We start from the raw sequence: 53,446 nt of genomic DNA on the forward strand, positions 1-53,446 counted from the left end.
GCCAACTACCTGATTTGCGCCAACTTTCTTACACTCGACCAAAATATCTGCTGCCGGGACGTTTTCAGCCACCACAACGGCGATATCTCGGCGGTTTGCCGGGAAGCGAGAAATCTCCTGAGCCTCAGGCACCACGCGGTCTGCGAGCTTGTTCCACAGTACCTCGAACACCAGCGTGCGGCCGTTAAGATCCAGTTTACGCTCCAGCTCCGGGTGAACAACACCAATGAAACCAATGCATTCACCTGCTAAATAAATGGCAGCACTTTGCCCAGGATGCAAGGCCGGATTTGCCTGCGCCCGGAATTCGATGTCCGAAAGTTTGCCGGTCAGGGCCAGAACGGACTCCAGATCGCCTTTTAGATCATAGAAGTCAACGCTATTACGCGCCAGATCCCAGTGCTCTTCGTAGCGGTTACCGCTGATAGCGCCAGCCAGCATAAGATCCTGGCGAATGCCAAGGTCTGCCTGAGTATCAGGTACAAAGCGCAGGCCCGACTCGAAAATACGCACGCGGTTTTGCTGGCGATTCTGGTTATAAACCACGGTCGTCAGCAGACCGCTCCATAACGACAGTCGCATCGCGGACATGTCGCTGGAGATAGGATTAGGAAGAATCAGATTTTCTTCGCCCGGGTGCAAAAGCTGCTGAATTTTCGGGTCGACGAAGCTGTAAGTGATCACTTCCTGGTAGCCTTTGTCCACCAGCATGGTTTTCACACGCTTCAGGGACAGGTCAGCTTCGCGATGGGTACCCATTACCAGGCCAGCCTGTACCGGGCTGTTTGGAATGCTGTTGTAGCCGTAGACGCGCGCAACCTCTTCCACCAGGTCTTCTTCAATTTCCATATCGAAACGCCAGCTTGGCGCGACGGCAGTCCACTGCTCCTGGCCTTCAGTCACTTCGCAGCCCAGGCGGCGCAGAATGTCGCTAACCTGTGCATCTTCGATATGGTGACCAATCAGACGATCCAGTTTACTGCGGCGAAGCGTGATGGAGGCGCGCTTTGGCAGGTGCGCTTCGCTGGTTACATCGATAACCGGGCCAACTTCGCCGCCGCAGATATCCACCAGCAGGCGGGTGGCGCGTTCCATGGCTTTATACTGCAGCGCAGGATCGACACCACGCTCGTAGCGGTGAGACGCATCGGTGTGCAGACCATGACGGCGTGCGCGACCGGTGATGGAAAGTGGGCTGAAGAAAGCACACTCCAGCAGGACGTTCTGGGTTTCGCCGTTGACGCCTGAATGCTCACCGCCGAAGATGCCGCCCATGGCCAGCGCTTTGCCGTGGTCGGCAATCACCAGGGTATCGGCGTTCAGCTTCGCTTCGCTGCCGTCCAACAGAACCAGAGTTTCGCCCTCTTCCGCCATACGCACCACGATCCCACCTTCAATGCGGTTCAGGTCAAAAGCGTGCATCGGCTGGCCAAGTTCCAGCAGCACGTAGTTAGTGACGTCAACGACCGCATCGATGGAGCGAATGCCGCAGCGACGCAGCTTCTCTTTCATCCACAGCGGCGTGGGTGCCTTAACGTTGATACCTTTAACAACACGGCCCAGGTAGCGCGGACAGGCTTCTGCTGCGTCTACGCGAATCGGCAACGTGTCATTGATGGTCGCGGCAACAGTAGCGACTTCAGGCTCAACCAGAGGCAGTTTGTTCACAACGGCAACGTCACGGGCGACACCAATGATGCCAAGGCAGTCGGCACGGTTTGGCGTAACGCTGATTTCGATGGTCTTGTCGTCAAGCTTCAGGTATTCGCGGATATCAGTACCCACTGGCGCGTCCGCAGGCAGCTCGATAATGCCATTATGGTCATCGGAAATACCCAGTTCGGAGAAGGAGCACAGCATCCCTTCGGACGGCTCACCGCGCAGCTTAGCGGCCTTGATTTTGAAATCGCCCGGCAGAACGGCGCCGACGGTCGCCACGGCGACTTTCAGGCCCTGACGGCAGTTTGGTGCGCCGCACACGATGTCCAGCAGGCGATCGCCGCCAACGTTAACTTTTGTCACACGCAGCTTGTCGGCGTTCGGGTGCTGGCCGCACTCGACGACTTCACCGACCACAACGCCGTGGAAAGCCCCTGCCACGGCATCGACGCCGTCAACTTCAAGCCCGGCCATGGTTATCTGGCTGGACAGTTCGTCACTGCTGTTGGCTGGGTTTACCCATTCGCGTAACCAGAGTTCACTGAATTTCATTGGATATCCCGCCTTTATTTGAACTGTTTGAGGAAACGTAAATCATTTTCGAAGAATGCGCGCAGATCGGTCACGCCGTAGCGCAGCATGGTCAGACGCTCCATGCCCATGCCGAAGGCAAAGCCGGAGTAAACTTCCGGGTCAATGCCGACGTTACGCAATACGTTAGGATGCACCATGCCGCAGCCCAGCACTTCCAGCCACTTGCCGTTTTTGCCCATCACGTCCACTTCAGCGGACGGTTCGGTGAACGGGAAGTAGGACGGACGGAAGCGAATCTGCAGATCTTCTTCGAAGAAGTTGTTCAGGAAGTCGTGCAGCGTCCCTTTCAGGTTGGTGAAGTTGATATTGGTATCAACGATCAGGCCTTCCATCTGGTGGAACATCGGGGTGTGAGTCTGGTCGTAGTCATTACGATAGACGCGGCCCGGCGCGATAATGCGAATTGGCGGCTGCTTGTCTTTCATGGTGCGGATCTGCACGCCAGAAGTCTGGGTACGCAGCAGACGGGTCGCATCAAACCAGAAGGTGTCATGGTCAGCACGTGCCGGGTGGTGCCCCGGAATATTCAGCGCATCAAAGTTATGGTAGTCATCTTCGATTTCAGGGCCGGTCGCCACGGTAAAGCCCAGCTCGCCGAAGAAGCTTTCAATACGGTCTATGGTGCGTGTGACCGGGTGCAGACCACCGTTTTCGATACGGCGACCGGGCAAAGAAACATCGATAGTTTCCGCAGCCAGACGTTCGTTCAGCGCGGCGCTTTCCAGTGCGGCTTTACGGGCGTTCAGGGCTTCCTGAACCTGCTCTTTGGCAACGTTTATCACGGCGCCCGCTGCCGGACGTTCTTCCGGCGGCAGTTCACGCAGGGTGGTCATCTGGAGGGTCAGGTGCCCCTTCTTCCCTAAATATTCGACGCGTACGTTATCTAACGCGGCAACATCCTGGGCATCGTTTATGGCTGCTTTGGCACTGGCAACCAGCTCTGCGAGATGTGGCATGGTATTCCTCTTATGCCGGCATAACTGCCGGGGTAGTTGGTCTGATTCGAAAACAAAACGCAAAAAAAAAGCCTCCGGACAGGAGGCTTTCGGCGCTGTTTTTCGTTTCTTTTCTTACGCGCAAAGCCCCCTGATTCAGGCGCTAAAGTAAAAAAAGAAGCGGAAAATAGCAGCATTCATGCTTGCAGTTACCTTATTTTGACGAATTTCGCTTTGACTATTGAACGAGCTACGGCGTTAAAAGTCAATAATTTAAAAGAGGGAGCAAGCTCCCTCTTAAAACTGGCTTACGCCAGAGCTGCTTTCGCTTTTTCAACCAAGGCAGTGAATGCCACTTTGTCGAATACGGCGATGTCAGCCAGGATCTTACGGTCGATTTCAACAGAGGCTTTTTTCAGGCCGTTGATGAATTTGCTGTAAGAGATACCGTTCTGACGAGCTGCAGCGTTGATACGTGCAATCCACAGCTGGCGGAACTGACGTTTACGTTGACGACGGTCGCGGTAAGCGTACTGACCAGCTTTGATAACAGCCTGGAAGGCAACGCGGTATACGCGAGAACGCGCACCATAGTAGCCTTTAGCTTGTTTGAGGATTTTTTTGTGACGAGCACGTGCGATTACACCACGTTTTACGCGAGCCATTTAGCTCTCCTGTTTCTATATTCTGAATTAATTAAAAAAAGTTTACTTATGCGTACGGCAGGCACGCGACTACCAGGCCCAGATCCCCTTTGGAGACCATGCCTTTCGGACGCAGATGACGTTTACGTTTAGTAGACTTTTTAGTCAGAATGTGACGCAGGTTAGCGTGCTTGCGCTTAAAACCGCCACCGGCGGTCTTTTTGAAGCGCTTAGCGGCGCCGCGTACTGTTTTGATCTTTGGCATTTCAATTTCCACTTCGCATTGTTAATAAAACGAACCAGTAGGCGAACAAAATCTGCGAGGCCGAAGCCCCGCAGCATGTTACTTGATGGCCTTACTGTTTCTTCTTCGGAGCAAGCACCATGATCATCTGGCGGCCTTCGATCTTCGTTGGGAAGGATTCGACCACTGCCAGTTCACTCAGATCGTCACGGACGCGGTTAAGCACTTCCATACCAATCTGTTGGTGAGCCATCTCACGACCGCGGAAACGCAGCGTGATCTTAGCTTTATCTCCCTCTTCCAGAAAGCGAACCAGGCTGCGGAGTTTTACCTGGTAGTCGCCATCATCGGTGCCAGGTCGGAATTTAATTTCCTTAACCTGAATAACTTTTTGCTTTTTCTTCTGTTCCTTAGAAGATTTGCTTTTCTCGTAGAGGAACTTGCCGTAGTCCATGATGCGGCAAACAGGCGGTTCGGCGTTTGGACTGATTTCTACTAAATCAACCCCGGCCTCTTCGGCTTTTTCCAAAGCTTCATTCAGACTGACAATACCAATCTGCTCGCCATCAATACCGGTCAGACGAACCTCAGTGGCACGAATCTCTCTGTTAATGCGATTAGGACGCGCCGGTTGAACTCTTTTTCCGCCTTTAATACTTTATTCCTCCAGTTGATGAAGATTGCGGCTGCGAATCTCTTGTTGCAGCTTTTCAATCAATTCGTTGACGTCCATGCTCCCCAGGTCTTTGCCGCGGCGGGTACGAACGGCAACTTTGCCTGCTTCGACCTCTTTATCGCCACAAACCAGCATATAAGGGACACGACGTAACGTGTGTTCACGGATTTTAAAGCCTATCTTCTCATTTCTCAAGTCTGCTTTTACGCGAATGCCCGCATTTTGAAGTTTACGAGTCAATTCGTTAACGTATTCTGCCTGGCCGTCAGTGATATTCATCACTACAGCCTGAACCGGAGCAAGCCAGGTTGGGAAGAACCCGGCAAACTCTTCGGTCAGAATACCGATAAAGCGTTCCATTGAGCCTAAAATGGCGCGGTGAATCATTACCGGCACCAAACGTTCGTTATTTTCACCAATATAGGAGGCGTTCAAACGGCTCGGCAGAGAGAAGTCAAGCTGTACAGTACCGCACTGCCACGCACGATCCAGGCAGTCGTACAGGGTAAATTCAATTTTAGGGCCGTAGAATGCACCCTCGCCCGGCTGATAGTCAAACGGGATATTGTTTTCCTGCAGTGCAACGGCCAGATCCGCTTCCGCACGATCCCACATTTCGTCACTACCGATGCGTTTTTCCGGACGAGTAGACAGTTTCACGACGATTTTTTCAAAACCGAAGGTGCTGTACATGTCGTACACCATGCGGATACAGCTGTTTACTTCATCGCGAACCTGGTCTTCAGTACAGAAGACGTGGGCATCGTCCTGAGTAAAGCCGCGCACGCGCATCAGGCCGTGCAGCGCGCCCGACGGTTCGTTACGGTGGCAACTACCGAATTCGGCCATGCGCAGCGGCAGGTCGCGGTAGGATTTCAGACCCTGGTTGAAGATCTGCACGTGGCCCGGGCAGTTCATCGGCTTGATGCAGTATTCACGGTTCTCGGAAGAGGTGGTGAACATCGCATCTTTGTAGTTGTCCCAGTGCCCGGTTTTTTCCCACAGCACGCGGTCCATCATGAATGGACCTTTCACTTCCTGATACTGGTACTCTTTCAGCTTGGAGCGCACGAACACTTCCAGCTCGCGGAAGATTGTCCAGCCGTCGTTGTGCCAGAACACCATACCCGGCGCTTCTTCCTGCATATGGTACAGGTCAAGCTGCTTGCCGATTTTACGGTGGTCACGCTTGGAGGCTTCTTCCAGGCGCTGCAGATAAGCATTCAGCTGCTTTTTGTCTGCCCAGGCGGTGCCGTAGATACGCTGCAGCATTTTGTTGCTGCTGTCACCGCGCCAGTAAGCACCGGAGGTTTTCTGCAGCTTGAAGTGATGGCAGAAACGCATATTCGGTACGTGCGGCCCGCGGCACATATCCACGTATTCTTCATGATGATACAAACCCGGTTTGTCATCATGGCTGATGTTTTCATCAAGAATGGCGACTTTATAGCTTTCACCGCGGTTGACGAACGTCTCACGCGCTTCCTGCCAGCTCACCTTCTTCTTGATAACGTCGTAATCTTTCTCGGCCAGCTCGTGCATACGCTTTTCGAGCAGCTCAAGATCTTCCTGCGTCAGGGTGTGGTCCAGGTCGACGTCGTAGTAGAAACCGTTGTCGATAACCGGGCCAATCGCCATTTTGGTGTGCGGCCACAGCTGCTTGATGGCATGACCCAGCAAGTGAGCACATGAGTGGCGAAGGATTTCCAGACCGGCTTCGTCTTTTGCGGTGATAATAGCGAGCTTCGCATCGTTTTCGATAATATCGGAAGCATCAACCAGTTCACCGTCTACGCGACCCGCGATACACGCTTTGGCAAGACCAGGACCGATATCCAGCGCAACATCCATCGGGCTAACGGGTTTGTCGTAATGGCGTTGGCTGCCATCAGGAAGAGTAATAACAGGCATGTTAAGTCCTTATCTGCAGTGGTGACCCCCACGAAAGATCACATACAGTAGAGAAATTGGATTTAGAACAGTTAGTTGCGTAACCATTTGACCAACAATCGCCGAATTGGTACGCAGTCTGGTACACAAATGAAAAAATGGCATCGCTGCCATTTCATCTGATATGACGATGGTAACACTAACGAAAAGGGGAATGCATCCCTTGTTTCCAGAATCACCTTGAAACGGCAGCGATAGTGGGCGAAAGAAACGAAGAACAGAGCGGGCGAAAAAAAAAGCCGGACATCATCCGGCTTCTTAGTCTTACATTTTATAACCGAGCGTAATTTGCGTACGTCTGTCGGTATGGTTCGGTGCGGAAGATGGAGGATCGGAGTTCCAGGTCACGTTATAACCCACTTTGAGGCCAAAGTGCTCACTGATAGCCACATCCAGAGCCGTTTCGGAGTTGACCGTGGTGTCGTCACTGCCCAGCACGGACACGCCCTGAATAAACTTAGCGTTGTCGGTCAACTGCCAGTTATAGGTCGCAGACGCGTAACCCAGCGCCTGGGTCTCGTTTCCACCATCGACAAATTCGTCATAACGTACACCAGGACCGAATTCCACACGCAGGCTGTGAACCGGACCGTTCAACAACTGGCGACCGTAACCTGCGGTGAACACATCGCGTGCATGATAGCCATTGTACCGGTCAGTCAACCAGCTTGCCTGACCAAATACATAGTCATAGTCAGTCATGTTGTAGCGACCACGTCCGCCTGCTGAATACTTCTCAGAAGAACGCACGTCATTAGAAGAGGTGTTACTGGCATTACCCCAAATTGACCATGCGGTAGAGGTGTTGTACCAGGTCATATTGGTGTTAGCAGTCAAGTTAGAACTTTTGGTATTGCCTGCCTGCGCAAGATAGCCTGCATTCAGATTACCTTCGAAGGGTTTCTTCGCGGTAGTCGGGTCATCCATGACAGTAAATACTGAGTCATCTGCCACTGCAAAGTGGCTAAAGAACGCTCCACCGGTGAGTAAAAGTGCAACCGGTACTGTCTTTAAAAGCTTCATTTATTAATCCGCACAACACAAAAAAGAAACCATCAAGGTTCCGGAATCTTTCCTCGGGATCAAATCTAAATCGTCCCGGAAAGGTTACAAATTATAAAAACTCCCGAATAACATAGCAATGGATTCTTGTTTCATTTTTTGAATAAGAACGCTCTTAAAACATCTTTATTTTCATAAGGATACGGAGCTTGTGGTTTTAGGGTAATCATTTGATAAATCATGATTTTAATTAACATTTCAGTCACCGCTTCGGTGCTACGCTTTAGGACAACGGCTAAAAAAGGAGGAGACATGACAGCTATCTATACACTCACCCTCGCCCCTTCCCTGGACAGCGCTACCGTCACGGAACAGATTTATCCGGAAGGGAAACTTCGCTGTAGCTCACCCGTATTTGAACCCGGTGGCGGCGGGATAAATGTCGCCAGAGCAATAGTGCATCTGGGCGGGCACGCCACGGCCATCTTCCCGATCGGCGGAGCAACGGGTCAGCACCTTCGCGCGTTACTGCTTGAAGAACACGTGGCGGTCGAGACGGTTCAGGCGGAGGACTGGACCCGCCAAAACCTGCACGTCCACACCGAATCTACTGGCGAACAGTACCGATTTGTTATGCCCGGAGCGGCGCTGTCGGATGATGAGTTCCACCCGCTGGCGCAAAAAGCCCTGGCACTCAGCAGCGGCGACATCCTTGTGATCAGCGGGAGTCTGCCGCCTGGCGTTGAGGTTAAAAAGCTCTGCCTGCTGGTCAAAGCTGCACAGGAAAAAGGTATTCGCTGCATCGTCGACAGCTCCGGCAAGGCACTCGAAGCTACGCTGGCATTGGGCAACATTGAACTGGTGAAACCAAATCAAAAAGAGCTTAGTACGCTAGTGCAGCGCGAACTTACGCAGCCGGACGACGTACGTATCGCCGCGCAGCAGCTGGTCAACAGCGGCCAGGCAAAACGCGTCGTGGTTTCACTGGGGCCACAGGGTGCGCTGGCGGTGGATGCAAATGAGTGTGTGCATGTTGTTCCGCCGCCGGTGAAAAGCCAGAGTACGGTCGGCGCCGGTGACAGCATGGTGGGCGCCATGACTCTCAAGCTCGCAGAAAACGCACCGCTGCGGGATATCGTTCGCTATGGCGTTGCGGCCGGTAGCGCGGCTACGCTGAATAAAGGCACTCGCCTCTGTTCGTTTGAGAATACGCAGAAAATTTATCGCTGGCTGCAGAGCTAACGGTTCGTTTCAGAATAAGCGGGCTGCCGCATGGCGTAAATATCGCCATTCCGGCAGCATGAACTATGCTAAAACCTTCAGGATAACAATGGGGTGACTATGAGCGATATTAACCGCTATGTGATAACGGTGCAGTTGAAAGAGCAGAGCCTGACCGAAATCAATGAGCTGAATAATCAGTTAACCCGCGGCGGCTTCTCGCTTACCCTCACCGATGATGACGGCAAGATCCATGAGCTGGGGCCAGGCAGCTTTGGGCTGACAAGTACGCTGAGTCAGCAAGAGGTAGAGGCGCTGGCCAAAGGGCTGAGCAGCGTGGCACTGGGGAATGAGCCTCAGGTCGTCGTCACCCGCTGGGAAGCATGGCAAAAACAAAAGTAAGTACCGGCCGGGGTTGTGCGGTAGCGCGTGTTTTTGCCCGGCAAACGGCGATAAGCTATTGATTGTAGTGTCTACCAGCAAACCTGGGGAGAAAAGTCATGTGGCAAGCCATCCGTCATTTGTTAAATGAGCAGTTGGGTGAAGCGGAAATCGAGCAACGCACCGAGCTACCCGGCGGCGAAATCCATGCGGCCTGGCATATTCGCTATGGCGGCCATGAGATTTTCGTTAAGTGTGATGAGCGCGAAATGCAGCCCATCTTCACGGCCGAAGCCGACCAGTTAGAACTGCTCTCGCGCAGTAACACGGTGAGAGTGCCTAAAGTCTGGGGGCTGGGCAGCGACAGAGATTACAGTTTTCTACTGCTGGAATACCTGCCCTCTAAACCGCTCGATGCCCATAATGCTTTTCTTCTCGGCCAGCAGTTAGCCAGGCTTCACCAATGGAGTGACCAACCACAGTTTGGGCTCGATTTTGACAACGATCTCTCCACCACCCCGCAGCCGAATGCCTGGCAGCGCCGCTGGTCAACCTTTTTTGCCGAACAGCGGATTGGCTGGCAGCTAGAAATGGCGGCGGAAAAAGGTATCGACTATGGCGATATCGATCTGATTGTTGATGTCGTTCAGCAAGCGCTGGCCGCCCATCAGCCGCAGCCTTCTTTGCTGCACGGCGATCTCTGGTCAGGCAATTGTGCGCTTGGTCCTGACGGGCCGTTTATTTACGACCCGGCCTGCTACTGGGGCGACCGCGAATGCGATCTGGCTATGCTGCCGCTACACGGCGATCAACCGCCGCAAATCTATGACGGTTACCAGTCCGTTTCACCGCTGCCTTCAGGCTTCCTTGATCGCCAACCCCTCTACCAACTTTATACGCTGCTTAACCGGGCTATTCTGTTCGGCGGCCAGCATCTGGTCACGGCGCAAAAAGCGCTGGAACGGGTGTTAGCCGCCTGAGAAAGGCCACTCCTGCATGGAGTGGCTCATCGTCTTATAAAAAGCCGAGCAGCTTAAAGAAGAAATAACCCGCGACGATGACAATCACCGGCAGGATATAGAGTGGGAAAATCTGCAGTAAAATGGTGTGGTGAGGAACAATAACCTTAGCGTCGAGCTGCGCTTTACTGAGCCCTTCCGGCCCTTTTGCCTGCTCAAGAATCAGCTGATCCTGAACCCCTTCCCGCAAGAATTTTGCCTGGCGGCTCATGCGCGCACCGGAGTCCTGCAGCGCCAGCCCAATGAAAATTAATGCGAAAATAAGCCAAAACAAGATATTTGCCTGGCCGTGAAAATCCGGCTGCGGCGAGTTGTACCAGAACAAATTCAGGAACGGCGTATTAAAGCGCATCATCTCTATCATCACATGGGCAAAATCCAGTATCACGGCATCAATACCGGGCTGTTTTTCACTGTGCTGATACATAAACTTCAGAACCGAAATGACGGTAGAAAGCAGTGCCGGAATAAAAATCACCCATCCCGCAACGCGTTTCAGAATCGCAATGCGTCCAGCTTGTTGATACGTCATGCACTCCCCTTTTTAGGACGTAACGTTATACGTACAAAGTCTACCCTGTATATCGCCATTTAGCCTGAGCTTTGCAGGCTAAATTCGCAAAAGCGGTGGTTTCAGGTATGGTTTCCGGCTAAAGATACACAAACATTTCTTGTAGACGAACAGAAAGGAGTCATTTTATGGCCGAAACGCGTCAGATCCTCGCGGCAATTTTTGATATGGATGGACTATTAATTGATTCAGAGCCGCTTTGGGATCGTGCGGAGCTGGATATCCTGCAAAGTATTGGGGTCGACATTTCCCGTCGCCATGAGCTGCCGGACACGCTGGGGCTACGCATCGACCTGGTTGTTGCGCTGTGGTATGCCCGCCAGCCCTGGAACGGCCCGTCATGCGAGGAGGTCACTGCGCGCGTCATTGAACGTGCGATTTCACTGGTCGAAGAACAGCGTCCGCTGCTGCCGGGCGTGGTCGACGCGGTGAAACGTTGCAAAGCACTTGGCCTGAAAGTTGGGCTGGCTTCAGCTTCTCCGCTGCATATGCTGGAAAAAGTGCTTGAGATGTTCAGTCTTCGTCAGTATTTCGACGCTATCGCCTCCGCCGAACACCTGCCCTACAGCAAACCGCATCCTCAGGTCTACCTGGATGCAGCGGCAAAATTAGGCGTGGACCCACTGGCCTGCGTAACGCTGGAAGACTCCGTTAACGGCATGATTGCAACCAAAGCGGCGCGTATGCGCTCAATTGTCGTTCCTGCCGAAGAGAATTTCACCGACCCGCGCTGGTGCCTGGCGGACGCCAAACTTCATTCGCTGGTTGAGCTTAGCGAGGCAAACCTTAAAGGTTAAGCCATCGGGCGGTTCAGGCCGCCCCCTTTACTGACAAAATGTTACACCGTCACCGCTTCCGAATACTGTACAAAAACCCTATACTGGATGAATCGACAGTTTTCTTCATTCGGGTTGTATCATGACGGCGGAAGGCCACCTGCTCTTTTCTATTGCCTGCGCAGTTTTTGCCAAAAACGCCGAGCTTACGCCCGTCCTCGCCCAGGGAGACTGGTGGCATATTGTGCCGTCCGCCATTCTGACCTGCCTGCTGCCTGACATTGACCACCCAAAATCTTTCCTGGGCCAGCGGCTAAGCTGGATTTCAAAGCCCGTGGCACGAATGTGCGGACACAGGGGGTTCACCCATAGCCTGTTTGCGGTATTTGCCGGGCTGGCGCTGTTTTACCTTAAGGTGCCGGAAAGCTGGGTGATCCCGGCAGATGCATTACAGGGTATGGTTTTAGGCTATTTAAGCCATATTCTCGCCGATATGCTGACGCCAGCGGGCGTTCCACTGCTCTGGCCATGCCGCTGGCGCTTCCGCTTTCCCGTCGTCAGACCGCAAAAAGGAAACCAGCTGGAACGCGCATTGTGCATGGCGCTGTTCGGCCTGGCGGTATGGATGCCCCAAAGCCTGCCCGAAAACAGTGCAGTCCGCTGGTCGTCGCAGGCAATCAATTCTCTGCAAAACACCTTCAATAGCCTGCTAAATCACCAATCTGAGCATTAATTCGCCTGAATAATTCATTTGGTAATAATCAATTCCTTTTGAATATAAGTGCGCAGCTCAGCATCTGTTACGCTTTGCAACATAACGGCAGCCTACGCGCTGCCGAGTGACAATAAATCAGGAGATATGGGGATGAATTTTCCACTGGTAGCGAACATTGTGGTGTTCGTCGTATTGCTATTGCTGCTGGCGCAAACTCGCCATAAACAATGGAGCCTCGCCAAAAAAGTTCTGGCGGGTCTGGTGCTGGGCGTGATTTTCGGCCTGGCGTTACACACGATCTATGGTTCCGACAGCGCGGTGCTGAAAGATTCCATTCAGTGGTTTAATGTGGTCGGAAATGGCTACGTACAATTGCTGCAGATGATCGTTATGCCGCTGGTCTTCGCGTCTATTCTGAGCGCCGTGGCCAAACTGCATAACGCCTCTTCGCTGGGGAAAATCAGTATTCTGTCCATCGGCACGCTGCTGTTTACTACGCTGATTGCCGCGCTGGTCGGGGTGCTGGTCACTAACCTGTTCGGCCTCACCGCTGAAGGTTTGGTGCAGGGCAATGCCGAGAATGCACGTCTGGCCGCTATTCAGTCGAGCTATATTGGCAAGGTTGCCGACCTGACCGTACCGCAGCTGATCCTCTCCTTCGTGCCTAAAAACCCGTTTGCCGATCTCACCGGGGCGAACCCAACGTCTATTATCAGCGTCGTTATCTTCGCAGCCTTCCTGGGCGTGGCGGCACTGAAGTTGCTAAAAGATGACGCACCGAAAGGCGAGCGCGTGTTGGTCGCTATCGACACACTGCAAAGCTGGGTGATGAAGCTGGTTCGTCTGGTAATGCAGCTGACGCCTTATGGCGTGCTGGCGCTGATGACCAAAGTGGTTGCAGGCTCAAACCTTCAGGACATTATTAAACTGGGCAGCTTCGTCGTCGCGTCCTATCTTGGTCTGGCAATAATGTTTGGCGTCCATGCGGTTCTGCTGGCGTTCAACGGCGTAAGCCCGGTGAAATACTTCCGTAAAGTCTGGCCGGTGCTGACCTTTGCCTTTACCAGCCGCTCCAGCGCTGCAAGCATCCCGCTGAACGTAGAAGCACAGACGCGTCGTCTTGGCGTCCCGGAGTCCATCGCCAGCTTCTCCGCGTCCTTCGGCGCAACTATCGGTCAAAACGGCTGTGCCGGTCTCTATCCGGCGATGCTGGCGGTGATGGTGGCTCCAACCGTAGGCATCAACCCGCTGGATCCGGTCTGGATTGCTACGCTTGTTGGCATTGTTACCGTCAGCTCCGCAGGCGTTGCCGGTGTGGGCGGTGGGGCAACCTTCGCCGCGCTGATCGTGCTGCCAGCCATGGGGCTGCCAGTTACGCTGGTGGCGCTGCTGATTTCCGTTGAACCGCTGATTGATATGGGCCGTACTGCCCTGAACGTAAGCGGTTCCATGACAGCCGGTACCATCACCAGTCAGCTGATGAAACAAACGGATAAAGAGATTCTGAACAGCGACGATGAAGTGGAATTAGCCCATCGTTAATCTGCTTTAAGAAACAAAAAGGCCGCTATAACTCGCGGCCTTGATTTGTGTCAAACAACCGAAAAATGGGATTTTCGATTGTTTGGGCCAGACCAGAAAACATCATTCATTGTTTTTATTCGCGCGAAATCACATCTGTTAAAAACAATCAATTTCGTCTGGATCGGAAGGCCGCTATAACTCGCGGCCTTTTTTTATACTTCGTTTTCCTGACGCACCTGCTTTGCCCAGCGCTGTGCCGACTCCGGTAACGTAAACGGCGGGGACTGGCGGAAGGCATCGCCCAATAAGACAAACGCCACATACTGCCCGCGCAGAAGGTAGACATCTTTAAACCCATCCACGCGCCATGCTTGTGCCGGCGGCGCTGGCTCCACGCGAGGCGTGTAGGTAATGATCGGACGGGTGTTAGGTTGACGTAGTGGTTTCATAGGCAACGGGATTTAAACTGGATTAGTGAACAACATCACCATGATAACGGATTTACCCCGCATTCGTCGCCCCTTCTCAACCAGTTTCCGCGGGGTAAAAAAAGCCCGGCGGCAGAAAACTGCGGCCAGGCCTTACAGTGTACCGATCCTTAGGCTTTCGGTGCCTGTGGATCCGTATCGTATTCAGCACAACTTTGATAGCCGGAGTTCATCACGCGGCCCGCATCGTCCAGCGCAACAAAATAGGTTTCAGCTTTACCGTTACGCTGGCCAAGAATATAGGTCTGGCAGGTCCCCTTCGCGTGAATCATGGTCACTTCTGAAGAAGGTTTACCGGCGATCTGCTGAACCTGCGCACGCGTCATGCCTTTTTTCACATCTTTCACTACCGGTTCAGTCACCAGGTCTTTGGTACGATCGTAAGCCGTACAGCCTGCCAGCATAGTCATTACCGCTGCCGCGCCTAAAAAGCCTGCAAATTTATTATTCATAATAGTCCTCATCAATCAACGTGTTGATCCTGCGTGTTAAACAAGCCTGGAATATAAAAGAACATTTTTCAACTTGTTACCCTGAATGAGTTGAAATTCGGACAAAGAGAGTATCCATAAGATTAAAGACTGGTTTGTGGGAAAAGTCGCCGCCCGTAGGCTCTGTAACCCTTTGTGCCTTGTCGTTTAAAGCGCAACAGGGTAAGTTTTAAGGCAGTCAAATTTTGCCGCCTGCGTGTTGCAGGTACATGGTTATTGGAGAGGTTAAATGGCTCTGCAACAAGAGATTATTCAGGCACTGGGCGTTAAGCCACAGGTTGACGCCGCCCAGGAGATCCGCGTTAGCATCGATTTTCTCAAAGCGTATCTTAAAACTTACCCGTTTATTAAGTCCCTGGTACTGGGAATAAGCGGCGGCCAGGACTCGACCCTGACGGGCAAACTGTGCCAGTTAGCCATCGGTGAACTGCGTGAAGAAAGCGGCGATGAAAGCTATCAGTTTATCGCGGTCCGTCTGCCGTTTGGCGTGCAGGCTGATGAGCAAGACTGCCAGGATGCCATCACGTTTATCCAGCCTGATCGCGTGTTAACGGTGAACATCAAGGGCGCTGTACTTGCCAGCGAGCAGGCTCTGCGTGAAGCGGGTATCGAACTCAGCGATTTTGTTCGCGGCAATGAAAAGGCCCGCGAGCGCATGAAGGCGCAGTACAGCATCGCCGGGATGACCAAAGGCGTGGTGGTTGGCACCGACCATGCGGCCGAAGCCGTCACCGGCTTCTTCACCAAATACGGCGATGGCGGCACCGATATTAACCCTATTTTCCGCCTCAACAAACGGCAGGGCAAACTGCTGCTGAAAACGCTCGGCTGCCCGGAACATTTGTACCTGAAAGCTCCTACAGCCGATCTCGAAGACGATCGCCCTTCTCTGCCGGATGAAGCGGCCCTGGGCGTAACCTACGTGCAAATAGACGATTATCTGGAAGGAAAAACCGTTCCGGCCGAAACCGCAAAAATCATCGAAGGCTGGTATCTGAAGACGGAACACAAGCGCCGGCCGCCAATTACCGTGTTTGATGATTTCTGGAAAAAATAGTCGTAAATCGCTTCAGATAAACAATACTTCAGGGCGGCGCTTGCCGCCCTTTTTACAGGATGCATATGAACACCTCCTCGCAACGCGCAACGCTTACCGGTTTGGTCGCTATCCTTCTCTGGAGCACCTCCGTAGGCCTGCTGCGCAGTATCAGCGAACACTTTGGTCCGGTAGGCGGTGCTGCGCTGCTCTATACCGTCAGCTCACTGTGTCTTTGCATCGCCCGTGGACTGCCCAAAATAGGTGAACTCCCTCCTCGCTATCTTTGGGTCGGCGGGTTGCTTTTTGTCAGCTATGAGATAAGCCTCGCGCTTTCTATTGGCTTCGCGCATACCCGTGCTCAGTCACTCGAGCTGGGGATAATTAATTATCTCTGGCCCTGCCTGACGGTCTTTTTCGCCCTGTTTATAAACGGCCAGCGCAGCAATCTGTGGCTGTGGCCGGGTCTCGCGCTTTCCCTTGCGGGGATTGTGCAGGTGATGAAAGGCGACGGCGACTGGTCCCCGCTCGTGATGTGGCACAACATTCTCGATAACCCTCTGGCCTACGGTCTGGCCTTTGCTGCCGCCATTATCTGGGCGCTTTACTGCAACCTGACGCGGCGCTGGAGCGAGGGCAAAAGCGGCGTCAGCCTGTTCTTCTGCGCCACCGCTTTAGTACTGTGGATCAAGTTCGCCTTCGTAGAACAGGCCGAGATGCACTTCACCCTGTCCGGCACCGCGCAGCTGTTGTTTATGGGGATATCGACCGCCGTTGCCTATTCGGCATGGAACTTTGGCATTCAGCGGGGAAACATGACGATGCTTGCCACGGCCTCCTACTTCACGCCGGTGTTATCGGCTCTGCTCGCCACGCTATGGTTGGGCCTGCATCCGGGCTTTGCTTTCTGGCAGGGCGTACTGATGGTGGTAGGCGGCTCCCTTCTTTGCTGGCTTGCCACGCGCCGCTACGGCTAACGGCGATTTCCTCTCCACATCATGGGTTGCTATACTGGCCAAATAACCAGTACTCAGGAGTCAGATGTGGTAAGGCGTGCAAACGTGTCGCGGCTGGAGTTTGAAGGCGCGGCGGTCTATGAATATCCGGAGCATCTCCGCCCGTGGCTTGAAGGGCTACCCAAAGGGCCAGGCGTCTACGTTTTTCACGGTGAAAGCGACGTCATGCCGCTGTATATCGGGAAAAGCATTAATATCCGTACACGGGTCATGTCCCACTTTCGAACCCCTGACGAAGCGGCTCTCTTGCGCCAGTCGCGCCGCATTACTTTCAAGCGTACCGCCGGCGAGCTGGGTGCCTTGCTGCTCGAAGCGCAAATGATCAAAGAGCAGCAGCCCCTGTTTAACAAGCGCCTTCGCCGTAACCGCCAGCTTTGCTCCCTTTATCTACAGGGCGAAACGCCGCAGGTGGTGTACGCCAGAGACGTCGATTTCTCAAGCCAGCCAGGTCTTTACGGGCTGTATGCCAATCGCCGCGCCGCGCTGCAAACGCTGCAGGGCCTGGCAGACGAATATCGGCTCTGTTATGGCCTGCTGGGCCTGGAATCATTGAGCAAAGGGCGAGCCTGTTTTCGCTCGGCGCTTAAACGCTGCGCCGGGGCATGCTGTGGCAAAGAGAGTCAGACCGAACATCATGCCCGCCTGGTCGCCGCCCTTGAGCGGGTGCGCCTGATTTGCTGGCCGTGGAAAAATGCCGTCGCCATTGTTGAACGCAGCCCGGAGATGACCCAGTATCATCTTATCGACCACTGGTTTTACCTTGGCTCTGTACAACGGCTTGATGAAGCCCAAAACCGCCGTCAGCCACCGGATGGGTTTGATAATGATGGCTATAAAATTCTTTGTAAACTGATACTGAGCGGGGAATATGAGGTAATAGCGCTAGAGTAAAAGAATTGTCCACAAAACATTGTCATTAAAAAATATGATTATCCTCGCACAAGAGCATTATTGATTTAACCTCAATATTGAGAAAAATTTGGCACCGCAGCATCAATAAAAAAAGCCCTGTATTTCAAGGGCGAAGTTGGAGTGATCCGAAGTGAGGCTATCATCATTTGAAAGCCAAATTGGGGATATAAAAACGTCAAAGCAAAATGCTTACGCAGCCTGCCTTTAACGAAACTCACTCTAGTGAGTGCGCTGATGCCTGTAAAGGCCCATGAGGAAACCTTCATATTTATCTCAATTTCTTCATCAGAGTTTCATGCATGGATAATCTGTTACAAACAAGATGAGCCATGAAAAAACATCATCTGCCATCCAATAACAATGATTGCCGCGGAGAGACCGACATAGAGTATGATCGCGATGGGTCTTGTTGCCCCCTGGGGTATATTCCAATTCGGCAGAAAAATGTTGACTCATGCGGTAAGGACTTTCTCTGTAAAGCACGAATGATGACCATCAAAAGGACTTTTTTCCTGGCGCCCTTATTCGCTAAACTTTTCAGTGCTGAGACAAAACATAATCACCCCATAATATAATAATATCCTTGTTATTTATCCTCCCCTTGTGTGTCCCAAGGGGATTTTTTTATATCCCACCAATAATTATATCCTGTCGCTCCACTACCAGGTAATTCCCCTCTCTGTCGCTGTAATTGAATGAATCATGAGGTATGACTTACCAACCATTTGCGCCTTTATTTTTAACGATTCAGGCATGATAAATGCGTGAGTTTTTCGTGAAACACTTCCCTTCGAGGCTGCCTTAAGGTATCTAAAGCGCGTGCGCTGAATATCTTCGAGCACGGAAAAAATCAGGACCCTGGCATTTCAGGAGGGTTGCACTGTGCATAGAAGCAGGTTTATTTCATTCATATTATTAATTCAAAAAAAGGAAACGGTTATGCGAAATTTTAGTAAAGCACTTTCAGCCATTTTTTTTATACTTATGCTAACGGTAGAAAATGCGCAAGCGGGCAACGAAGATGAAGCAGCAGTCGCAAAGCGGGAGCACGACTGGCGGGTGGCTTGGGTAATGAGCGACTACAAAACTCTGGAGGGGCTGCACGCCACGGATTATTATGCAATAAATAACGAGGGTCATTTCACTACTCGCAAGCAGGTATTATCCGACGTATTTGCGGGGAAATTCAAATACACCAGCATGGAGCATAAAGATATGCGCATTCGCGTTTATGGCAATACGGCTGTTGTGACAGGACTGACCATCAACAAAGGGCATCGTGGAGAGCGTGATGTAAGTGGGGTATTCGCTTACACGCGCATTTATGTGAAAGAAAACGGAATATGGCAAGCTGTACTCGCACAATATACGCGCCCTCAGTAACGAGAGCTTTAGAGGTGTGGGACTACTTCCCCACAGTCACCGTTATCGTTATTTAAAGTCCTGCACGGCTGGACTCGACGGACCTGGTAGGAGCAGCTCCGTACTTGCCTTATGGAGGGTAAGGCCCAATTTAGAGGGTGGCGATAAAAGCACTTACGTTCTTTATCTTGACAATAATCTTAACACCGCTTTTTAAATTTAGCGTTAAGAAATTCTTCCAAAGAAAGTAGAATTTTCCAGACAGCCTTCACAAATTCAGTGCTGGCTCAGGGCTGACACAAGTAAAAGGCCAGTCCCTCATTCACTAACGCAGACCAGCCTTTACCAAAACTATCGTCATCCGGGTTACACACGATTTTATCTGCGGTACGGAATCTCATGGGCCAGGCGTCAACTACTTTATAGCCAGATAAAATGTAAATACGGCGAAGACTACGTTACCACTAAGGAAATCCACTCAGTTATCATCCAGGCGACAAGCAATATTGCTGCTACCGAAGATTTTAATGGATTAAGATGACTGCGATTTGCGGGTGGTCTTTAACATTTTATGTTAGCCTGGCTTATTCCGAAAATTTATCACATGCACTATAAGCTATATTTTAGAAAATCATTTTTACTGTTCTAACTAAACACACATTAAAGCAGGACGGTTTATCCCCCCCCCTTTCCACCCAAGATTAAGCTCACCGACAGCCTCCGGGCTCAAACTGACTTCACTATTTTTTGAACAAGCCAGATAAGAACTGTCTTTATTTTTTGCAGATATGTCTCGCAGCACCCTGATGTGAATGTTCTTAATACAAGACTCAGGTAATACTTGGTATTGTTAGTGTTTTAGTTTGGATGATGTTATGTCAAGAACAGTACTAATAGCAGACGATCACCCAATATGTTTACTGGGGATGAAGACATTGTTAAATCAAAGGAAGGATATTTATCATATTGTGCATGAATCAATGAGTTCAGATGATATGATGAGCAAGTTGGCCTGCTCACCCGTTGATATCATCATTACGGATTTATGTATGCCAAGCACCCAATTCCCGGACGGATTGACAATGGTACGAAAGCTTGTAAGGGACCATCCACACAGTTTGATCGTTGTAGTGACAATGATTACGAATACAGGTTTGCATGAATTACTAAGGGGCTACGGCGTTAAAGTCCTCACTAAAAATGTTATGCTAAATGAACTGTTAAATATATTAAATCGCTCCTTACGAGCGACATCAACAACTGTCAAAATGTGCACTGCATTGACGCAGCGTGAAATAGAGGTTGTTCGTCTTTTGCTCAGTGGAATGACTGTCAGTGGCATCAGCAAATTACTCAACCGGACCAAGCAGACGATCAGTAGCCAAAAGAAAAGTGCCATGAATAAATTAGGTGCTGCGAATGATTTTGAATTATTTAAATGTGCCCAACTGGCCGGACTCGGGACGGCTTTAGTCACATAAAACAGACAACAAAATAATAACATTTATACTTTCTGGCACTGGATATCCCAGAAATAGTGTTTATGCTTACAGCCCGACGCGCTTAGCCAGAGCTGAAACACACATCCATCGTGCTCCTCACTGAGATCATCTCCACCAGCACATACGGCGCTGCGTCAGTCACATTACAGCATCACATTCTTTATCAAAAAAAATGACAGACACAGGCAGATTAAGCATCAGAGCGACATTATGCGGGCATGGCACGCTGAAACGGGTCATCACGCCCCACTGAGAGTTGAATCGATGAAGCCGCTCTCTGGATAAAAGACGCAGCCTTCGCAAAGGTCGGGCAACGGTGTCCATTCTCAAGCCGGATGCCTCTGGCGAGCAGTTTTTTAAGGTATAAGCGTGGAGATGAAAACTTGCCCACGCCAGTAGTTGCAATAGAACCATTTGACGGTTATCCAAACCATAGTTGGCTTTATTTATCGGCGCTAAAAGAGAAAATTGATCTAAATCATATTTTATCGCGGTATTCATATCCTTGGCTGGAACACTATTCTTTAAAACAGTACTAAAATTATATCTCCCCTGTTTATTCGAAAAAATAGTAACGGTAGTTATGATAATAATAGCGGCCCAAATTAGCACCAGCCCTGAGGAGAACATATGCCAACAATCATGCCTGATATCTATTCCAATAGAAACCCAGCAGATTCAATAAACAACATAAAAAGTTCAGCCACACATATCCGCGAAAGTTTGAATAAAAACATAGTTAACACTACCAACAATTGGAAAGGGGGGATGTCAAATATAAGAGATACAGTATATAAATTTAGTAAATGGCTGGATACAGCACAGTGCTACAGCATTAAATCACAAGATGTGTTTATTAAAAACATCATGACACAATACAATACCCATATAGATTCATTGCAAAATGAGGCTGATAATCTTTCGAAGCAAATAGAATCCGAAGTTGATAAAAATAAAAAAAGATCGTTGCTAACAAAACGGATTAAGGTTAACTGCCAGTTAGTTAAGTTAATGAATAAAAGACTTCAGATTCGGCAGTTTGAGCCATTCTCGATTGATGCCAAAAAGATAAAAGAATTACTTTCAAACGGCAGTCAATATCTCAATACAGAACTCACCGAGACCATTAACTCACTGAGTAAATTTAGAGATTTCGTACAACAAGTAGAGATTGATAAAGGATTCTATTCAGCCCCACTGTCTCACCTAATCAGCAATCTTTCATTGTTAAAAAACCAGTGGAGTATCATTGAGAATAAAAGTCTGGATCTTAATCATTTAATCAATAATCAGGCTCCTAAAGAGTATTTCCGCGACTACGGGTATTATCTTGATCAAGCCGATGGACCGGTGGAGTTGGCGTATCGGCACAGTGTAGCTCAGGATAATTATGCTGAGCGAGTACAGTTGCAAAGTATCTATCTGTCAGCAAAAGAAAACTATAAGAAACTTGCACAGCTCGATACTAAAAACCCCAACTTACGGCATTTGCGAGAAAAATATCTTCACACATATTTAAAAGCCGAAAGTGATTTATTAAATCATATCGATAACTTTAAGAAATTCGTTAAGTCCCAACCGCCGTCATTTTTGGAGCAATATATTGATCGTGACGCTCCCACAACCCGACGCGGCAAGGTTTTATGGCAGTGCAGTTCTTAAACACCTAAACACAATAATTTTAAAACATATAATGATGCAGTCCTCGCTATTAATAATCGTCATTCACCCCATACCACTACACTCGTAGGGTATCCATCATGTTAACTGGAGAAATATATGTCAGGATTAGATTTTGGTATGTTACGCGGACACTCGGGAACAATGGCCGCACGATACAACCTCGGATTAGCGGCGTTGGAACAATACAACAAGACCAGCAACCAAAAGGAAACGCAGGAAGCACCATCCTCCCCGAATAATCAGCGTAGCAGCAGGCAAGTTTCGTTTGGGTAAAAAAGAAATTGTAGAATATCAATATTTAATCCCCGCCGTTCACGGCGGGGATCTTCTCGATACACAGCTCTCATTTTACTAATAGATAAAATAGTTACATTATGACTAACATTCACGCTGTAAAACCGCAATCGGCTTTATCTCAGTCCCTGGATACTACTCCCTCCTCCACAGAGGGTGATAGCAGAATGAAAAGAACGCTACCACCTAAATGGAAATACAACTCATCTCCAGAAAAACCGTCAAAAGGGAATGATGAGGTAAAAATTACTAAACTCCCCAATATTGTCCTGAAAAAATATGAATCATGGCGTGATACATTAAGCAGTATAGGCGCGGGTGGCGCATCCCCCTTTACTTCCTTAATGAAAATAAGTATCGATATCCACGAAATGATTAGCAACAACAGCGTGGATCCTCAAATCAGAAATATTTTACTGAGCATTGGCGGAGCCATTGATAGCTTAACGGCCATATCCCCTCAAGTCAGTGCTTCGCGCATCCCTTTTAAATTTTCTGCATTGGTATCTCGCCCGGGTCAGCCACTAAATACCGAAGACTTGATGGATTTATTAAATGATATAAATGCACTAAAGTCGCTTGCTAAACATGATTCATTTTCGGTGAACTATAGCGCCCCCCCTCAACACGCATTCATGTCCGGTAAACAACTTACAACCACACAAACCGTTATAGACCAACGAGGAGTGGCACATGAACTACCGTTAAAATGGTATAAAAAAAAGGGGGCAGCGGAAGAAAGAGAATGGAAAGTCCCACTCGAGGAATATGATAGCGTTCCTCAAAGAATGTTTGTCAATCAGGGAAATGGGATTTATAAGTCGCTGGATTCACAGAATCATATAAAATTAGACGGTCGCTTTTACCCAATAGAATTTTCTCAAGGGATTCCTGATAATGCATTTATTGTTAGCCATGATGCTGGCTATTCTGTGCCAGTCGAACGGGTTATTGGCAAAAATGATGAATGGCAGGTGGTTAACCAAAGGAGAAAGGGTAAATTAGATACTGCAAAGACACGAATTGATTGGGAACATAGAATAATATCATCAGCGACTAAACAGTATCCTCTGGATATAGCCGTACCTGATTCGGAAACCGGCCTGGCGGTCATTGATGGCAATAATTACATTAAAGGCGTCTACGGCTTTTACCCGGTTGAATATAACACTGACATTGATTCATATGTTGTAAAAACAAATAGCGGCCTTGATTACCCGGTTAAATATGACAAAGAAAACAGCACATGGAAAACGAAAATATTAATAACTCAGCCACACCGCTATACATCTAATATGCTTAAAAAACTTGGCAATACATTCAAAAAACCAGACATAAAAAAAGAGTTAATCAGGAGAAATAATAGCTCAAAATCAGACTCTGTAAAAGCAGGGCAAGAGATCTCAATACAAGGAGGCAGGTATATTGTAGAGTCGGATGGTTTAGTGCAATTACGAGCAAAAAATCTGTCGAAATATAATAAGGTAATATTGACGATGCAAGATATGCAGAATTACCTGGTGAATTCGATGAATCAAATTAGCTTACCTTTACATGAGCAAAGTCGTCACGTCATTGCCGAACACTTTGGTATTGCAGGTCATGAGGTTAATTCAAAATTAGTGGAAGAGATAAGAAATAATATTACTTCGTTACAATCCGCACTGCTCTGGTTGAGGAGTTCTAATTACAGCATCATGTCTCTTAATGATGTTGCAGTGGGCCCTGCAGGGAGCGATGCAGCGTACTACTCTTCGATAAATAAGATTGCATTACATGATAGTTTTTTTGAGTCAACCAGAATGAAAAGACTCCATATATTATTACATGAGTCATCTCATGCACGTATTATCGACCTTAAACAACCGGGGCTCTCGACTCCGGATTATTTCTATGTCAAAAACAGGACCAATAACGAGAGCTATACTCAGGTGGCTACCGGCAATTCAAAGCTGGTACATTATCCTGATGATGAAGGATATGCCTTCGTCAACGCCATGTCTGCAACATCACTGGATCAAGCATGGATTAATTTTGCCAATGATAATAGCAAGAAAATAAAAGTATTACTTAATAACCCAGACTCTGTCGCAGGGTTAATTATGGCGCTAGCAGGTTTATCGAATAACATTTCTGGCCCCTCACGTGTATCATAAATTTATGCAACGAAAAGCCTATGTCTTTCATATATATGACTTTGTGCTACCGAGAGCCGATCCCCTGTTTATTTTTTAGCGTTCTGCCAGGGGAGGATCTGGCCCCACCATAACTCTGGAATGTTATTCTGCTCGCGCTGCCTGTTCACGCCATCCTATTTAACTTGCCGGTATTTGAATGCATAGCGCTCGATTATATTAATCCCGGAGTCTAATAGCAAAGCAAACAGGGTAAGCAACAGCGTTCCCGCAAGGATGGTGTTAATATCAAAACTGCCTTCAGCCTGAAGAATTAAATAGCCAACCCCCCGATAAGATCCCAGATACTCCCCTACAACTGAACCGACGAAGGCCAGGCCAATCGCCATATGCAAACTTGAGAATACCCATGATGTGGCAGAGGGAAGATAAATAGTCATGAGCTGCTGGCGTTTATTTGCGCCCAGCATACGAGCATTGTCCCGCAGAACCGGGTTAACGTCACGAACCCCCTGCCATACGTTAAAAAAGACGACAAAAAAGACCAGCGTGATGGCAAACGCCACCTTTGACCAAATACCCAGTCCAAACCACATAGCAAAGATGGGGGCGAGGATCACGCGCGGTAACGAGTTTAATGCCTTGATATACGGTGAAAAAATTTCTGACAACAGCGGATTTATCCCTAAAACAAGTCCCGCCGCCATTCCCATCGCCGTACCGATGATAAATGCCAACAACGTTTCCACGAGGGTAATAATCAGATGAGGATAAATTTGCGCCGGAAAATGCAACGAATAGAGCAGACGATCGCCCCAGGCAATGTCCAGAACCCCCTCGCCTTCGGTAAACCATTGCCAGAGAGTGATAGCCACACGCAGCGGATCGCCAAAGAAAAATGCCAGTTGTGGATCCCACGATACGACTTCCCAAACGGCAAGCGCACTGCAGAATACAGACAGTTTACCCAACACAAGCAAGGCGGGTTTAATTTCAGAATGATTATTACTCATGATGGGATAAATTCTGTTGGTAACTTTTCAGTACTTCATCACGAAGCACATCCCAGATCTGCTTATGCAGCCCGATAAACACTGGATGGGTACGAATTTCGGTTACATCTCGTGGGCGGGATAGAGGGACCGAAAATTCACCTATTGGATGTGTCCCTGGCCCGGACGACAGCACAATAACCCGGTCGGCCAGAGCAATAGCTTCATCCAGATCGTGCGTTATAAAGAGTACCGCACTGCGTTTTTTTTCCCAGAGTGCAAGCAATTCATTTTCCATTAACTGACGCGTTTGAATATCCAGCGAAGAAAAAGGTTCATCCATCAGGATAATGTCAGGATCAAGAATCAAGGTTTGCGCCAGGGCCACGCGTTTACGCATGCCTCCGGACAGTTGAGAGGGATAATAATCTGCAACAACGCTTAATCCCACGCGGGCTAACCAGGCCCTGCCCAGTGAATCAGATTGGGTCGCCGGCATCCCCCGATAACCCAATCCCAGTACCACATTTTCCAGGACCGTCAGCCAGGGCAATAACACTTCATCCTGAAACATATAGCCTGCGTGTGAATTAATGCCGTCCAGCGGTTTATCAAATACCGCAATATGACCAGAAGAAGGTGCGAGCAAGCCAGCGCAAAGCTTCAACAATGTGGATTTTCCGCATCCTGTTGGCCCAACCACAGAAACAAACTCTCCGGCTAAAATCTTCAGGTTAGTTTCGACCAGTACCGTTCTTTCGCCCTGTGAACGAGACTGACCATAACAATATGAAACAGCATGCAACTGCAGTGCCGTCTCACTGTGCGGGTCATTTCTGTTCATTGCGCTGTGCCTCAATCACGTAACGATTAGTCCATGTTCGTGAGAGATCGATACGTTCAGACTGAATAGACGGATCAAACGTCGAAAGAGCCCGTAATGCTGTTTTTGTCGCTTCTGGCGTAAACAAACCATCCCGGGAGATAGCTGGGCGAATATTGGTAAAAGCCATTTTATAAAGGGAGGGATCTCCGAGAAGATAATTTTCAGGTACCACAGCAGCAACCTCTTCAGGAGAAGCGGTATTCAGCCAGCGCAATGCTCTCAGCATCGCTGATGTTAATGCCTGAACCGTTGCTGGATTGTTCTTCAGAAATGACGCGTTAGCGTACAGTGAGCCAGCGGGCATGGGCCCACCAAAAATGGCTTCTGTACCTGCGATTGTGCGCGTATCAGCAACAATAATAATGTCGTTACTTTTCTCAAGCAGAGAGATAACCGGTTCCGTATTGGCAATGGCATCAATACGCCCGGCGCGCAAGGCATCCACTGCGGCAGCGGTAGTGCCAACACCAATAAAGGAAACATCCTCTGGCTTCAATCCCGCCCGGGCAAGCACCACATTTGCCACCATATTAGTGGAGGAGCCCGGTGCGCTTATCCCGATTTTTTTACCTTTCAGATCGCTAATTTGATGATAATCCGGCATTGTTTTTCGTGACACCGCTACCACAATTTGTGGCGCCTGCCCGGTCATGATAAATGCGGTAATATATTGATTCTTATTCTGTAAGGTAATTGTATGTTCATAGGCTCCGCTGACTACATCGGCGCTGCCGCCAATCAAAGCCTGTAATGCTTTGCCACCACCAGCGAAATCCGCAATATCTACCTGTAGACCTGCCTCTTTAAAATAGCCTTTCCGTTCTGCAATTGTCAGAGGCAGATTGTATAAAACGCTTTTCCCTCCCACGGCAATCGTGAGCCGCGGCTTTTCCAGTGGCAGGACGGAAGATACGGCGTGAAAGCTGAACAGTAACAACCCCGCCAGGATTCCCTTCAGAATATATTTCATAGCTATTTCCTTTCTCTATAAATCAATGGCATCCTATACTTTAATTAAGGTAATGTATTGGTTGAATATCGCGCAACCCATAAAAATCATTTATCAGCGTGTCCGTAAACGGCCGCATTTATGGCGATCTACTCTGTCTCAGCAAGGTTTGGCGTGCTTGTATAATGTGTGGTTAGAGTCGACCGGCACAGTGGCTATCTCATGCTGTCTGAATGAAGACTTATTGCGTTAGAAAGTTCACATTATTTGTGAAGAAAAACTTAACATATACGCCCGCCAGGGCCAGACCATAAGGGTCGGCACAACATACCGTGTTACGACGACTCTGATAAAATCCTGATAAATTCTACGGCGGCTGATATTGCACGGCCCAATAAGGTCGAGTGCGTGTAGGCGCCCCAGTTTGACGGCAGACCACCGAAAATCAGGCGGTTGATAGAGGATGCATTGAATTCACCGTGTTCGCCCGAACGGGTAAGAATATCGCACTGCCTGACTGTCACAGACGCATTCCAACTCACCTGAATGAGCGAGTCCGCGAATGTGGTCTGGTTCGCACGTTTCGTGATTCAGGTGATACTCCCGTTTAACGAATTGTTTTGCCCTCCGGCAGTATTCACCGGGCATACTGCCGGGCTTTTCAGCCAGTCAGTATGTACGGGCGAGCGGGCACGGCTATTTCATTTTTTTCCCCATGATATAAGTGTGTAAAACTGTCCGGTCATCACCCAGCATTTCAAAAGCGAACAGTTTCTCTTCGAGGCTCGTTGATTCGGCTACTCTAAGATCTAAAATACTTCGTGATTGCGGATCGAGCACGATAAAATCGGCTTCCCGACCAGGTAAAAAACTACCAATATGATTATCCAGGTCCAATGCTTTCGCCCCACCGAGCGTTGCGAGGTACAAGTTCTCAAGCGGGGATACAGGTAAAATATTATCCGGCGTCTGACTTCCTGCCTTTCTCATCATGGTCACCTTATACGCCTCACTCATCGTGCGCAGGATAGAGAGATCGTTTCCCCCTCCCATATCGGTACCCAGCCCTATTTTGACTTTACTCTTCACCGCATCACCATAATTAAATAAACCACTTCCAAGGAACAAATTGGACATCGGGCAAAAAGCTACGGCTGAATGATGCCTGGCCAGTAAGTTAAAATCATCATTACTCAGGTACACAGCATGCGCAAATACAGAGCGGGGGGTTAATAAACCGTACTTGCCGTAGACATCAAGATAGCTTTCGCTGTAGGGAAATAGCTTTTTAACAACCTCTGTCTCTTGTTGATTCTCGGCAATATGGGTATGGAGATATAAATCAGGGTATTTAGCAAGTAAATCGCCCGCCACTCGCAGCTCTTGCTCGCTAGACGTCGGAGCAAAACGAGGCGTGACAGCATACTGCAACCGCCGGTTATTATGCCATTTTTTGATCAGCGCTTCGCTATCGCGATAAGCGCTTTCAGGTGTATCGAGTAAGGCTGCTGGCGCATTACGATCCATCAAGACTTTGCCCGATATCATCCGCATGTTTCTTTTTTGTGCCTCCATGAAGAATGCATCGACCGATTGAGGATATGTTGATGCAAAGACCAGGGCGGTTGTTGTGCCATTTTTAACCAGTTCATCGAGAAAGAATGACGCTATCTTTTGAGAATGCGTACTGCTGGAAAATTTCATTTCGGTAGGAAACACATCCTTATTAAGCCAGTCCAGCAGTTGGTTACCATAAGAAGCCAGCATCTCCATTTGAGTATAATGAACATGCGTATCAATAAATCCGGGAACAAGTATTTTCCCACGATAATCAACCAATTCAGACAAAAGATGAATATCTTTAAAACTGGAATAGTTTTCAGCTTTTAAAATCTTACCACCATCAACCAGTAGGATACCGTCAGAATAGTGTTGATAAGCACTCTTATCTTCAAGGTAATCCCCGGTAAAATGGATAATCTCACCCCGATAACCAATAATACTGGCAAAAGAAGGAATGCTAACCATGAAGAGAAATGTCCCTAATATAAAAATCCTTAAACTACACATAAAGCTCCTTCATTAAATTAAAACAGTAACAGAAATGATAACTACTATATGTTTTGCTGAATCTATCCTTTACCGCTAACAAATTTCCATTCTCAGTTTTCCCTCCGTGAACTGACTGATATTTTCGTGTCAATAAGCAATGCAACGCCTGTGCAGCCGGCCCCTGATGAGCCAGGAGAAAAGCGCCAGAAAGCGAGCAGGATTGCCACCAAAAATGCAGCTTCGCCATCGACCATGATGAAAACGTTGAGTAATTATCGCATCATAATAACTCGTATCAATAACGATAAATTAACAGATAAAACGAGTAGCAACATTAATTTTACATCGATTTTTAACTGAGAATAACTCTGATTTTTGTTGTATGAACGTTGTTAATATCCAGCCTGCCATATACTTCCATCATAAGGCATAGCGCCACCCAGCTCATAAAAAAATCATCAACTCATAAGGCCGCAGAAATTTATCAAATGTATTTATCATGGAAAAAACATCTTTTGCTATATGTTTTTTTGAATTTAGTAGTGTTACTCTCAAAATGAATGTTGATTGATTATTGACATTACGTGAACGCTTACCTTTAAATTTACAAATAAGGTTTTTATGTTATGAATAAAATAAAACATCTACTCTGGCTTCCTGCGCTCCTGGCGGTTTCGTTTGCATCGTATGCAGCCTACCCGACAAACTATTCCTGTTCGGCTAAAAGCTATAAAGGGGAAAAATTGAATAAAGTAACCGTATATGCTGGGGGTCAGAACGAGGCCAAAGGCAAAGCAATGGGAATGTGGAGAGGAAAAGCGCTGTTCAATACAATTCAATGCAGTAAGAAATAACGAGCACCTGATAGAAATAACAGATTTCATCGTTCCTGTGAAATCTGTTATTTATTTAACCTTACATCTCTTTGCATACCTGACTTAATATTCAAAGAGGTCCATATCACTTTTGATGAATTACGCCCGGCCGATATTAAAATTCATGTATAAAGTTAACATCGTATTTATCTCGCATAAGGGCAGATGGATATCGGCATATTCATTTTTTTATCGTTCCGGCGTGTGATAACGAACTGTATATTTTCGCCACCTGATTGATGGTTTCGAGCGGAATAAACTCCCCCACATCAGTGGTGAAAAATATACGCCTTGTCAGCCAAACCTTCTGAATAACTGGTTTTCCCTGCTGCTGGGCTAACGTGCAGTACTGACGAGCCTGCCAGGCTCGAACTTTATACAAAACCAGCGGTAGCGGCGTTTCGCCTGGTTGATAATAAAGTGCTACGGCATAATGAAGTGGATTAACCAGAATCATATTAGCTTTATCAGCGGGAGGTGATGGCCGTGGCGATGGCGGCGACTGTAACAGACTCATCGCCATTGAACGACGTATTCCCTTAATCATTGGGTCTCCGTCATTGTCCTTATATTCTTTTTTAATCTCCTCCATGCTCATTTTTTGTTTTTTAAGATACAATTTCTTCTGGATTAGAAGGTCAAATATCGCGAAGGTGGAAAGTATCAGAATGGCTTTCCAGATAAAATACATCATGCTTTTTAAACCAAAAACCAGCACCGGCATGGATGCGGACATGACCGAGGTAACCAGAGTGTTTATGTCAGCTTCAATGTGTTTAACTAACAAAATCAGAAGAAGCAGGCATTTAAGTAGAGTTATAATTATTAGCCAAAATTTTTGCATCGAAAAAAATGACTTTAGGTTTTTCACTGGACTGATGGCTGATAATTTTGGCATCACCGATTTAATCACTACGACAGGACCAAACTGAATCCAATATGCCAGCATATTGATCAATAACACGCACGTTATAGCAACGATCAGGTAAGGAATTGATGACCTGATAACCTGCTCTGGCAAACCCGCCATCGGTATTTGTTGAGATTTTTTGGTGATAATAAAAACCACGTCAAATAATTGCGAAAAATAAACATAAAATTGAGTGCATGAAAAACAAACAATTCCCATTATCATAGCCAGTATAATTAATTTTGCTAATTCCTGGCTTTTGGGAAGATCGCCCTGCTCTTTCGATTTCTTAAGCTTATAAGGTGTAGGTTTCTCTGTTTTTTCTGCCATATTATTTCGTCAGTATCAGATTCATCATATCAGCAAGATCTGCGAAAAGATCGATCCTGGTGTTCATCAAATGCGTAAACGAGGCGTGAGATAAAAGAAAAAGAAAGGCTACTGCCAGGCATTTAAACGGAATTGCCAGGCTGGTCGCAGGGAGCTGCTGATTGGTTATATTAGCGATGCCGAGTACCAAATCAATTAAGATCAGTACAAATAATATCGGCGCGGCGTAAAGAATAACATAGCTGAAAAAATGACCGATCTGTGTAAGGAAAAGAATAAATCCTTGCGCTGAAAAGCGAGGCGTCCATGCCAGGATTGGCCATAAATCATAGCTGTGCCAGAGGACCTGCGTTATCGAAAAGAGGCCGGGGCCGATGATAACCATTACGCGCATCAATCCTTTCAACATGAACCCAAATGGCGAATAATCATTATCTATCTCAGGGTTAAGCTGCCCTCCCATCATTACGCCACTTTGGCTATCCAGGAGCGAGCCTACGCACTGAAATAACCAATATGGAAATCCAGTAATGAATCCCAGCATAAATCCGGCTACCACTTCTTTAAACAAGATAGGGATCATCTGGATAACGGTAATCGTCCTGCTGGCGAGTTGCTCGTACATCACGGGAACAATCAGCATGCACAAGGAGAGCGCCACCGCCACCTGTAGTCTCTTTTTTATATGGCGAAATGAGAAAAATGGGCATATCAATAGAAAAGCAAGCACTCTGGCGACTGATAAACAAACCGCCAGTAATATAGTGTTGAGCAAACCAACTGAATCAACCATCAGCGAATCACCGGCTGACCGATCGTACTAAATATCATATTGGTAAACTCCAGTAGATTTGCATAAATCCAGTTTCCGGAAAATGAAAATACAACAGCAATAGTGAACAACTTTATAGTATACAGCAGTGATTGTTCCTGAAGCTGCAAGATGGCCTGGAGCAACGATACAATTAACCCGACCGTCACCGTTATTAATAATAATGGTGACGAAAGAATAAGTGATAGAAGCAGCCCCTGCTTAAGAATTTGCATCATAATGACTAATTTCTCTGCATATAGCTACTGAATAACGAATTTAGCAACCGCCCCCATCCATCCACGCTGATAAATAACAAAATCTTTATTGGAATAGCCAGCGTCATTGGTGAAACCATCTGCATCCCCATCACTAACAGCACATTTGAAATAACCAGGTCAATAACAAAGAATGGGATATATATAAGAAAGCCTATTTTGAATGCACTTTGTAATTCAGACAGCACAAAAGCAGGTGTAATTAACAGGATATTTTCATCGTTAATCTCTGTCTTCATTTTCACTGGCCAAAGCATCACTGCAGTTCTCCTGAACTGTTGCACAATCTCTTTATCACTGTGAGATTGCATAAATTTTTTTACCGGCTCAATCGCATGACTGGCCGTGCTTTTGGTCGATTCAAGCGAGTGCGTATCAAGCGGCATCAGGCTTAACCTGTCGCTCACATCATTGAACGTCGGTGCCATAATAAACATTGTTGCCGCAAGCGTAATGCTGTAGAGCACAATGTTGGGTGGGATTTGCTGGATCCCGAGCGCATTTCTGGTAATAAACAGAACAATTGCAATCTTTAGAAATGAGGTACTAACGATCATTAACGTTGGCAGTAACGATAATATCGCAAGTGACAGGGTAATATTTATGGGTGAACTGAAAAAAGGTAAGTTTTGGATTTTTCATTCCTTAATTTGAGAAATAATACTGCCGATTAAAAAGCCCAAATCACCATTTACCGTAACCAGCGTACCGCTTGCCAGTACGTGCTCGTGGTAGCAGAGTGTTGCGGTGCCGGGATTGCTATTTTTGACCGTCAGGACTGAACCGGCGGCGATCGTCTGCAGGTGCGCATACGGAATAACCAGACTGCCGCACTGAATAGTTAGCGTTAAGGGAAGAGTATCTAACTGGCCCGGATTTGCGCCCGCGACAGTATTTCCACCGATAACAGTGGCACCGTCGGCATCTGGATAATTAGTCTCAGAATCAGACATATGATTAACCTCATCAATGAGAAAACCCGTCACTGCGGCATTCTGCTGTCGCTGAAATTGCCCCCGCAGGATCGCGCGGCCAACGCGGATAAAACCGGCACCGTTACAGGCAAAATTTTTGATCTGAGGCAACAGCAGATCGTTCCGCTGAAGCGCCGACAGCTGGCTGAACGTCAGCAACACCTCCCCCACCGGGATGGGAACAAAAATGCCGGGAATTCTGAAATTATTTTTTACCGGTTGCCATCCGATGTTATCTAATAACCCGGCAATGCTCTTTATATCTGATGCACATAAGCTGACAATGTCGATATCATGCCAGCAAACACGCAACCTCAATGTCATGAAGGGTGGCAGAGGTATGGCTTTTGCGGGCAGAATATTGCCAAACAGCGCGTTAAGCTCCAGGCTGAGGTAGTGGTTATATATTTTCCAGTCCCCATAATCACCACAATCTATTAATGCCGGAAAAGATGAGAATACATTAAGAATGGGTTCGGAATTGGCCAACGCCAGAGTGCCGTTGTCATATTGCCACCATGTCCAGTCCGGAGCCGGGAATATCATCTCCTCAGCTAATGTCAGCTCAATATAACCGCACAAGCCCTCACGCTTGAAAGGGTAACGCTGGCCGCATCCGACCCTTCGGCGAAGATCATATTCTGCATATGCCAGGCTTTTTAGCAGCAGTGGTCGCATGTTAATCCTTAATTAAAAGGAGGGTTTGTCTAATCTTTTCAAGTTTTTTGTTATAGAAAAGAATCTGTTCTCTGGTCACTGTGATCTGTTGGCAGACCTGCTCTCTTCGTGCATTAATATTCCGCAGGCTCTGGTTATGCAACGCAATATCTTCTGCCAGACTTTTGAGATGCAATCTTTTGCTGATAAGTAGATGAAAGCTCATCACACGCTGCTGTGACGCGATTTGAAAAGCGCTGTCATTCTGCTGATATTCCAACATTAGCGACTGAATATTCTGCAGCTCACCTTCAGTATCTTCAATGAGATCGTTCAACTGCTGCTGATACCCCTTCAGGGTATGTTCATAACCCATCATTCTTTGCTGATGCACCGGGATTAGGCGCTGAAGAATATAACGAGGGTTATTCATCATGCTTCGCCGGGTATTGCTGCACAAGAGAGTGCAAAAGGGCTAATGTATCGTCGAAAGGGGCCGGATGTTTTAAGGGTTGCTGCAAGAAACTGTTCAACGCTTGTTTTGCAGAAATTGCGCAGTCAATTTCTGCATCACTCCCCTGCTGATATTCCCCCATGCGGATCAAAATTTCATTTTCCTGCCAGATTGCCAGTAATTCGCGAAAACGGGCGGCATCTTTAAGCTGCTGACTGCCGACGACCTGAGGCATGACTCTACTCAGGCTGGTCAGGGTATCCACGGCCGGATAGTGCCCGGCTTCCGCCAGGGAACGCGAAAGCATGATGTGTCCATCAAGAAGCGATTTGATCTCTTCCGCAATCGGATCGTCCTGCATATCTTTTTCCATTAGCACAGAATAAAGGCCGGTGATACTGCCAGAACCAAACTCACCAGCCCGCTCGATCAGGCGCGGGAGCAGCGTGTACACAGAGGGGGGAAGCCCGCTGGCATTAATGGGTTCTCCCAAAGCAAGGCCGATTTCGCGCTGAGCGCGCGCCAGGCGCGTCAGAGAATCCAGGATCAGGAGTACATGCTTACCTGAGCGGGCATAAAACTCCGCAATCGCGATGGCAGAAAATGCAGCTCTGACTCGCTCCATACTGCTTTTATCGGACGTTGCACAGATAAGCACCGTTTTCTGACGAAGTTTCTCGTCGAGCTCGTGATTGATAAAATCGCCAGCTTCCCTGCTCCGCTCGCCGATCAAACCGAAAATGATAGTATCGCACTCAACATTTCGTGCCAGTTCAGCCAGTAAGGTCGTTTTGCCACAGCCGGCCCCGGCAAAAACCCCCAATCGCTGCCCTCTGCCGAGCGTCATTAGCCCGTCAAAAACCCGTAACCCCGTGGGTAGTGGATGGTGAATACGCGGACGCGTCACGGCTAAAGCAGGAGATCGCATTACCGCTATTCCCTCTACGTTGTCCTCGCCCGGCACCACAAAAGCCTGCCTGTGGTTGTGACTCAGCGAGCGACCAAATCCATCAAGAATACTACCGGGTAGATCTTCCGGGCAGCAAATGCGATGCGGCTCGAAGAAAGGAACGACCCATGATGCCTCCCCCATCCCCTCAACGACCCCCAGCGTGGCAAGCCAGGTTGTTCCTTTCCTGAAACTGATAATTTCTGCTAGTGACCTTCTGTCCCCGCTTTGAATTTCACATAAATCGCCTATCCGGGAGTACGGTAGCCGACATTCAATCATCATGCCTTTAATAGCTCTGACCTTAGCGCGTACGCTAACGGATTTTTTCCTGATACCGGAACTCAGTTTCCAGGAGACCCAGCGCTGAAAATCATTATTTTTCATATTCGCTACCATTTAATTCTCACAGTTTCTTTGCCCTGTAATTCGATTTCATGCTCTTGAATAGCGGTAAGCCGATAACCCTGTAACTCATCACCAATAAACAACATCTTCCCGGTAGATGTTTCAATATACGGAGGCGTATTTCTGGAGACCATTTTTATCTGGAATGGCAGCGTATTAATAAGCTCTTGCGTTTCGTTAATAACAGGCACAGGAGCGCGGTAACGGGAAGTAAAAGTATCCAGCATTCGGGCAACGATATTCATTTCCCGCGGGGGGAGGACGCCGGTGAGAATCACTTTGTGGTCTTTTTTCCCTATCAACACCTCGCGCGATAACCCTCTTTCCCTGATCATATTCTTGAGTACGAGAGTAATATTGTCTGATGTCAGTAAAGTGAGCTCGGGTTTTACCTTGTCTGACGGCAGCTTTCCCTCTGGCTCAAAGGGCCATATAACGAGCATTGTCGCCAACATCAGTAGCACAGGAAGCGCATACCCGATCCTTTTTTTAGCCGCCCCTGACCATAATATGCGCCCGGGGGCCGCTTGCCAGGGGGCTGAGATATCACACACGATGAGCCACACAGGGCCGACGTTAAAAGCCTCTCCGGGATAGACTGCTACACGCCTTTCTGTCTGACAAAAGGTGATACTCCACGTCTGCTGCTCGCAGGATAAGATTGCATGTTCGCATTGAATTCCGCTGTCTGAGAGCTGGAGGTGATTGCCTGCAGACGTCCCTATCTTCCAGCGTTCTCCGGTTAAAGGAAGTGCCGCGCTAAATTGATGGCCAGATAACACTCGTAGTTCGTACAATTCTTATTTCTGCCTGTACTATTCATAAAATAATGTGATCGATAATCTTAATGGAAATACTCTGCGGAATTTCCGAGTATGAGATCACCGGAATAAAATATTTATTCTGTGATAATAGTGAGCACAAGGGGGAACGGAGTGAATGTTCGACCAACAATACAGTTTTATTTTCATAATAATCACTCATCAAGTGATGCTCTGTAAAGCGTTTAAAAATTATTGCTGAGGCATTATAAAGCTGTTCAGAACGGGTTCTGCTAACGACATCATCTGCCTCTGCAAGATATTCATGCAGCAACGCCTCGCTCTGCTGCGAAAATACATATGCGGAGATCACACCAGAGACGGCATACTGGTGGCAAATGATATTCTTAAGACATAAACGTACCATTGCGGCGATCTTGTCGACATTATACTCATCGGAGCCATGCATAATGATGGATTCAACAATCAGTCGTACCGAGCGTAACGAGACTCTTTCATTGACCAGGCGGTGCAATATGGCAGTAATAATGTTCAGGGGTACGCTGCGCTGCAGCTCCTGCGCAAGTTCCGGTGACTCAAATTCCAGCCATTTCACCAGAGCGCTGGTTTCATGGAGTCCGATAAACTGTGAGCATGTCTCGAAAAGAGTCTGTTCAGTGGCTCGGACAATATATGTCTGCGCAGGCACAGAGACTATGTCGGGGGCCTGTTGCATAATCACCTCCCGTGTTAGCCAGGCTTTTTCATCATCCTCAGGATAATGATTCTCCGCCGCAATAAGCGTCTGACGAACCGTATCCGGCAAATCGTCTTTTGCCACCACGACAAGATCGGCAGAAAAAGGTAAAGTCAGTACCGGAATTTCATTTACGCAAAATCTGAAGCAGTCAGGCTGGTCATTTCCCGTAAAACGTATCTCAAAAACCGGTAACATATATCCATACTGATCGACAATCGTGTTGCGCATCTTTCTCAACTCACCAATGAGCAGAACGACACTTTCGTTGTTCTGCTGCAGCGCGGCAAAGGTTATAAGATAGGGAACGGTTGCGTTAAACGCTTTAATATCTTCGAATGCATTATCCTGCGGAGCAATCTCCGTAACCACCGGGGCAGGAATGCGTTTACTTTTCATAATATTAAAAGCACCAAGGGTAAAAGTGGATGCAGAAAAGGCAACAAATAACAGAGATGGCATTCCAGGTATAAAGGCAAAGCAGAGCATGAAGGTTGCTGCCGTGATTAAAGCCTGTGGTTGCATCAATACTTGCTGAAAAATATCCGTACTGAGAAACTTTTTATTCTCTTCATCTGGAACTCGGGTGATAATAATCCCGGCGGTAAGCGAAATAAGCAATGCCGGGATTTGAGCTATCAGCCCATCGCCAATAGTAAGAATAGAATACAGTTGCAACGCCCCTGCCATGTCCATGTTATGCTGCACAATACCAACAAATAGCCCGCCAACAATATTGACGATAACGATAATAATGCCGGCAATGGCATCTCCTTTAACAAATTTCATCGCGCCGTCCATGGCGCCATATAACTTGCTCTCTTTAGCCAGGTTATACCGCATCTGTTTTGCTTGTTCGCTGGTTATCAGGTTAGCTCGCAAATCACTATCAATAGAAAGCTGCTTTCCGGGCATTGCATCTAAACTGAATCGAGCAGCAACCTCCGCAACGCGCTCTGCCCCACGCGTGATAACGATAAAATTTACCACGGTGAGAATCAGAAAGACGATGGCGCCGACAGCTAAACTCCCTCCCACGACATAATTCCCTAAAGCTTCGACGATATGGCCAGCATTTTGCTGCAGTAGAATCTGCCGTGTTGTCGAAATGGAAATCCCCATTCTGAAAATAGTGGTGATCAGCAAAATTGAAGGAAAACTCGATAATTGAAGTGAATCCCTTAAGTAAAGCGCGGCCATTAGCAATAAGGCTGAAATGCAAATATTAAGTGTTATCAGCAGGTCTATCAACCAGGGGGGGACGGGGACAAAGATGATGAGTACAATCAGAATAAGAAAGATGCCGCCAATAATTTCAGCACGCAAAAATAATACCGACAGCAGAGTCCGTAGCGTATTCATCTAATCGATTCCTTTCAACTGCAAGCGGTCTTTATGTTTATGTGGGAAAACAAGAGAAAAAGTTCCTGAAAATTTTTGTGCAAGTTCATTCACCGATATATTGACCTCACCAACCAGCATTTGCACAAAATCATCCACCATAAAACTTAATCAACTGATTTATCACATTATTATATCTGGCATGATAATTGCCATAATACATATGGGACAACAAACAATACCGCCGGAGGCTGATATGTGTTATTTGGGAATAGAGAATCAATTGCCTGGTTGCAGAAAAGAGTGTGACCGAGTCTGGGGAGAGACTCTTGAGGAAATCTTCAATAAACTTTATTCTTTTATCCGGCGCCGGGTTAACAATTATGCTGATGCTGATGATATTTTTCAGATGACCTGCCTGAAAACATTACTCTGCCGTTGTAACTATGCTGGGCATTCGAAACCCGCCACATGGATATTCAGCATCGCGCTTAACCTCATTAGAAACTACTATGCAGAAAAGAAAAAAGGTGCCATTTTCTCCTCATTTGGCAACGACCTGGATAGTACTTTGTTCTTTTGTCCAGAGGATGTTTATATTCAGAATGAACTTGTTTGCAAGACGTTGAATGAAATAGAAAATCTTACGGAGGAAAACCGACAAATTTTTAAGATCCTACTGGAGGATGGTAGCTCTTACCACGATGTTGCTCAAGTGATGAAAATACCTATTGGTACAGTTCGCTCACGCCTCTCTCGCTCAAGGGTTTTGATTAAGAAAAAGATGCTATAGAGAAGTACAGAACCATCAGAAGTTCATCAGTCCACCTTTATCGGTGGATTGATGAATAAGAGTATTGCGCAAATACAATCCCCTCACCCAAATTTTTTCATCACGAATGATTCATTATGCTGCGCCAGCGTGCATTCAAGATAACATTTACCCACAGCGATCATTTTAACCAATGTCTGTATTGTCAACATTTGAAAAGAATAGCCAAAATGGGAACTCAAAGGGCATCTATCTTACTTAATGAATAACAGGTCAGCTACAATTCATTAAGTCATGTGCTATGACAATTCCAAAGCACCAATAAATATTATCCTTAAACCACCGATAAATTAGCAACTGTCGGGAGCGACATAACATCATGCGTTCACTAATGGCATTAATTTTATTATCCGCCGTCTTCCATTCTCAGCCAACAGAAGCATACTGCTTCAATATTGCTGGAGAGAAAAATAGAATTGACCCTCTACTTTTGAAGTCCATTGCAATACAGGAAAGTAATTTAAACCAACATGCAATAAATTTATCAGGTAACAAGTTAAAGCGTAGCAAAGACTACGGACTTATGCAGATCAACAGTCTGCACATCCCGCAACTTAAAAAGAAAGGGATAATCAAAACTGAGCGTGATCTGCTTAATAAACCGTGTCTGAATGTACAAATTGCTGCTGAAATATTATCGCAGCATTTACATATTTGCGGAAGGAATTGGGAGTGTTTGGGTTCTTATAATGCAGGTTTTGCCAGGTCGCAAAAAAGAACACGGGAAATATATGCGAAAAAAATCCGTAAAATATACACCACCCTTTACCATGAGAGAAAATCACGAAAAAATGAAAATGCTCACTATCTTGCAAACGTCAAAATGGTCAGGTAACCATGAAGTTAAATTATTTGTTAATCCGTAGTAAAAAATTAATATGGACGCTGTCACATATTAAAGAAATACCGGGAAGCGTTGATGGTATAATCTACCCACATTGTTCAGGATTTATCATAACGGACAACCTGTGCCTCCCACGGTTATTTCTTTTTAAAGAAAATGGTAGTCGCTATGCAATCTTCACATCGGTAGAAAAACATAATAATAAGATTAGACTGTTGTTCTCCACCACCCAGAATGATAGCCAATATTTTGATCTTGAGAGGTTATGCTACGATGAGTGGATTAATCTGGCATCGAATTTATATCGACACTGCTGCCAACTCACCGATAAAAAAACAGATTATTCATTTGAGTAATTTTATTAAAAACTACATATTAGGAATGTTTTCATGAAGATTGAGGCAATAACCAGTGGCAACACCTCATTATCTGCAGAAGCCCTCCGCTCAAGTGCTACAGACAACAGTGCAGCATTATCTGATATCAGTAACTTTAATTTTTATTCAGCTGCCAAACCTGCTTCTGACAAGGATAAAACGCTCTCTCTGGAATCCATTGAGTCTGCAAGAGTAAAAGCTATGCTTGGCCTGAATAATGCCGCGAATGCAACCAACCACCTGGCATTTTCTGATGCCAACGCCGCCCTTAGCGAGCTGTACCTGAAAAACCTGGCAGGAATAAAAATCATAAGCAAGTGCACGCAATGCATCGAGAAGCTGGTTAACTTACAATAGCTCTAATGATGAATATAAATCATGGGCGTTTACTTCTACTCATTGGTCTCATGCTTATGCAGGGCTGCGACTCATCGTCGGTACTATATAACAATCTACCAGAGAACGAAGCTAATGAAATGATCGCCATTTTGAATAAAAATGGCGTTCAGGCAAATAAAGTCATTAACAAACAGGGGGTGTCGGTTACTGTTAATGCACGAGACTTTACCAGCGCTATTTCAGAACTGAACAAACAAGGTTACCCTAAGAATATTAAGGAGAATCTGGGTGAGGTTTTCAGCAAGGATACTATGTTGTCCAGCCCTCTGGAGGAAAAGGCACGTTATATCTATGCTCTGTCTCAGGAGATGGAGTCAACTCTGGAACAAATCGATGGCGTAATTAGTGCCAGAGTTCACATCGTTCTTGCTGAACGTATTGCGCCGGGTGATCCTGTCCAACCCGCCTCTGCGGCTGTTTTTATTAAACATCGAGACTATTTGGATCCTGATATTTATGAAAACAAAATAAAAGAGTTGATTATCACCGGACTCCCCGGACTTATGCGAAACGCCTCAACGGACACTTCGGTTATCTTCGTTAATGAGAATAGCCGCGATAATGCTCAGGAAGGCCTTTCTGAAGTAAAAAACAGCGAAGTGTTTTCATTCATCAGAAAAATATTGACCTTGTTAATATTTCTGTGTGGGTCAGGCTGGCTAGTATGGAAGATAATTAATGGAAAATTTAAACGAAGATGAAAACCTGCATGCCGCTAAATGGTTGTTTGATGATTTTTATCAGGCAATGCATCCGCACTGGATAAAAGCGATTGAGCGACGAGGCAAGTCAGTATTGCGTTACTATCCTTCCCTATTTTTTAAAATCCTGAAGCTTGAACCTGTCATACCTTCAGTCATATCATTTTATTTACGAACACTTTCTGAATTTTCACCAGAACAGCGCCAACACTTTATCAAGCTGGTAGATGCCATATTAAGGAACCATGATCATGATTTGGACAGCAGCAGTAAAATATGGTGCCGAAGAATAGCTCGAACGAGAACCAGTTTGGCTATAACGGTGTGGGCAGAGCAGGACCCGGCAGCGTTTACACTGAGTGTATTGAGTGTTATTGAACCGATGAGCAGAAGCTATCTCTACCTCCTTTTTCCACCGGAAATACAACGTACAACGCTTTCCGGCTGCGATCATCAAACTGAGAGGGACGTTTATGATAATGTATTTAGGGCCGTGGTATGGAAAATAAACCCGCCGCGGGAGCCAGCCCCGGTTGGGATCTGAAGCTATTAACCATCCCCATTCCAGTCGGTGAATGTCTGATTAAAAAAGCGACACTGGAGATGGCTAATGAAACTTTACACTTATCAGGAGCCTTTGCCAGAGAGATTATTGACGGTGCGCATAAAGAGGCTGCCTCAATCATTGAACGCGCTAAAAAAGAGGCACTGGATCATAGTGAAAAACAGCGCCATGATCTCTCTGAAGACTTTTCAAAAAAATGTGCGTTATTTTTTTATAAATGGGAAAAGCAAAAGCTATTTGATGAGCAAAGAATTATTGAAAGCGCCACCAGGATAATTAACCATATCCTGGGCGAGATTCTTGATGAATTAACCGCGATGAGCAAGATTAACCTCATGCTTAAGGAGTTAAGCACCTTCTACACTAGCGTTGATGCTCAGGAAATGACACTAAAATTTTCCGTGGTTCATTTAGAAGACATTCAATGCTGGCGAGACAAACATAGTTGGTATGATATCAAATTACTGCCCTGCACTGGTCTCGCTGCCGACATCTTTACGCTGATAACCGATGATTGTGAGTTTGAGATCGGCTGGTCACAATTTAAAGCAGCGATAATGATCTAACTCAAACAGGCTTACTGGAGATCACATAATGAGCATTGATCTACTACAACACCAACTCAGGGCTAACCTGATTTCTTCTCAAATTGATATTTATAATTTTGCGAACCAGACCAGAAAATCTCTATCTCCCAATGATATGTATAATTTTCAATTCAAGCTACAGGACTACTCCAACGCGAGCTGGGTTAACTCACAATATCTTGAATTTCGCCATTCAATACGTAAATCCGCACTGGAAGCAATTAATTAACAGGGTCTGTTAAAAATGCAACTTCGTTATTATGGTACGTTATTCCTGAGTTTATATGCTACGTTAAATTCTGACGTTCAGGCCGCTGTGCCACAATCCTGGAAGCAAGGTGCTTATGCCTATGTTGCCGGGGAAAACTCTCTCGATACGGTATTAGCCGACTTTGCTCGCGGGTTTGGTGTGAATATTGAAAAGGACAAAAATTATACTTTACCCGTTGAAGGAACCCTGCGAGCAGCAGATGCTGAAAGCTTCCTCAATCGACTGGCTATGCAATACAAGTTTCAATGGTTTGTATACAACGACACGCTGTACATCAATGATATAAAGGACAAGACTAGCCGTCGAATCATGACGGATGCCGTGAGTGCTGCCGAAGCCAAACAGGCGCTGATTGATATCGGGCTTTTTGAGCCGCGCTTTGGCTGGGGGGAGATGGGTAATCGGGGAGCGGTGCTGATATCCGGTCCCAAAAAATATGTCTCTTTCGTTGAGCAATTTTTGTCCTTTCCTAAAGATAAGGCATCTTCCCGTGTAAGAAATATGATTTTCCCCGTAAAACATATGTCAGTGGTCGATCGGGTTATTGGCTACAGGGAGCAGAAATTAACGGTTCCAGGTATGGCCACTCTGGTGAGAAGTGTGATGGGCAATGGCGTCGGGGATAATAGTTCATCGTGGATGCCTGAAATGGAGGCTTCATCGGATAAAACGCTGCGCACGCTGGCAGAGAGAAATCTGCCTCCAGGACTCGCCCCCTATCCCGAAGGGGGCAACGGACGCATTGTTGCAGATATGGCTAATAATGCGATTATTGTCCGGGACGATCCCTCCTTGCGTCTTGAATATCAATCATTGATACAAAATCTGGATAAGCCCAAAAAAATCATAGGTATCAAGGCACTCCTTGTTGATATCGATCGTAATGAGCTGAACAGACTGTCAATCAACTGGCTCGCCAAAATTGGTAACACAACGATATCCTCGATGATGGGACGCCGTGGAACGATTGGGCTTAACAATTTACCCAATCTGCTGGCTGATATTAACTATCTCGAAGGAGCCGGCTATGCCCGGGTGTCTTCCAGCCCTTCCCTTGTAACATTAGATAATTATCCGGCAGTTATCGATTTCAATGACACTGCGTATGTCAAGCTGACAGGTGAAAATGTTGCTAATCTGAAGCCTATTTCTGTAGGTACCAGCCTGCGGGTGACACCACGTATTATTACTGAAAACAATAATAGGAAAATTTATCTCTACATTGATATTGAAGATGGAAAGATGAAAGCCGGTCCAATAGCTGAAAATGTGAACATTTCCAGAGGAGAAATCAGTACACAAGCCGTAATGGATGAAAGTTCTGCGCTGGTTATTGGCAGTATGCAGAAAAGGACAACTCAGCAGACCGAGAGTAAGGTTCCAATACTTGGAGATATTCCCGGCATAGGTAAACTTTTTACGAACGTTAATACGACCGAACAAAACAGAGAGCGTATCTTTCTTATTTTTCCTGAAATTATTGATGAAACACTGCCAGATAATATCAGTAATTTTTCTAACCTTGCCAATGCCCCCCATAAAGAAAAAAATAATGAGCCATTTAGATATAACATTTCAGCTTTATTAACCAGCCTGGATAATGGCTACGCGCCAAAGTGGTTAACTAAGGGGGGTGAGGGCATGACATTAAAAGCTTTTTGTCATGACAATCCACAATTCGCGATCCAAAACAACGGCCAACAGTTTTATCGAGGCCAGGGTTACGAAGTGACAATTGGTACCATTTATAACAAAAGCAACACTAAAATCCCAGTGCCTGAAGAATTATGTAAAAATCCATATACTATTTCTGTAAAATATTCACCAACCGGTGAAATATCACCTGGGGGAACGGCTAAAGTGTTGGTTGCTTACAAAAGAAATATCATTCAGGCAACCAATGAATTTAATAGAAATACGCAAACACAAAAGATTTATAGTGGAAATAAATATAATTTCGAAAGAAAATAAATAATATAATTTCGCGATCATAAATTATACTGCCTATCCTAGGCAATTTCATTTTAATGAACTTATCATTTCATTATTTTACATTCATCTACCTTGAGGCCTATATTATATAATTTTGATACAGGTTAATTTCGCAATGAGGCATTAGATTTTGCATGAATAAATTTTTTGATTATCACATGGAGTTAGAACCTCAGATTAAAGCCCTGGCGGCCACGGATGTAGATATATTAATAGAAGGTGAAACCGGGACAGGTAAGGATACAATTGCCAGAAAAATATTTGAGTACTCATCATGCAAAGGTGAATTTGTTGCCGTTAATTGTGCAGCCTTTCCAGAATCTCTTTTTGAAAGTGAACTATTCGGTGTTGTCTCTGGAGCTTACACCGGAGCATCTAAATCTCGTGCGGGTTATATCGAAAAGGCAAACGGTGGTATTCTTTTTCTGGATGAGATCGACAGCACCAGCCTGAATATACAGGTGAAACTTTTGAGATTTCTCGAAACCAGAATTATTAGCCGTTTAGGCAGCACCGAACATATCCCGGTAAATTTGCGAGTGCTCACTGCTTCACAGACCCGACTTGAAGATTTAATATGCAAGGAAATGTTTCGCCGCGACCTTTTTTTTCGTATTTCCACCTTTGCCATACAAATTAAGCCATTGCGTTACCAGCGCGAATATATAATGACATTATTTCGTCGATTTGCAGCCGAATTTTCAGATAAATATGGAATACCGATGTCAGAGATTGATAGCAATTTGATCATCACTTTATTACATCACCCGTGGCCAGGTAATATTCGCGAACTGAAAGGTGCGGCACAACGGTTTGTATTGGGGGTAGCCCCCGTTTCCGATCACCAAAAGAAAATGATATGTACTGACTCATTGGATGCCTGGCTACGGGATGCGGAGACACTTTTCATTGAAGAATGTCTGTCGCGCACCGCTTACCACGTTGAATCTTGCGCAAACCGGCTTGGTATTTCCAAGAGAGCACTGTATTACAAACTGAAAAGACTCTCGATTGAATTACCCTGATTGCCTCGTTTTTAAAAGAGTTTACCGATTGAACGTCGACTCTCTTTATATCTGCTATGAGTTTTCCAAAAACAGCGTATGTTTCTTAACATGCATTAACTTCAATAAATAACAAGGAGTCTATATTGAATATATCTAAATACTTTCTGGCTATCACAGGGTTATTCTTTTTCGGCTTTGGGTCGGCATTGGCAGATAACCCATTCGGGGATGATACATTCTGGCAACAGTTTAGCGCCCCTGAAGCGTTCAGAGCTATTCCGTTAAATCGACATACACCCCCGGCCCCTTTTAGTAAAAATTATCCAGGCTTTACACGTTCTATTATTCATTTCCCCGTCTCTGGCAGTCAGCCTGTCATTACTGAGACTCAGCAAAAGTTGCTTATTGAGGCTGCGGGGAAAGCAAAATGGGTCGGCATCAGAGGCTACAGTGACAGCACCGGACCTCAGAGGGTAAACACGATACTTTCCAGGAACCGGGCGAGTCGCGTTAAGGCTTTTCTCATGGCACACGGAATTAGTGAGCAGAAGATTTCTTGTACAGGTCGGGACGAAGAATTTATCACAACAAATAGCACAGCGCAGGGTCGGCAGGCTAACCGGCGGGTAGAAATTGATCTGGCTGATTATCGCTTCCCGTAATTTTTATAAAATACTATCTGTTCAGGAAAATTGGAATTCGCGCTTCTTTATTGTAACAACCTTATTTATTTATCAGTTCACTGTGTGTTAAAAAGTCCTGCCTGGACTTATCATCCGTACGTTAAAAACCCCCGTATTTAAATCGAGAGGAGACTATATATGGGATTAGGTCTAATTAGTAGTTTCGGCTTTCAGGCTGGAATGGAGGCTATTCAGGCGCAAATGCAAAAGGATGCGCTCATTAAAGCCAAACATGATGCAGATAATGCAAAGATAAACGGTATCGCTGATAGTGCTGTAAAAGCCGGTTCAGCCGCTGCGCAAATTAAAGTCCGATATTAATCCGGGAGAAGTACCCTTCCCTTTCGCACGTTAACTACTAGAGTCGAGGTTTATTATGGGTTTAGGAGCTGCCAGTAGTATGGGATATGCCGCCGGTATGGAAGGTATTCAGGCCCAAATGCAAATGGATTCCCTGATGAAAGCCGAACAGGATGCTATTAACTCTAAAGCAAACGGTATTGCTGATAGTGCAGTTAAAGCAGGTTCAGCTTCGGCACAAAATAAAATCAGATATTAACATAAATATCTTAACTAAGAGGCAATACTATGGATCCAATATCATCGGGTGGAGGTATGGAGGCTATGCAGGGGTTACAAAGCCTTATGCAAGGTCTCCAGGAAGGTAAGAATTCAGGCTCAGCAAAAGACGCCGGGGGAAACGCTAACGAGGGTGAAGGCTCAGCGATTTCTTTTTCTCCTCAGCAAAATGCTTCCCCTGTTAACTTTTAATAAGCACGACTAGCGGCGGTAATTATTATGTGTGGTATCTTCGGGTACCACACTTTACGCTGCCGGTTTATATCTCTGGGCGAAATAAACACTACGCATATCGACTCTTTAAGGGAGGCGCCGCGTTTAATGACTATATCCACAGTAAATAATTTACTTTCATTGCAGGTACTTCCGGCGAGTGTTGAAACCAATTATATTCAGACAGGCGGTATGGGCAGTGAATGCAAAAATACTATCGAAACACCTTCCTGCTTAGCACCGTCTGAAAGCCGCAGCCTGCCGACAGCGAATGAAAACAGCGTTGAATTTCTGCTGAAACTGCTGCTGGGGATGCTTCTTCCGGACGATAAAATAGGGAGTAAAAACGCTTATTGCAGTGGCGTGCCACCGGACAATGGATTACGGGCGGAAAACTGTACATGCCAGGCTTCCCGCCCCGTAGATTTCTCTGCACTCCGTTCCGACAACCTCGTGTCTTACGGTTCCCAGTATCAGCCAGGGTCCGATCCTGAAAAAAGATCCAATGATATTATTTCCGGGTTTCGACAAGGCAACGGAACCCAAAATTGCGTTACCATTTCCGCTATTAAAGCAGCCATGCAGAAATTCGGTACAGATCCTGAAGATATATTCTCGCACGTAGCCAAAACCTCAGGCGGTTACGATATTACAATGCGTGATGGGTTTGTATTGCATCTGACTCACGCAGAACTTCGTCAATCAACCAACTCTGCCGGGCTCGTCGGGAGCGATCGTCAATTAGTCCGCAATGCGAATTTCTTATATGCAGCTTCGGTCAAAAGAGCACATTTTGAGAATAACGATGGGCACGCACGCAGAAGTTTTTCACATGCATTATTGAGTGTGAATGACAGAGAAAATGCTGGTGAAGGGTTAAAACGGCTGGGGCTGAAAAATCATATGCGAACAGTACATGTTCACGCACTGGCAAACGGCATGACAGGCACTGTCCTCAGAAATGGGCATGATGTCGCAGTCATTAATGGAAGAGAAGAAATATATGGGAGACAGGGAAAAATCCCAGGCCATGGATATGCGATTGCGCTTACCTGACCGCGACTTAAGCGGTACACGCCAGTAATACATCATTAGGTCCGATCATGCTGTATTTCGGACAACAGCGTTTCAGAAACCCATAAAGGAGGTTGTATGAGTGTGAATGAAATCAGAAGTACGCAATCTGGCTACACCGCAGGCACATCGGCTAGCGCCGAAATGAGCGCTCCCCAGGAACAAAATAGTCAAAAAACACAGCTACCTCATACCGGCTCCGTCAGTGGTACAAATAACAAAGTCTCCTACGCCACGAACGAGAACGTGGCACAGCCGATAAGCAGTAATCAGCAAAAACAAGAGGAAATGATTCAGCAGTTTCAGACCAACTTTTCAATGCTACAAAAACTGAACAATATGCTACAGCAGGTCATTCAGGGATATATTGATGGCATCATGTCAAGTTTTCAAAATAGCCTTAAAAGCTTTCAGCGCTTCATGGCGGGTGGGTAACGCTATTTTTAATAATGTTTTTTAAGTGGAGTCGCCAGTCGGCGACTCCAGAAAAGGGGGGGAAGCATTTATCTCCACCGGTGATTTGTTATAGCCCGCTCAAACATTAATAAAGTATTTTGTCTGACTGGGGCTAATCTGAGTGGCATAGGTGTTCCCGGCATTGGTCAAGCTGATGTCGCCAAGACGCGTTGCAGGTAACCCCTGAATAAAATATTTACTCGACCCCTGAAGCGGCTGCATATACGCAGACGCTGTACCCGAGAGAGCCCCAAGGATGCCGCCAGTGCTTATACTTGTGGTCCTGATGGTACCGGTATTTTGCTCATTTCCCCCGCAGCAAAATAAATTTGCGACGTTAGGGATCCCTGTTACATTCAAAGCCATGTTGGAGCCGGAAACCGGCACCATGGGTTCAAAACCGGAAAAAGCATACCCTCCACTGCGGGTGTTAGCTGCTGTCATGTTGATCATCCCATGTGGATCTGATTGCCGTTGATCTTAAGTACGGCTGACGATTTTATTGAGCCAATCTCGCTGCTAAGAGAATAACTCTGCTGAGCATCATGAATAATATGCCTGGCCCTGGTTATATCGCTTTGTTCCGTCTGGCGGTAGGAATGACGGGCACGAAAGAAAAAAAGCTTCGTCGCCTGATGGATCGTATCAGAAACCAGTGTACTAATTCTGGACGTCAGGGAAATATCGGGTGCGGTACAGTGAATGTGTTTACTGCCCGTTATTTCAATCTCCGCAGCCTGCAGAATAATTTTTTTATACTGTTTCCCTCCAAGCATCAGCGTTTGATTCATCGATGCACTGAAAATGATGTCAGTTACGTACAGGATATCGCCATCAATAATAGCTTCGACGCGGTCCCCTTCAGCAAGCCTGGACTGGCAACGCCATGCGTTCTTTATCTTGTGTCGCGGAAACGCTTTGACAACAAGCTCGCCATCCTGCGCTGACTCAATAGTGACGAGAATTCGCTGGCTTGGCCGAACATCTGTTGTAGGAATGGCCGTTTCAGTCGCGTTTGTAGAATAACGGTTAGTTGAGTCATACATAGTTGATTACTCCTGTTTTTTTGCTGTCTGCACCACTCTTCGGGCCGGGATGATAAGTCTGATACCAGTGAGCAATATCCTCGAGGAGCGTATCTTGCTGATAAGTACCCGCGAGATGATCCATAAAATTCGCTCCATGTAGCCGACAGTTTTCCAGCGCGGTAGATTGCAAAGGCTGGTGTTGAAAATTTGCTGCCCGCAGATCGGCACCCGCTATAATTGCTGCCCCCAGGTCGCAATGCGCAAACGTCGCTGCCACCAGGTTTGCCTGCGTGAAATCAGCATAGCGTAGGTCACAGTGGCTAAAATATGATTGCTCACCCTGAATACTTTCCAGACTAGCGTGGTTGAAATTTGTATATAGAAACTGGCATTCACACAAAACAGTACCGCTCAAACGACTGCTTTTAAAGGAACATGCCTGCAGCACAGAACGATGAAAACTGCTTTGTTCAAGCGACAGATTGATAAATTCACAGGATTTAAGCTGGCAATTAAACCAGGTCCTATTGAGACCTTTAATCTCAATAAACTGACACCCGTCAAGTGTGCAATCCCCCATCACCTGGCGAGTTAGCAATACCTGCTGCCAGGTATTATTGATAAAATGACACTGGTACCCACTGAAATCTCTTAGCTCTCCTTCTTTTAAAATACAATTCTGAGCCTTAAGGTCGCACGCGATAAACTGACTGATAACATTATTTATAAATCTGCCGCTATCAATACAGGTGTGATGCATGGTTATCTCTTCAAGCGTACTACAATGACTTTGCAACGAATTAAATTGACATTCGTGGAAGCAAAGTTCATATCCCTTACTGTCGTTTATCGCAATATCGAGCTGGCATCGGGTAAATATTAGCTTCTCGCAGAGAACATTCTTCAGTGAGAGATGAGTCATGGTACATTGTTCAAATCTTAATTCATGAAAATGGCAGTGACTTAAAGAGATATTTTCAAAATGACATGATATAAACAGGATGTTACTCGCACCTGGCGCCGAAAAATCATTATCTTTGAAAATCTTATCCTTGATCACCCTGGGAACTGTAAAAGCAAAATTATCTGTTCCTGCCATGCTGGACATTTCTTGATTTTCCTCAGAAACAGTCATTTTACACCACCGGAGTCACGTTGGCGTTCGGGTAGCCAGCTCACCTTATCCAGCAAACATTTCAGGAAAGTGGTGGTGCTATTTTGTTTTATCATTGCTAAATTAGCGCTTACCAGGTTGCACTCCTCTATAATTGCCCCCTGTAAATCAGCGCCGTAAAGAATGCCTTGTTGCAGGCTGGATTTTTGCCAGCAAGAGTCAATCAACATACTCTCCCGCAAATTTATTCGCGTCAACTCGCAGGCGATAATAACGCCAGCATTAACATTCGCTTTTTCAAGAGAAAACTCACTAGCCGTACAGCGTATTAACTTACAGTATGGGAGATTAACCGCAGTCATTCCCGTTTTAGATATTATACAGTCAACCATATTTAACTCACTCAGATCAGCTTTATCACCCACGGTCAAGCAGGAAATCTGGCACTGTTCTATATTTAATGCATACCAGTCTCCCCCGGTAATAGAATTTTTTTCAAGCTGGCTATTCTCTATTCGAACACGCCTGGCATTACAGGCATTCATAATACACTGGCATAAAGCACTTTTAGTAAAATACGCAGAGTGAATACTCGAGCGATTAAATACGCAGTTATTTAACTCACTCTCGCTTAATCGTAGCCGGGAAAAATCACATTCAGGAAACAGAGAGTTTTTGAGCGTAGAATTTTCAATGCAAAGATCCATCGCCTGTACCGCTTCACAGGTGATGAAATCCCCTTTGAATTCATTAAAAGATGACTGCTCAAAAGTACAGCAATTAAGATTGCAGTGCTCCATTATGGTATTATTAAGCACCGCACCAAAAAAGCGCACATGACTGAACGTACAAGAAAAAAACTGACAATCGTCAAAGTAAATACCTGAAAAATCACAGTGACTAAACTGACACTGTCGAAAGACTTTATGTGCAACAGAAGCGGGAAACATTACTGCCCTAAAGATTTCGTTTTCGAGGGTTTGGCTTCCAGGGGGAAGAGATGCCCATTCTGGATCGCATCTGAAATGGGGTAATGGGCATGACGGGATTGGGGCGTTTAAATCGTGGCTGTTATGCAATGCAATAGCCTCGCGGACCCGCTGATAAAAGGCAGGCGCTGTGCTTTGCGCGTTGCCATCATAGCGTGCGGATCCCGGGTGCCGGGACACAGTATCAATCGTGCTTAGTGATGCACCTTCAGGCATCAGGTCTGGGTCATAAAGAAACTCAAAGGGAGATGCCTTCTCGCTGGTGCGCCGATGAATAACATGCCGATAATGCTCCAGAGAGCGCATGCCCTGCGCGTTATCCAGCGCGATGGTTAACGCGGCAAAGGGCTGCTCCAGTAGATGGTTAAGCGCAATTAATCCTGAACCGCCCCGGAAATCCTGGAGACTAAACTCCTTGAGAAAGAGGCAAACAGGATGACTAAAAATACGCGTTTTTCCCCTGAGGTCCGCCAGCGGGCCATCCGTATGGTTCTGGAGAGTCAGAACGAATACGACTCACA

At 46.7% G+C, this 53,446-nt stretch carries 58 protein-coding genes and 1 other annotated feature; of the genes, 28 read left to right on the forward strand and 30 right to left on the reverse strand.

Going from position 1 to position 53,446, the window contains the following annotated elements:
• The 8 genes from pheT to VGM55_RS24995 form a co-directional block, all read right to left on the reverse strand.
• Positions 1 to 2,211: phenylalanine--tRNA ligase subunit beta (pheT, locus tag VGM55_RS24960; RefSeq protein ID WP_331637059.1), on the reverse strand; the 2,211-nt coding region annotated here is incomplete at its 3' end.
• Positions 2,212 to 2,225: 14 nt separating this feature from the next.
• Positions 2,226 to 3,209 carry a phenylalanine--tRNA ligase subunit alpha gene (gene pheS, locus VGM55_RS24965; protein ID WP_154186177.1) on the reverse strand — a complete coding sequence of 328 codons (984 nt, stop codon included), beginning with the start codon at positions 3,207 to 3,209 and terminating at the stop codon, positions 2,226 to 2,228.
• Between the two features lie 61 nt (positions 3,210 to 3,270).
• Positions 3,271 to 3,394: a sequence feature (Phe leader region), on the reverse strand.
• The gene (gene pheM / locus VGM55_RS24970) at positions 3,345 to 3,389 is read right to left on the reverse strand and encodes a pheST operon leader peptide PheM (protein WP_106120997.1); all 45 of its coding nucleotides are present in this window, start codon (positions 3,387 to 3,389) and stop codon (positions 3,345 to 3,347) included. (Overlaps the previous feature by 45 nt.)
• Before the next feature lie 102 nt (positions 3,395 to 3,496).
• Entirely contained in the window at positions 3,497 to 3,853 is a 357-nt protein-coding gene (gene rplT / locus VGM55_RS24975; RefSeq protein ID WP_000124850.1) for a 50S ribosomal protein L20, read from the reverse strand.
• 46 nt (positions 3,854 to 3,899) lie between these two features.
• Positions 3,900 to 4,097 (reverse strand): 50S ribosomal protein L35, encoded by a 198-nt coding sequence (rpmI, locus tag VGM55_RS24980; protein WP_004263702.1) that lies wholly within the window; start codon positions 4,095 to 4,097, stop codon positions 3,900 to 3,902.
• 91 nt (positions 4,098 to 4,188) lie between these two features.
• Positions 4,189 to 4,731, reverse strand: coding sequence for a translation initiation factor IF-3 (infC, locus tag VGM55_RS24985; protein ID WP_071704088.1), 543 nt, complete (start codon positions 4,729 to 4,731; stop codon positions 4,189 to 4,191).
• A 3-nt stretch (positions 4,732 to 4,734) separates the two neighbouring features.
• Positions 4,735 to 6,663 carry a threonine--tRNA ligase gene (gene thrS, locus VGM55_RS24990; RefSeq protein ID WP_331637060.1) on the reverse strand — a complete coding sequence of 643 codons (1,929 nt, stop codon included), beginning with the start codon at positions 6,661 to 6,663 and terminating at the stop codon, positions 4,735 to 4,737.
• A 303-nt stretch (positions 6,664 to 6,966) separates the two neighbouring features.
• Positions 6,967 to 7,725 (reverse strand): DUF481 domain-containing protein, encoded by a 759-nt coding sequence (locus VGM55_RS24995; RefSeq protein WP_154186179.1) that lies wholly within the window; start codon positions 7,723 to 7,725, stop codon positions 6,967 to 6,969.
• A 291-nt stretch (positions 7,726 to 8,016) separates the two neighbouring features.
• On the opposite strand from VGM55_RS24995, the gene pfkB reads away from it, so the two are divergent.
• From pfkB to VGM55_RS25010, 3 genes are all read left to right on the forward strand, one after another.
• Complete coding sequence (gene pfkB, locus VGM55_RS25000; RefSeq protein WP_154186181.1) at positions 8,017 to 8,946, forward strand: 6-phosphofructokinase II; 930 nt, start codon at positions 8,017 to 8,019, stop codon at positions 8,944 to 8,946.
• A 99-nt stretch (positions 8,947 to 9,045) separates the two neighbouring features.
• Positions 9,046 to 9,327 carry a type V toxin-antitoxin system endoribonuclease antitoxin GhoS gene (gene ghoS / locus VGM55_RS25005; protein ID WP_331637061.1) on the forward strand — a complete coding sequence of 94 codons (282 nt, stop codon included), beginning with the start codon at positions 9,046 to 9,048 and terminating at the stop codon, positions 9,325 to 9,327.
• 98 nt (positions 9,328 to 9,425) lie between these two features.
• Entirely contained in the window at positions 9,426 to 10,286 is an 861-nt protein-coding gene (locus VGM55_RS25010; RefSeq protein ID WP_154186185.1) for a fructosamine kinase family protein, read from the forward strand.
• A gap of 34 nt (positions 10,287 to 10,320) precedes the next feature.
• Here VGM55_RS25010 and VGM55_RS25015 read toward each other — a convergent pair whose 3' ends face one another.
• Positions 10,321 to 10,857, reverse strand: coding sequence for a YniB family protein (locus tag VGM55_RS25015; protein ID WP_154186187.1), 537 nt, complete (start codon positions 10,855 to 10,857; stop codon positions 10,321 to 10,323).
• A 167-nt stretch (positions 10,858 to 11,024) separates the two neighbouring features.
• On the opposite strand from VGM55_RS25015, the gene hxpB reads away from it, so the two are divergent.
• The 3 genes from hxpB (at position 11,025) to VGM55_RS25030 (ending at position 13,929) form a co-directional block, all read left to right on the forward strand.
• On the forward strand, positions 11,025 to 11,693 hold the full coding sequence (gene hxpB, locus VGM55_RS25020) for a hexitol phosphatase HxpB (protein WP_154186189.1): 669 nt from the start codon (positions 11,025 to 11,027) through the stop codon (positions 11,691 to 11,693).
• A gap of 121 nt (positions 11,694 to 11,814) precedes the next feature.
• Positions 11,815 to 12,405 carry a metal-dependent hydrolase gene (locus VGM55_RS25025; RefSeq protein ID WP_154186191.1) on the forward strand — a complete coding sequence of 197 codons (591 nt, stop codon included), beginning with the start codon at positions 11,815 to 11,817 and terminating at the stop codon, positions 12,403 to 12,405.
• A 132-nt stretch (positions 12,406 to 12,537) separates the two neighbouring features.
• A complete protein-coding gene (locus VGM55_RS25030) occupies positions 12,538 to 13,929 on the forward strand; it encodes an L-cystine transporter (protein ID WP_154186193.1) in 1,392 nt (463 codons plus the stop codon).
• A 194-nt stretch (positions 13,930 to 14,123) separates the two neighbouring features.
• Here the strand turns inward: VGM55_RS25030 and cedA are convergent, their stop codons facing one another.
• Positions 14,124 to 14,360: a cell division activator CedA gene (cedA, locus tag VGM55_RS25035; RefSeq protein WP_154186195.1), complete on the reverse strand. Its 237-nt coding sequence runs from the start codon at positions 14,358 to 14,360 to the stop codon at positions 14,124 to 14,126.
• Between the two features lie 149 nt (positions 14,361 to 14,509).
• Positions 14,510 to 14,851 carry an osmotically-inducible lipoprotein OsmE gene (osmE, locus tag VGM55_RS25040; RefSeq protein WP_039899236.1) on the reverse strand — a complete coding sequence of 114 codons (342 nt, stop codon included), beginning with the start codon at positions 14,849 to 14,851 and terminating at the stop codon, positions 14,510 to 14,512.
• 268 nt (positions 14,852 to 15,119) lie between these two features.
• On the opposite strand from osmE, the gene nadE reads away from it, so the two are divergent.
• The 5 genes from nadE to VGM55_RS25065 all read left to right on the forward strand — a co-directional run bounded on the left by nadE (position 15,120) and on the right by VGM55_RS25065 (position 20,697).
• Positions 15,120 to 15,947, forward strand: coding sequence for an ammonia-dependent NAD(+) synthetase (gene nadE / locus VGM55_RS25045; protein ID WP_154186197.1), 828 nt, complete (start codon positions 15,120 to 15,122; stop codon positions 15,945 to 15,947).
• Positions 15,948 to 16,012: 65 nt separating this feature from the next.
• The gene (gene yddG, locus VGM55_RS25050) at positions 16,013 to 16,903 is read left to right on the forward strand and encodes an aromatic amino acid DMT transporter YddG (RefSeq protein WP_154186199.1); all 891 of its coding nucleotides are present in this window, start codon (positions 16,013 to 16,015) and stop codon (positions 16,901 to 16,903) included.
• Between the two features lie 66 nt (positions 16,904 to 16,969).
• Positions 16,970 to 17,833: an excinuclease Cho gene (cho, locus tag VGM55_RS25055; protein ID WP_331637062.1), complete on the forward strand. Its 864-nt coding sequence runs from the start codon at positions 16,970 to 16,972 to the stop codon at positions 17,831 to 17,833.
• Between the two features lie 960 nt (positions 17,834 to 18,793).
• Positions 18,794 to 19,237: a nuclear transport factor 2 family protein gene (locus VGM55_RS25060; RefSeq protein WP_331637063.1), complete on the forward strand. Its 444-nt coding sequence runs from the start codon at positions 18,794 to 18,796 to the stop codon at positions 19,235 to 19,237.
• A gap of 854 nt (positions 19,238 to 20,091) precedes the next feature.
• A complete protein-coding gene (locus tag VGM55_RS25065; RefSeq protein ID WP_154186205.1) occupies positions 20,092 to 20,697 on the forward strand; it encodes a response regulator in 606 nt (201 codons plus the stop codon).
• A gap of 159 nt (positions 20,698 to 20,856) precedes the next feature.
• Here the strand turns inward: VGM55_RS25065 and VGM55_RS25070 are convergent, their stop codons facing one another.
• Positions 20,857 to 21,219 carry a hypothetical protein gene (locus tag VGM55_RS25070; protein WP_154186207.1) on the reverse strand — a complete coding sequence of 121 codons (363 nt, stop codon included), beginning with the start codon at positions 21,217 to 21,219 and terminating at the stop codon, positions 20,857 to 20,859.
• Positions 21,220 to 21,348: 129 nt separating this feature from the next.
• Between VGM55_RS25070 and VGM55_RS25075 the strand changes: the two genes are divergently transcribed.
• Both VGM55_RS25075 and VGM55_RS25080 read left to right on the forward strand, forming a co-directional pair.
• The gene (locus VGM55_RS25075; RefSeq protein WP_154186209.1) at positions 21,349 to 22,380 is read left to right on the forward strand and encodes a hypothetical protein; all 1,032 of its coding nucleotides are present in this window, start codon (positions 21,349 to 21,351) and stop codon (positions 22,378 to 22,380) included.
• Between the two features lie 482 nt (positions 22,381 to 22,862).
• Entirely contained in the window at positions 22,863 to 24,851 is a 1,989-nt protein-coding gene (locus tag VGM55_RS25080) for a hypothetical protein (RefSeq protein ID WP_331637064.1), read from the forward strand.
• A 155-nt stretch (positions 24,852 to 25,006) separates the two neighbouring features.
• Here the strand turns inward: VGM55_RS25080 and VGM55_RS25085 are convergent, their stop codons facing one another.
• The 4 genes from VGM55_RS25085 to guaD form a co-directional block, all read right to left on the reverse strand.
• A complete protein-coding gene (locus VGM55_RS25085; RefSeq protein WP_154186213.1) occupies positions 25,007 to 25,843 on the reverse strand; it encodes an ABC transporter permease in 837 nt (278 codons plus the stop codon).
• Positions 25,836 to 26,666 carry an ABC transporter ATP-binding protein gene (locus VGM55_RS25090; protein WP_331637065.1) on the reverse strand — a complete coding sequence of 277 codons (831 nt, stop codon included), beginning with the start codon at positions 26,664 to 26,666 and terminating at the stop codon, positions 25,836 to 25,838. The genes VGM55_RS25085 and VGM55_RS25090 overlap by 8 nt, the downstream gene beginning before the upstream one ends.
• Positions 26,653 to 27,678 carry an ABC transporter substrate-binding protein gene (locus VGM55_RS25095; RefSeq protein WP_154186217.1) on the reverse strand — a complete coding sequence of 342 codons (1,026 nt, stop codon included), beginning with the start codon at positions 27,676 to 27,678 and terminating at the stop codon, positions 26,653 to 26,655. The genes VGM55_RS25090 and VGM55_RS25095 overlap by 14 nt, the downstream gene beginning before the upstream one ends.
• A gap of 675 nt (positions 27,679 to 28,353) precedes the next feature.
• Entirely contained in the window at positions 28,354 to 29,685 is a 1,332-nt protein-coding gene (gene guaD / locus VGM55_RS25100; protein WP_154186219.1) for a guanine deaminase, read from the reverse strand.
• A gap of 650 nt (positions 29,686 to 30,335) precedes the next feature.
• Here guaD and VGM55_RS25105 point away from each other — a divergent pair.
• On the forward strand, positions 30,336 to 30,563 hold the full coding sequence (locus VGM55_RS25105; RefSeq protein ID WP_154186221.1) for a hypothetical protein: 228 nt from the start codon (positions 30,336 to 30,338) through the stop codon (positions 30,561 to 30,563).
• Positions 30,564 to 30,765: 202 nt separating this feature from the next.
• Here VGM55_RS25105 and VGM55_RS25110 read toward each other — a convergent pair whose 3' ends face one another.
• The 10 genes from VGM55_RS25110 to VGM55_RS25150 form a co-directional block, all read right to left on the reverse strand.
• Positions 30,766 to 31,824, reverse strand: coding sequence for an EscU/YscU/HrcU family type III secretion system export apparatus switch protein (locus VGM55_RS25110; protein ID WP_331637066.1), 1,059 nt, complete (start codon positions 31,822 to 31,824; stop codon positions 30,766 to 30,768).
• Position 31,825: 1 nt separating this feature from the next.
• Positions 31,826 to 32,617: a type III secretion system export apparatus subunit SctT gene (sctT, locus tag VGM55_RS25115; protein ID WP_331637067.1), complete on the reverse strand. Its 792-nt coding sequence runs from the start codon at positions 32,615 to 32,617 to the stop codon at positions 31,826 to 31,828.
• On the reverse strand, positions 32,617 to 32,874 hold the full coding sequence (locus VGM55_RS27550) for an EscS/YscS/HrcS family type III secretion system export apparatus protein (RefSeq protein WP_154186227.1): 258 nt from the start codon (positions 32,872 to 32,874) through the stop codon (positions 32,617 to 32,619). Before VGM55_RS27550 ends, sctT begins: the two co-directional genes overlap by 1 nt.
• A gap of 5 nt (positions 32,875 to 32,879) precedes the next feature.
• Positions 32,880 to 33,470, reverse strand: a complete 591-nt coding sequence (sctR, locus tag VGM55_RS25120; protein WP_414648316.1) for a type III secretion system export apparatus subunit SctR — start codon at positions 33,468 to 33,470, stop codon at positions 32,880 to 32,882.
• Positions 33,471 to 33,551: 81 nt separating this feature from the next.
• Positions 33,552 to 34,565, reverse strand: coding sequence for a hypothetical protein (locus tag VGM55_RS25125; RefSeq protein WP_154186231.1), 1,014 nt, complete (start codon positions 34,563 to 34,565; stop codon positions 33,552 to 33,554).
• A gap of 1 nt (position 34,566) precedes the next feature.
• A complete protein-coding gene (locus VGM55_RS25130; protein ID WP_331637068.1) occupies positions 34,567 to 34,980 on the reverse strand; it encodes a hypothetical protein in 414 nt (137 codons plus the stop codon).
• On the reverse strand, positions 34,970 to 36,346 hold the full coding sequence (locus tag VGM55_RS25135; protein ID WP_414648317.1) for a FliI/YscN family ATPase: 1,377 nt from the start codon (positions 36,344 to 36,346) through the stop codon (positions 34,970 to 34,972). The genes VGM55_RS25130 and VGM55_RS25135 overlap by 11 nt, the downstream gene beginning before the upstream one ends.
• Positions 36,340 to 37,152: an FHA domain-containing protein gene (locus tag VGM55_RS25140; RefSeq protein ID WP_331637069.1), complete on the reverse strand. Its 813-nt coding sequence runs from the start codon at positions 37,150 to 37,152 to the stop codon at positions 36,340 to 36,342. Before VGM55_RS25140 ends, VGM55_RS25135 begins: the two co-directional genes overlap by 7 nt.
• A gap of 22 nt (positions 37,153 to 37,174) precedes the next feature.
• Entirely contained in the window at positions 37,175 to 39,235 is a 2,061-nt protein-coding gene (locus VGM55_RS25145; RefSeq protein ID WP_331637070.1) for an FHIPEP family type III secretion protein, read from the reverse strand.
• On the reverse strand, positions 39,236 to 39,361 hold the full coding sequence (locus tag VGM55_RS25150; protein WP_331637071.1) for a hypothetical protein: 126 nt from the start codon (positions 39,359 to 39,361) through the stop codon (positions 39,236 to 39,238).
• 76 nt (positions 39,362 to 39,437) lie between these two features.
• Between VGM55_RS25150 and VGM55_RS25155 the strand changes: the two genes are divergently transcribed.
• The 14 genes from VGM55_RS25155 to VGM55_RS25220 all read left to right on the forward strand — a co-directional run bounded on the left by VGM55_RS25155 (position 39,438) and on the right by VGM55_RS25220 (position 49,773).
• Entirely contained in the window at positions 39,438 to 40,007 is a 570-nt protein-coding gene (locus VGM55_RS25155; RefSeq protein ID WP_331637072.1) for an RNA polymerase sigma factor, read from the forward strand.
• A gap of 370 nt (positions 40,008 to 40,377) precedes the next feature.
• Positions 40,378 to 40,881, forward strand: coding sequence for a lytic transglycosylase domain-containing protein (locus tag VGM55_RS25160; RefSeq protein WP_331637073.1), 504 nt, complete (start codon positions 40,378 to 40,380; stop codon positions 40,879 to 40,881).
• A gap of 398 nt (positions 40,882 to 41,279) precedes the next feature.
• The gene (locus VGM55_RS25165; RefSeq protein WP_154186245.1) at positions 41,280 to 41,624 is read left to right on the forward strand and encodes a hypothetical protein; all 345 of its coding nucleotides are present in this window, start codon (positions 41,280 to 41,282) and stop codon (positions 41,622 to 41,624) included.
• Positions 41,625 to 41,632: 8 nt separating this feature from the next.
• Entirely contained in the window at positions 41,633 to 42,367 is a 735-nt protein-coding gene (gene sctJ / locus VGM55_RS25170) for a type III secretion system inner membrane ring lipoprotein SctJ (RefSeq protein ID WP_331637081.1), read from the forward strand.
• Positions 42,345 to 42,911 carry a hypothetical protein gene (locus tag VGM55_RS25175; RefSeq protein ID WP_154186249.1) on the forward strand — a complete coding sequence of 189 codons (567 nt, stop codon included), beginning with the start codon at positions 42,345 to 42,347 and terminating at the stop codon, positions 42,909 to 42,911. The genes sctJ and VGM55_RS25175 overlap by 23 nt, the downstream gene beginning before the upstream one ends.
• Positions 42,866 to 43,498: an HrpE/YscL family type III secretion apparatus protein gene (locus VGM55_RS25180; protein WP_331637074.1), complete on the forward strand. Its 633-nt coding sequence runs from the start codon at positions 42,866 to 42,868 to the stop codon at positions 43,496 to 43,498. The genes VGM55_RS25175 and VGM55_RS25180 overlap by 46 nt, the downstream gene beginning before the upstream one ends.
• Positions 43,499 to 43,526: 28 nt before the next feature.
• Positions 43,527 to 43,748, forward strand: coding sequence for an HrpF protein (locus tag VGM55_RS25185; RefSeq protein WP_154186253.1), 222 nt, complete (start codon positions 43,527 to 43,529; stop codon positions 43,746 to 43,748).
• A 15-nt stretch (positions 43,749 to 43,763) separates the two neighbouring features.
• Complete coding sequence (gene sctC, locus VGM55_RS25190; RefSeq protein WP_331637075.1) at positions 43,764 to 45,761, forward strand: type III secretion system outer membrane ring subunit SctC; 1,998 nt, start codon at positions 43,764 to 43,766, stop codon at positions 45,759 to 45,761.
• 155 nt (positions 45,762 to 45,916) lie between these two features.
• Positions 45,917 to 46,807, forward strand: a complete 891-nt coding sequence (locus VGM55_RS25195; protein WP_331637076.1) for a sigma 54-interacting transcriptional regulator — start codon at positions 45,917 to 45,919, stop codon at positions 46,805 to 46,807.
• A gap of 125 nt (positions 46,808 to 46,932) precedes the next feature.
• Complete coding sequence (locus VGM55_RS25200; protein ID WP_154189571.1) at positions 46,933 to 47,451, forward strand: OmpA family protein; 519 nt, start codon at positions 46,933 to 46,935, stop codon at positions 47,449 to 47,451.
• A 159-nt stretch (positions 47,452 to 47,610) separates the two neighbouring features.
• A complete protein-coding gene (locus VGM55_RS25205) occupies positions 47,611 to 47,793 on the forward strand; it encodes a hypothetical protein (protein WP_154189570.1) in 183 nt (60 codons plus the stop codon).
• 55 nt (positions 47,794 to 47,848) lie between these two features.
• Positions 47,849 to 48,031 carry a hypothetical protein gene (locus VGM55_RS25210; RefSeq protein WP_154189569.1) on the forward strand — a complete coding sequence of 61 codons (183 nt, stop codon included), beginning with the start codon at positions 47,849 to 47,851 and terminating at the stop codon, positions 48,029 to 48,031.
• A 341-nt stretch (positions 48,032 to 48,372) separates the two neighbouring features.
• Positions 48,373 to 49,320 (forward strand): hypothetical protein, encoded by a 948-nt coding sequence (locus VGM55_RS25215; protein ID WP_154189568.1) that lies wholly within the window; start codon positions 48,373 to 48,375, stop codon positions 49,318 to 49,320.
• Positions 49,321 to 49,416: 96 nt separating this feature from the next.
• Positions 49,417 to 49,773: a hypothetical protein gene (locus tag VGM55_RS25220; protein WP_331637077.1), complete on the forward strand. Its 357-nt coding sequence runs from the start codon at positions 49,417 to 49,419 to the stop codon at positions 49,771 to 49,773.
• Between the two features lie 99 nt (positions 49,774 to 49,872).
• Here the strand turns inward: VGM55_RS25220 and VGM55_RS25225 are convergent, their stop codons facing one another.
• From VGM55_RS25225 to VGM55_RS25240, 4 genes are read right to left on the reverse strand one after another with little or no spacing between them, the layout of a single operon-like run.
• Positions 49,873 to 50,238, reverse strand: coding sequence for a PAAR-like domain-containing protein (locus VGM55_RS25225; RefSeq protein WP_154189566.1), 366 nt, complete (start codon positions 50,236 to 50,238; stop codon positions 49,873 to 49,875).
• 5 nt (positions 50,239 to 50,243) lie between these two features.
• The gene (locus tag VGM55_RS25230) at positions 50,244 to 50,840 is read right to left on the reverse strand and encodes a DUF3540 domain-containing protein (RefSeq protein ID WP_154189565.1); all 597 of its coding nucleotides are present in this window, start codon (positions 50,838 to 50,840) and stop codon (positions 50,244 to 50,246) included.
• Positions 50,833 to 51,930: a pentapeptide repeat-containing protein gene (locus tag VGM55_RS25235; protein ID WP_331637078.1), complete on the reverse strand. Its 1,098-nt coding sequence runs from the start codon at positions 51,928 to 51,930 to the stop codon at positions 50,833 to 50,835. The genes VGM55_RS25230 and VGM55_RS25235 overlap by 8 nt, the downstream gene beginning before the upstream one ends.
• A gap of 23 nt (positions 51,931 to 51,953) precedes the next feature.
• Entirely contained in the window at positions 51,954 to 53,231 is a 1,278-nt protein-coding gene (locus tag VGM55_RS25240; protein WP_331637079.1) for a pentapeptide repeat-containing protein, read from the reverse strand.
• Positions 53,232 to 53,446: the final 215 nt, after the last annotated feature.

It is taken from the genome of Cedecea sp., from assembly GCF_036500665.1.
Taxonomy (GTDB): Bacteria; Pseudomonadota; Gammaproteobacteria; order Enterobacterales; family Enterobacteriaceae; genus Cedecea.

What these genes read in the sequence shown, in the direction of transcription:
- pheS (WP_154186177.1), bottom strand. Translation starts at nt 3,209, where the DNA reads ATGCCACATCTCGCAGAGCTGGTTGCCAGTGCCAAAGCAGCCATAAAC.
- rplT (WP_000124850.1), bottom strand. Translation starts at nt 3,853, where the DNA reads ATGGCTCGCGTAAAACGTGGTGTAATCGCACGTGCTCGTCACAAAAAA.
- rpmI (WP_004263702.1), bottom strand. Translation starts at nt 4,097, where the DNA reads ATGCCAAAGATCAAAACAGTACGCGGCGCCGCTAAGCGCTTCAAAAAG.
- thrS (WP_331637060.1), bottom strand. Translation starts at nt 6,663, where the DNA reads ATGCCTGTTATTACTCTTCCTGATGGCAGCCAACGCCATTACGACAAA.
- VGM55_RS24995 (WP_154186179.1), bottom strand. Translation starts at nt 7,725, where the DNA reads ATGAAGCTTTTAAAGACAGTACCGGTTGCACTTTTACTCACCGGTGGA.
- pfkB (WP_154186181.1), top strand. Translation starts at nt 8,017, where the DNA reads ATGACAGCTATCTATACACTCACCCTCGCCCCTTCCCTGGACAGCGCT.
- ghoS (WP_331637061.1), top strand. Translation starts at nt 9,046, where the DNA reads ATGAGCGATATTAACCGCTATGTGATAACGGTGCAGTTGAAAGAGCAG.
- VGM55_RS25010 (WP_154186185.1), top strand. Translation starts at nt 9,426, where the DNA reads ATGTGGCAAGCCATCCGTCATTTGTTAAATGAGCAGTTGGGTGAAGCG.
- VGM55_RS25015 (WP_154186187.1), bottom strand. Translation starts at nt 10,857, where the DNA reads ATGACGTATCAACAAGCTGGACGCATTGCGATTCTGAAACGCGTTGCG.
- hxpB (WP_154186189.1), top strand. Translation starts at nt 11,025, where the DNA reads ATGGCCGAAACGCGTCAGATCCTCGCGGCAATTTTTGATATGGATGGA.
- VGM55_RS25025 (WP_154186191.1), top strand. Translation starts at nt 11,815, where the DNA reads ATGACGGCGGAAGGCCACCTGCTCTTTTCTATTGCCTGCGCAGTTTTT.
- VGM55_RS25030 (WP_154186193.1), top strand. Translation starts at nt 12,538, where the DNA reads ATGAATTTTCCACTGGTAGCGAACATTGTGGTGTTCGTCGTATTGCTA.
- cedA (WP_154186195.1), bottom strand. Translation starts at nt 14,360, where the DNA reads ATGAAACCACTACGTCAACCTAACACCCGTCCGATCATTACCTACACG.
- osmE (WP_039899236.1), bottom strand. Translation starts at nt 14,851, where the DNA reads ATGAATAATAAATTTGCAGGCTTTTTAGGCGCGGCAGCGGTAATGACT.
- nadE (WP_154186197.1), top strand. Translation starts at nt 15,120, where the DNA reads ATGGCTCTGCAACAAGAGATTATTCAGGCACTGGGCGTTAAGCCACAG.
- yddG (WP_154186199.1), top strand. Translation starts at nt 16,013, where the DNA reads ATGAACACCTCCTCGCAACGCGCAACGCTTACCGGTTTGGTCGCTATC.
- VGM55_RS25060 (WP_331637063.1), top strand. Translation starts at nt 18,794, where the DNA reads ATGCGAAATTTTAGTAAAGCACTTTCAGCCATTTTTTTTATACTTATG.
- VGM55_RS25065 (WP_154186205.1), top strand. Translation starts at nt 20,092, where the DNA reads ATGTCAAGAACAGTACTAATAGCAGACGATCACCCAATATGTTTACTG.
- VGM55_RS25070 (WP_154186207.1), bottom strand. Translation starts at nt 21,219, where the DNA reads ATGAATACCGCGATAAAATATGATTTAGATCAATTTTCTCTTTTAGCG.
- VGM55_RS25075 (WP_154186209.1), top strand. Translation starts at nt 21,349, where the DNA reads ATGCCAACAATCATGCCTGATATCTATTCCAATAGAAACCCAGCAGAT.
- VGM55_RS25080 (WP_331637064.1), top strand. Translation starts at nt 22,863, where the DNA reads ATGAAAAGAACGCTACCACCTAAATGGAAATACAACTCATCTCCAGAA.
- VGM55_RS25085 (WP_154186213.1), bottom strand. Translation starts at nt 25,843, where the DNA reads ATGAGTAATAATCATTCTGAAATTAAACCCGCCTTGCTTGTGTTGGGT.
- VGM55_RS25090 (WP_331637065.1), bottom strand. Translation starts at nt 26,666, where the DNA reads ATGAACAGAAATGACCCGCACAGTGAGACGGCACTGCAGTTGCATGCT.
- VGM55_RS25095 (WP_154186217.1), bottom strand. Translation starts at nt 27,678, where the DNA reads ATGAAATATATTCTGAAGGGAATCCTGGCGGGGTTGTTACTGTTCAGC.
- guaD (WP_154186219.1), bottom strand. Translation starts at nt 29,685, where the DNA reads ATGGTTAGCATTCCTTCTTTTGCCAGTATTATTGGTTATCGGGGTGAG.
- VGM55_RS25105 (WP_154186221.1), top strand. Translation starts at nt 30,336, where the DNA reads ATGAATAAAATAAAACATCTACTCTGGCTTCCTGCGCTCCTGGCGGTT.
- VGM55_RS25110 (WP_331637066.1), bottom strand. Translation starts at nt 31,824, where the DNA reads ATGGCAGAAAAAACAGAGAAACCTACACCTTATAAGCTTAAGAAATCG.
- sctT (WP_331637067.1), bottom strand. Translation starts at nt 32,617, where the DNA reads ATGGTTGATTCAGTTGGTTTGCTCAACACTATATTACTGGCGGTTTGT.
- VGM55_RS27550 (WP_154186227.1), bottom strand. Translation starts at nt 32,874, where the DNA reads ATGATGCAAATTCTTAAGCAGGGGCTGCTTCTATCACTTATTCTTTCG.
- sctR (WP_414648316.1), bottom strand. Translation starts at nt 33,470, where the DNA reads ATGATCGTTAGTACCTCATTTCTAAAGATTGCAATTGTTCTGTTTATT.
- VGM55_RS25125 (WP_154186231.1), bottom strand. Translation starts at nt 34,565, where the DNA reads ATGCGACCACTGCTGCTAAAAAGCCTGGCATATGCAGAATATGATCTT.
- VGM55_RS25130 (WP_331637068.1), bottom strand. Translation starts at nt 34,980, where the DNA reads ATGATGAATAACCCTCGTTATATTCTTCAGCGCCTAATCCCGGTGCAT.
- VGM55_RS25135 (WP_414648317.1), bottom strand. Translation starts at nt 36,346, where the DNA reads ATGGTAGCGAATATGAAAAATAATGATTTTCAGCGCTGGGTCTCCTGG.
- VGM55_RS25145 (WP_331637070.1), bottom strand. Translation starts at nt 39,235, where the DNA reads ATGAATACGCTACGGACTCTGCTGTCGGTATTATTTTTGCGTGCTGAA.
- VGM55_RS25155 (WP_331637072.1), top strand. Translation starts at nt 39,438, where the DNA reads ATGGGACAACAAACAATACCGCCGGAGGCTGATATGTGTTATTTGGGA.
- VGM55_RS25160 (WP_331637073.1), top strand. Translation starts at nt 40,378, where the DNA reads ATGGCATTAATTTTATTATCCGCCGTCTTCCATTCTCAGCCAACAGAA.
- VGM55_RS25165 (WP_154186245.1), top strand. Translation starts at nt 41,280, where the DNA reads ATGAAGATTGAGGCAATAACCAGTGGCAACACCTCATTATCTGCAGAA.
- sctJ (WP_331637081.1), top strand. Translation starts at nt 41,633, where the DNA reads ATGAATATAAATCATGGGCGTTTACTTCTACTCATTGGTCTCATGCTT.
- VGM55_RS25175 (WP_154186249.1), top strand. Translation starts at nt 42,345, where the DNA reads ATGGAAAATTTAAACGAAGATGAAAACCTGCATGCCGCTAAATGGTTG.
- VGM55_RS25180 (WP_331637074.1), top strand. Translation starts at nt 42,866, where the DNA reads ATGGAAAATAAACCCGCCGCGGGAGCCAGCCCCGGTTGGGATCTGAAG.
- VGM55_RS25185 (WP_154186253.1), top strand. Translation starts at nt 43,527, where the DNA reads ATGAGCATTGATCTACTACAACACCAACTCAGGGCTAACCTGATTTCT.
- sctC (WP_331637075.1), top strand. Translation starts at nt 43,764, where the DNA reads ATGCAACTTCGTTATTATGGTACGTTATTCCTGAGTTTATATGCTACG.
- VGM55_RS25195 (WP_331637076.1), top strand. Translation starts at nt 45,917, where the DNA reads ATGAATAAATTTTTTGATTATCACATGGAGTTAGAACCTCAGATTAAA.
- VGM55_RS25205 (WP_154189570.1), top strand. Translation starts at nt 47,611, where the DNA reads ATGGGATTAGGTCTAATTAGTAGTTTCGGCTTTCAGGCTGGAATGGAG.
- VGM55_RS25210 (WP_154189569.1), top strand. Translation starts at nt 47,849, where the DNA reads ATGGGTTTAGGAGCTGCCAGTAGTATGGGATATGCCGCCGGTATGGAA.
- VGM55_RS25215 (WP_154189568.1), top strand. Translation starts at nt 48,373, where the DNA reads ATGACTATATCCACAGTAAATAATTTACTTTCATTGCAGGTACTTCCG.
- VGM55_RS25220 (WP_331637077.1), top strand. Translation starts at nt 49,417, where the DNA reads ATGAGTGTGAATGAAATCAGAAGTACGCAATCTGGCTACACCGCAGGC.
- VGM55_RS25225 (WP_154189566.1), bottom strand. Translation starts at nt 50,238, where the DNA reads ATGACAGCAGCTAACACCCGCAGTGGAGGGTATGCTTTTTCCGGTTTT.
- VGM55_RS25230 (WP_154189565.1), bottom strand. Translation starts at nt 50,840, where the DNA reads ATGTATGACTCAACTAACCGTTATTCTACAAACGCGACTGAAACGGCC.
- VGM55_RS25235 (WP_331637078.1), bottom strand. Translation starts at nt 51,930, where the DNA reads ATGTCCAGCATGGCAGGAACAGATAATTTTGCTTTTACAGTTCCCAGG.
- VGM55_RS25240 (WP_331637079.1), bottom strand. Translation starts at nt 53,231, where the DNA reads ATGCGCTCTCTGGAGCATTATCGGCATGTTATTCATCGGCGCACCAGC.